Genomic DNA, 45,769 nt, shown 5'->3' with positions numbered 1-45,769 from the left:
CAACGGCTCGATCACCGCCCACGACTCATCGGTCAGCTCATGACGACGCACCACGCACAGACCAACGCGCCAACCACTTTGCGGACACGGCCTAGCGGGCCATCTCCTCCTTCAGTGCCGCGACGAACGCGTCCACGTCCTCCTCGGTCGTGTCGAAGGCGCACATCCAGCGGACGTCGCCCGCGGCCTCGTCCCAGAAGTAGAAGCGGAACCGCTTCTGGAGGCGCTCGGTCACGTCGTGCGGGAGGCGGGCGAACACCGCGTTGGCCTGCACCGGGTGGAGGATCTCCACGCCGTGCACGGCGCGTACGCCCTCGGCGAGGCGCTGGGCCATCTCGTTGGAGTGACGGGCGTTGCGCAGCCACAGGTCCCGGGCGAGCAGGGCCTCCAGCTGCACCGACACGAAGCGCATCTTGGAGGCGAGCTGCATGGACAGCTTGCGCAGGTGCTTCATGTGACTGACGGCGTCCTGGTTCAGGACCACGACGGCCTCGCCGAACAGGGCGCCGTTCTTCGTGCCGCCCAGGGAGAGGAGGTCGACGCCGGCGGCGTTGGTGAGCGTGCGCATCGGGACGTCCAGGGTGGCCGCGGCGTTGGCCAGCCGGGAGCCGTCCAGGTGCACCTTCATGCCGTGCGCGTGGGCGTGCTCGCAGATGGCGCGTATCTCGTCCGGCGTGTAGACCGTGCCCAGCTCGGTGGCCTGGGCGATGGAGACGACCTGGGGCATCGCCCGGTGCTCGTCGTCCCAGCCGTACGCCTGCCGGTCGATCAGCTCGGGGGTGAGCTTGCCGTCGGGCGTGGGCACGGTGAGCAGCTTCAGGCCGCCGACCCGCTCGGGCGCCCCGCACTCGTCGACGTTGATGTGCGCGCTCTCGGCGCAGATCACCGCACCCCAGCGGTCGGTGACCGCCTGGAGGGCGACGACGTTGGCGCCGGTGCCGTTGAAGACCGGGAACGCCTCGGCCGTGGGCCCGAAGTGGCTGCGGACCAGGTGCTGCAGGTTCTCGGTGTACGCGTCCTCGCCGTAGGAGACCTGGTGCCCGCCGTTGGCCAGGGCCAGGGCGGCGAGCACCTCCGGGTGGGCGCCGGCGTAGTTGTCGCTGGCGAAACCGCGGACCTCGGGGTCGTGGTGGCGACGGGCGTCGGTCTTCGGCGGGTTCACGGCTTCTCGGTGAGCCACAGACGGTTTCCGTTCACTTCGGCGGCGGGCTTCTCCCAGACCCCGGTGATGGCCTCGGCCAGGTCCTTGACGTCGGTGAAGCCCGCGAACTTCGCGTTGGGGCGGTCGGCACGCATGGCGTCGTGCACCAGTGCCTTCACCACCAGGATCGTAGCCGCCGAGGTCGGGCCCTCGGGGCCGCCGGCCTTGCGGAAGTAGTCGGCCATGGCCAGCGTCCACGCCTCGGCCGCCGCCTTGCCCGCGGCGTACGCGGCGTTGCCCGCGGTGGGCTTGCTGGCGCCCGCCGCGCTGATCAGCACGTACCGGCCTCGGTCGCTGCGCTGGAGCGCCTCGTGGAAGGCGAGGGACGTGTGCTGCACGGTGCGCACGAGCAGCATCTCCAGGAAGTCCCAGTCGTCGAGGCTGGTCCGGGTGAAGGTCTCGCTGCCGCGCCAGCCGCCGACGAGGTGGACCAGTCCGTCGACGTGGCCGAAGTCCTTCTCGATGCGGGCGGCCCAGTCGCGGGTGGCCCGCAGGTCGAGCAGGTCGACCGTGTCACCGGTGACGGTGGCGCCGCCGGTGGCGTAGCTGGCCGCGTCCACCGCCTCCGCCAGCCGCTCCGGGTCGTTGTCCGAGCCGATGACGGTGGCCCCCGCCTCGGCCAGCCTGAGCAGCGCGGCCCGCCCGGCGGGTCCTCCCGCTCCGGCCACCGCGATCACCGCGCCGCTGAGCGCCCCGTTCCCCGCCATGGTCTTCGCCTCCTGAGCCGTGTTCTCGCTTCGCCGATCGCTCACGCGGCGATCCGCTCGGCGCCGTCCGCCGTGATGCCCTTGGTGGAGGCGATCACGTTCTTGAGCTTCTTGGACAGTGCCTCATAGAACATGCTCAGCGGAAACTCGTCCGGAAGCACGTCATCGACGAGTTTGCGCGGCGGCTGCGTCAGATCCAGGGCGTCCGGGCCCTTGGCCCACTTCGACCCCGGGTGCGGGGCGAGGTAGGTGGAGACGAGCTCGTACCCGGCGAACCAGTGGACGATCTTGGGTCGGTCGATGCCGTCGCGGTACAGCTGCTCGATCTCGGCGCACAGCTGGTTGGTGACCTGCGGGGCGCGCTCCCAGTCGATGGAGAGCTTGTTGTCCCGCCAGCGGACGACGTCGTGCTTGTGCAGGTAGGCGAAGAGGAGCTGGCCGCCGAGGCCGTCGTAGTTGCGCACGCGCTCGCCGGTGACCGGGAAGCGGAACATACGGTCGAAGAGCACCGCCACCTGCACGTCACGCGCCTGCGGCACGCCGTCCTGGGCGAGCTTCACGGCCTCCCTGAAGGCGGTGAGGTCGCAGCGCAGCTCCTCCAGACCGTACATCCAGAACGGCTGGCGCTGCTTGATCATGAACGGGTCGAAGGGCAGGTCGCCGTGGCTGTGGGTGCGGTCGTGGACCATGTCCCACAGGACGAACGCCTCCTCGCAGCGCTTCTGGTCGTGGACCATCGCGGCGACGTCCTCGGGCAGCTCCAGGCCGAGGATCTCGACGGCGGCGTCGGTGACCCGGCGGAAGCGGGCGGCCTCGCGGTCGCAGAAGATGCCGCCCCAGCTGAACCGCTCGGGGGCCTCGCGCACGGCGATGGTCTCGGGGAAGAGCACGGCGGAGTTGGTGTCGTAGCCCGCCGTGAAGTCCTCGAACTTGATGCCGCAGAACAGCGGGTTGTCGTAGCGGGTGCGCTCCAGTTCGGCCAGCCAGTCCGGCCAGACCATGCGCAGCACGACCGCTTCGAGGTTGCGGTCGGGGTTGCCGTTCTGCGTGTACATCGGGAAGACGACCAGGTGCTGGAGGCCGTCCGCGCGGTTGGCGGCGGGCTGGAAGGCCAGCAGCGAGTCGAGGAAGTCGGGCACCTGGAAGCCGCCGTCGGCCCACCGGGTCAGGTCCTTGGCCAGGGCCTCGTGGTAGGCGCGGTCGTGCGGGAGCAGCGGGGAGAGCTCCAGGACCGCGTCCGTGACCTGGCGGACGGCGAGCTCGGCGTCGGCCGGGTCGGGCGCGCCCTCGGCGTCGAAGTCGATCGACCCGTCCTTGGACTGCCATGGCCGGATCCGCTCCACGGCATCCTTGAGCACGGGCCATGCCGGGTGCTCCACCACCCGGGCCACGGGAGGAACCCGCTCCTCCGAACCCACCTGCACAAGAATTTCCGTCATGTCACACCTTCCACGGGAGAATCTCGCGTACGCAGACCGTATACATACGAGGTTCCTCCCAGCAAGGGCCGCCTCGGGAAAATATCCTGCCTCACCCGGCCCTTCACCGCACTTTTTCCTGCCGGTCACCTTCCTGCCCGTACGCACGCCGACCATGCCCTCGCCCTCTCCACAGGGCGGGTGCAGGCGATACGGTCAGGTGGGCCGTCAGGCCCCCAGTGCCGCCCTGTCGACGGAAGAGAGTCGCGTCTTGAACTTCCTCACCATCGGTCACCGCGGAGTCATGGGTGTGGAACCCGAGAACACCCTCCGGTCCTTCGTCGCCGCGCAAGAGGCCGGTCTCGACGCCATCGAACTCGATCTGCATCTGAGCAAGGACGGCGCGCTCGTCGTCATGCACGACACGGACGTGGACCGCACGACCGACGGCACCGGGCCGATCGCCGAGAAGACCCTCGCCGAACTGCGGGCCCTGGACGCGGGCCGGGGCGAGCGGGTGCCGGTCTTCGAGGAGGTCCTGGACGCCGTGCGGACGCCGCTCCAGGCGGAGATCAAGGACGCCCAGGCGGCGCGGGCGCTGGCCGAGGTGATGAACCGGCGCGGGCTGGCCGGCCGGGTGGAGGTGTCCTCGTTCCACGACGAGGCGATCGCCGAGATCAAGCCACTGGTGCCGGGTGTGCGCACGGCGCTGATCGCCAGCCGCTACACCACCGACATCGTGGACCGCGCTGTCGCGGCCGGTGCCGAGACCGTCTGCCTCAACATCCGGCGGCTCACCCTGGAGATCGTGGAGCGGGCCCGCAAGGCCGACCTGAGGATCATCGGCTGGGTGGTGAACACGCAGGACCATCTGCGTCTCGTCCGCGCCTTCGGTCTGGACGGCGCGACCACCGACCACCCGGACATCAAGCGCACGGGCCGCTTCACGGCGTAGAACCGGTCCCCATTGGTCAGGCGAGCTCCTTGACCAGCAGCTCGAACTGCAGGTCGTCGCGCTGCGGGACGCCGAAGCGTTCGTCGCCGTACGGGAACGGGGTCATCCGTCCCGTACGGCGGTAGCCGCGCCGCTCGTACCAGGCGATGAGGTCGTCCCGCACGGAGATCACGGTCATGTGCATCTCCGTCGCGCCCCACGTCTCACGGGCCAGCCGCTCCGCCTCCGCGAGGATCACCTTGCCGAGGCCCGCGCCCTGGAGCCGCGGGCTGACCGCGAACATGCCGAAGTAGGCGTGGTCTCCCCGGTGCTCCAGCTGGCAGCAGGCGACGATCCGCCCCTCCTGCTCCACCGTCAGCAGCCGGCCGTCGGGCGACTTGATGACGGCCAGCACCCCTTCCGGGTCGGTCCGCTGCCCCTGGAGGATGTCCGCCTCGGTGGTCCACCCGGCCCGGCTCGCGTCGCCCCGGTACGCCGACTCGATCAGCGCGACCAGTTCGTCCACGTCGGCGTCCGTGGCATCGCGGAAGGTCAGTCCGGTGGCGGCGGTGTCCATGGGCGTGGGTCTCCGTTTCGTGGGGCGCGCGGGCAGGGATGAGCGTAACTTCGCCACTAGGCTCCGGTGCATGGTGCATGTACTCAGCAGCCGGATTCTGCTCCGTCCCACCGACCCCGAGCGCTCCCGTGCCTTCTACGGTGAGCAGCTCGGGCTCGCCGTGTACCGGGAGTTCGGTACGGGGCCGAAGCGCGGGACCGTCTACTTCCTCGGCGGGGGCTTCCTGGAGGTCTCGGGCCGGTCCGAGACCCCGCCCCTGCCGGCCACGCGGCTGTGGCTCCAGGTCGCCGACGCGGCGGCGGCGCAGGACGAGCTACGGGCGAAGGGCGTGGAGATCGTCCGGCCGCCGGTGAAGGAGCCCTGGGGGCTGGTCGAGATGTGGATCGCCGATCCGGACGGGACGCCGATCGTGCTGGTGGAGGTCCCGGCGGACCATCCGATGCGCTACCGGCCGGGCATCTGAGGTCACCCGGGGCGGTGCTCCCAGCCCCGGTCGGTCCGGGTCAGTTCCCGAAACCCCGCGTGAGTCAGGTGCCCGAGCATGGTGCTGTCGGCGGCGGATTCGTAGGCGACGAGCCGGTCCACCCCGCACAGCCGGAGCCAGTCGGCGGCCTGGGCCAGCAGCCAGTGCTCCAGTCCGGTGCCGTGCTGCGCCGGGTCGATGTGCAGGTTGCCGATATCGGCCAGACCGGCGGCCCGAGCATGGCGTTCCGGGCGGGCCAGGGCCGTGTCGATCTCGACGAACCCGAGGGCGCCGGTGCCGGAACGGGCCGTGAAGCGGGTGCCGCACTCCCCCAGCGTGCGCTCGACCGTGACACCCGGCCGGGGCTCGGGCTCCGGCAGGTCGGCCACCCGGGCGATCAGCATGACCTCGGTGTCCCCGGCGTGCCGGAAGCCCGCGCGTTCGTAGACGGCCCGGATGTGCGGCCAGTTGCGGGGCAGGCCGTAGACGAGGGGGGCGGGCAGCGCGCCGTCGGCGTACCGGGCGCGGGCGTTCCAGCGGGCGAACTGGGCCACGCACGCCCGCATCAGCAGGTCCGCGGCTTGGTCGGCGTCCGGCCAGAAGGATGCCGCCGGACGGCACACGAACCAGTTGATCTCGGCGGCGTCCCGGTAGGTCTCTCCGACCTCGGCGTCGGCGCGGTAGCGCAGCAGATGGGCCGCGGCGACGACGTACTCGCGCTGCTCGGCGACGAGCGTCGTCCGTTCGGCGACCCACGGGTCGGTGATGAACTCGCCGGGCTGCCGCTCCAGGTCGCTGAGGACGGTGTTGACCGAGACCGAGACTCCGGGGACGACGGCCGCCACGTGCATGTTGACCAGGTCGGTGAGCTGGTCGCGGTCGGCGCGGCGGAAGGGGCGCACCTCGAGCGCGGGCATGGGAAACCTCCGGGCAGGGTGAAGGAGCGGGAGGCCGCCACGCGGTGCGGTACGGGGACGAGGGTATGCCGGGGCCGGTGCGGCACACCAGTGGGTTTCCCCGGATGGCAGGCAGAGCGGGCTGCGGCTTAGCGTGCTGGAGAGGCTCATGCCCGGGGACCCCTGCGGAAGGAACGCCATGAAGCTCGACGCACCGGTGACCGGCGGGCCCTGCTGGACCGAGCTGGGGACCACCGATCTGGAGGCGGCCCAGCGGTTCTACACGAGGCTGTTCGGCTGGCGGCCCGAGGCGGACCCGCGTCAGGAGGCGGGCGGCTACACCGTCGCACACCTCGGGGACGCGGCCGTCGCCGCGCTCGCCCCGCTGTACCAGCCGTCGCAGCCGGTCGCCTGGAACGTGGCGTTCGCGGTGACCGACGCGGACGCCGCCGTCCGTGAGGTGACCGAGGCGGGCGGGGCGGTGCTGTTCGGCCCGACGGACGTGTTCGACGCGGGCCGGTTCGCGGTGGCCGCCGACCCGACGGGTGCCGCGTTCCAGCTGTGGCAGGCGGGCACCTTCCCGGGCGCCGGGCTGTTCAACGCGCCCGGTTCGCTGGGCTGGGCGGAGCTGTACACCCGGGATCCCGAACAGGCCGTGGCCTTCTACAGCCGGGTCTTCGGCTGGACCGTCAAGGCCGCGGAGCGGTACACCCAGTGGGGCGTCGACGGGGCGGATTTCGGCGGCATGGTGACGATGGACGACAAGTTCCCGCCGGAGGTTCCGGCGCACTGGCTGCCGTACTTCGCCGTGGCGGACGTCGACGCCACGACGGCCGTCGTCCAGAAGCTCGGCGATGTCCTGATGGTCCCCACCTCCCTGCCGGGCGGCCGGCGCATCGCGGTGCTGCGGGACCCGCAGAGGGCGATGTTCGGTGTGTACCGGGCGGGCGACGAGGGCTGAGAACGGCGTGTGACGCCGGGGCCGTGGTTTGCGTTGGAGTGCGCTCCAGCTCATAGCGTCGTGCGGACGACCTGCCCGGAGGGAAGACCGTGCGTTACACACTGTTCGGCAAGACCGGTCTGCGCGTGAGCGAGCTGAGCCTCGGCGCCATGACCATCGGCGACGACTGGGGCTGGGGCGCCGGCAAGGAGGCCAGTGCCCGGATCGTCGACGCCTACGCGGAGGCGGGCGGCAACTTCATCGACACCGCCAACAATTACACCGACGGCAGCTCGGAGCGGATCCTGGGTGAGCTGCTCCAGGGCCGGCGCGACACGTTCGTGCTGGCCAGCAAGTACACCTGCGGGATCCGCGACGGCGACGTCAACGCCGCGGGCAACCACCGCAAGAACCTGGTCCAGTCGGTGGAGGCGAGCCTTCAGCGGCTGCGCACCGACCGGCTGGACGTGCTGTGGGTGCACGCCCGGGACAACTTCACGCCCGTCGAGGAGGTCATGCGGGCGCTGGACGACCTGGTCCGCACGGGCAAGGTGCTGTACGTCGGTGTCTCGGACTGGCCGGCTTGGGAGATCGCGCAGGCCAACACGATGGCGGAGCTGCGGGGCTGGACCGCGTTCGCCGGTTCGCAACTGCGCTACAGCCTGCTGGAGCGGACGCCGGAGCGCGAACTGCTGCCCCAGGCCCGGGCGTTCGACCTGGCGGTGCTGGCCTGGGCGCCGCTCGCGGCCGGGAAGCTCACCGGCAAGTACCGCAGGGGCGAGACGGGGCGGCTGGACACCACGGGCGGGGACGTCGACTCGCGTGAGGAGGCGGTGATCAGCGCCGTCCTGGAGGTCGCCGAGCAGGGCGGCTGGAGTCCGGCCCAGGTGGCGCTCGCGTGGCTGCTGGGCCGGCCGGGCAACGTGGTGCCGATCATCGCGGCGACCAAGGAGAGCCAGCTCGCCGACAATCTGGGCAGCGTCGACGTCCGCCTCGACGCGGACGCCCTCGCCCGTCTCGACGAGGTGAGCGCGGTGCCGCTCGGCTTCCCGCACGACTTCGTCCGCGATCCGGCCATCACCCGGAACATCTACGGCGATCGCTGGCCGGCCATCGACGACCGTCGCTCCACACACCGCCGCACGGCGCACGAGGTGCTCTGACGGAATGCGCGGGCCGCGGTCGCCTCAGCTCCGCAGCGCGCCCAGGCGGCCTTCCAGCTGGGCGAGCAACTCTCCGAGCAGGGCGGCCAGTTCGCCCTGCTCGGGGGCGTCCAGGCCGGACAGGGCGGCGGTCTCGTAGGCGAGCTGGGCGGGCAGGATGCCGTCGACGAGTTCGCGTCCGGCGTCGGTGAGGCGGAGATGGGCGACACGGCGGTCGCGGGTGTCGCCCCGTCGCTCGACCAGGCCGCGTTCGGTCAGCTGCTTGAGGCGTTTGGTGACGGCGGCGCCGGAGGAGAAGGTCTCCCGGGCCAGTTCCCCGGGCGTCAGCTCGTGCCCGGTGCGGCGCAGCGCGCCGAGCAGATCGAACTCGGGACGGGTGAGACCCGCCCTGCGCAGCGGCGCGTCCTCGGCCTGCTGGAGGAGGGCGGCGCAACGGTTGATCCGCCCGATGATCTCCATCGGACCGGTGTCGAGCCCGGGATGGACGGCCTGCCACTGCCGGACGACGGCGGCGACGGTATCGCCCCGCCGCGGCGCGCCCAGGCCCCCGGCGACCGGTTCCCACCCGGCCGCCGGGGGCTCACCGACCCGTTCCCGTCCGGCTGCCGGGGGCTCACCGACCGATTCCCGCGCGGCCGCGGGGGGCTCACCGTCCAGGCCTGCTCCAGCCGCGGGGGGCTCACCGTCCATGCTCGCTCCGGCCGCCGGGGTCTCACCGGCCGGAGCCGCAGCTGTCTCACGGCCCGGATTCCCACCAGCCGCAGAGGCATCGCCGCCCTGGCCGCCTTCAGCGGCAGAAGCTCCCCTGCCCAGGGCAGAAACCTCCGGCCCCGGCCCCGGGTCCGCGGCCCCCGTCGCCGACTGGGGGCCGTCCCCCGTGCCGCCTCCGTTGGGCGATGGTCCCTCCGTCGCCGTCATGGCCGTGCGTCCTCCGTCTTCGTGTCCGTGCCCCGGTCCGGGAGCAGCCCCTGGCGTCGTGCCGTCGCGGCGAGCGTACGGTGTCCGGACTGTTCGGCGAGCACGACCCGCTCCTGGGGCAGGGCGCGCTGCCACCATTCGCCGGCCGCCGCGTCGGCGGTGGCGCGCAGATCGGCCAGGGCGACGGCGAGTGCGCGGCGCGCGGCCGCCAGGGCGGCGGGGTCGGGATGCGGCTCGGCCAGGAGGCGAGCGGCGCACTCGCGGGCCCGGTCGGCGGCGGTCAGGGCGCGTTCGACCCGGTCGCCCGCCCTCCGGTTGGTGACGGCCACGGCGGCGGCGAAGCCGACCAGGGCTCCGACGACCGTGTCCACGAGCCGCTCGGTCATCAGCTCGCCCGGCTTCTGGTACCCGGCGAACTCGGTGATGAGCAGGGCCATGGGGGTCACGCAGACGCTGCCGAGCCAGTAGTTGCGGCTGATCAGCAGCTCCGCGCCGAAGCTGAACGCGAGGCAGCACACCACGAGAGCCGCCTCGCCCAGGTGCGCGAGCGGTACGACGGCCGCGAAGACGAGCACTCCGACGACGTTGCCCACCACGCGCTGGACGGCCCGGCTCCAGGTTAGGGCGATGTTCGCCTGGTAGAGCGAGGCGGCGGTGACCAGAGCCCAGTAGGGGCGGCCGACGCCGAGGGCCAGGGAGGCGTAGCCGGCGAGCGCGCAGCCGAGCGCGGTGCGAACCGCGAGCGGGGTCAGCGGGCTGAGCCGCGCCCGGAAGCCCTGGGCCGCGTCCACACCGAGCAGTTCGTCGGCGGCCGCCCGGGGCAGCCCGGCCTGCGGGACGGGCCCGGTGCCGCGCAGTGCGTCCGCCCAAGCCCGCAGCCGGCCGGCGTCCGCCTCCGTCGGTGCGGCGAGGGCCACCTCGGCGCGCACGACCAGCCGTTCGAGCGCGCGCCGGGTACGGGACCGGGCGCTGGTGGACAGCAGGGACTGCCAGGCGGCCTGCACGGCGGTGTAGCCCGCGGCACGGGCCCGGGCCCGGCCCTCCCCGGTGCCGCTCATGTCGGCGTACGTGGCGGCGGCCTTCAGCGCGGCGGCGGTGGCGCGGCGCTCCGGGCCGTGCGGGCGGACCAGCGCGGGCGCCATGCAGACCAGCCAGGCCCAGCCGCCCGTCGCGGCGGCCAGTGCCAGGTGGCCGGGGACCTGGGCGAGGGTCTGGGGCCCGAAGAGCGAGGCGGAGCTGACGAACGTGAGGACGACATGGCCGGGCGGTCCGACCCGGGTCGCGTCGCACAGCGCCTTCTGCGCGGCGGCGAGCAGTGCGCCGACGGTGACCAGCACGACGGCGCTGCCGGTGAGTGAGGCCGCGACCAGGGAGACGGCGAGCCCGCCGAGCATGCCGAGCACCACCCACACCAGGGCCCCGGCGCGGGCGGCGTAGGGCCGGTTGTGGGCGTACAGCGCGCAGAGGGATCCGGCCATCGTGTACAGCGCCAGGTCGAGCCGGCCGAGCGCCAGCAGGGTGAGGTTGGGCGGGGCGATCGCCGCGACCACGCTCAGCGCGGGCTTGAACCAGATGTCCGAGGGACGGCCGACGCGCAGTACGCCCGCCAGCGGGAGACGCCGGGCGGGCGGGGAAGCGGAGGTCGCACTGCGCAGGGGACTCATGAGACACAAGGTTAGCAGGTGTTTTACCTGTAAAAGATATGTCCTCACCTGCCGTGCTCCGTCGAATGCTCCCCGTATACCTCCTTGCGCTCGCGTGCGCGCCGCACGGCCCGGGCATCGATGGACCGACTGCCGAGCTGACCGACCGTCGAGCGGGGAGGACGCGTGCACGGAACGGCTACGTCCGGCTGGCTGCTGGTGGCGCTCTGCGCGGTGACCGGCGCCTACTGCCTGGTGCGGATGCGCAGTGGCGCCGGGGAGGAGCGCGGCGCCGCGGGCGGTGAGGCGCTGATGGGTTTCGGGATGGCCGCGATGGCCGTGCCGGCGGCGGTGTTCACTCCGCCGCCGTGGGCCTGGCCCGCCTACGCGGTGCTGTTCGGGGCGGCCGCGGTCCCCGCGCTGTGGGCGGCGCGGACGGGTGCGCACCACCTCCACCACCTGGTGGGGGCCGGGGCCATGGTCTACATGTCCGTCGTCATGGCGGGCGCTCCCGCGCACGGGCAGGCAGGATCGGGGGTCCCGTTCCTGACGGGTGCGCTGCTGCTCTACTTCGCCGGATACGTGCTGGTGACCGGCGTCCGGCTGGTGCCGGTGCCCGCCATGGCGGGCGGTGGGGCCGGGGGCGGCGGGTCCGCCGGGTGGGGGGACCGGCCGGAGCTGGCGCGGGCCTGCAGGCTGTCCATGGGGATCGCGATGGTGGCGATGCTGCTGACGCTGTGAGCAGGACCGTCCCGGCCCGCCGTACGGATCCGTTGTCTGCGTCACTTCGGCGCCACAAGTCGTATCCCTGGGCGGCGCATCGCTCATAGGCTGCGCCTCATGATGCTCCCCGCGGCACTGTTGCTGCTCGGCGCCCTGATCGCAGTGGTCGCCCCCCGGCTGCTCGCCCGGGCGGACTGGCCCGATCGTGAGCCGGTCGTGGCGCTGTGGGTGTGGCAGTGCGTGGTGGCGGCCGTGCTCGTGTGCTGTGCGCTGTCGATGACACTCAGCGCGGCAGCCGCCTGGCAGGCGGTCGGCGGGCCCGTCTTCGCGACGGCGCCGGGCCCGGTCGTCGAGGCCTACGCCCTCGGTACGGCGGGCCCCTGGGCGGCGGCCACCGCCGTGGCGCTGGCCGGCGGCGGGCTGTGGAGCGCGGCGATGCTGGTCCGCGAGATCGGCGGGGCACGCGCGCGGGGCCGCCGCCGACGGGCCGATCTGCTGGTCAGGGCGCCGCTGCTGCCGGGAGAGGTGGCCGTGTCGGGCCGGCTCGTCGTCCTGGAGAGCGAGCAGCCCGACGCCTGGTGGCAGCCCGGCGCTCCGCCGCAACTGGTCGTCACCACGGCCGCGTTGCGGCGGCTGAAGGGCAGGCAGCTGGACGCCGTGCTCGCCCATGAGCAGGGGCACGCGCGGGCCCGGCACGACTGGCTGCTGAACTGCTCCTCGGCACTGGCGGGCGGCTTTCCGCAGGTACCGGTGTTCGCCGCGTTCCGCGACGAGATGCACCGCCTGGTCGAACTCGCCGCCGACGACACGGCGTCCCGCCGCTTCGGCCGCCTGACCACGGCCCTGGCCCTGGTCGAACTCAACGAGCACCGCGGCGTGTTCGGGCCCTGCCCGACGCCGCAGGCCCATGTCTCGGCGCGGGTGCACCGGTTGCTCACTCCACCGGACCGGCTGCCCCCGGCACGCCGGCTGCGGCTGACCGCGGCGGCCGCCCTGGTGCCAGTGGTGCCGGTGCTGGTGGCCTTCGTGCCGGGGCTACGGGCGCTGGGATAGCCCGGTGCGTGTTCCGGGGCGCCTGTGGCTTCGTGCCCGTCTTCGGAGATCGGAGACATGAGGCGTGCCCGTGTTCGGAGACGTGAGGGTGGCCTCCCGGTGGCCGAAGTGTGCGGTCCGCGTGTCGAAGATCGCCGCCGTACTGGATCCGGAGCCCCCGGTTCGGCGAGGATCGCATCATGCACACCCGGTCCGTCGACTCCCCGCCCCGCCCGCAGCGCCGCACCGCCGCCCGGTCGGCCGGCGTCCTGGCCCTGTGCTCCGCTGTGCTGCTGACCCTCGTCGCGGCCAGATGGAGCCCGCTGATCAGCACGGACGGAGACATCTCCGCCACCACCCACCGCTGGGCGGTCGAGGAATCCGGCATCACGCAGGTGTGCCGCATCCTCACGGACTGGGTGTGGGACCCGTGGACCATGCGGGTGCTGTGCGCGGTCGTGGTCGTGTGGCTGGTGGTGCGTTTCGCGGCGCGCTGGACGGCGGTGTGGCTGGCGCTGGCCGTCACGCTGGGCACGCTGTTCCAGCAGGCCCTGAAGGCCCTGGTGGACCGCCCCCGCCCGGTCTGGCCCGACCCCGTCGACTCGGCCCACTACTCGGCCTTCCCGTCGGGCCACGCCATGACCGCCACGGTGGTGTGCGGCCTCCTCCTGTGGCTCCTGCGCCGGCACGGTGTCGGCCGTGCCGTGTGGCGTACGGCCGTGACCGTGGCCGTCGTGTCCGTGGTCGGCGTGGGGCTGACCCGGATCTGGCTGGGCGTCCACTGGCCGACGGACGTGGTGGGCGGCTGGCTGCTGGGCGCGCTGGTGGTGGCCCTCGCGGTGTGGACGCACGAGCACCGGCAGCCGCGCGACCGCCCGGACATCGCCGCCTCGTAGGATCGCCCCATGACGGCTGTGCTGTTCGACTTCTCCGGAACGCTGTTCCGTGTCGAGTCCACCGACTCCTGGCTGCGCGGCGTCGTGGCCGACGCCGGAGTCCCCTTCACCGAGCCGGAGTTGGCCGCCGCCGCGCGTGCGCTGGAGGCGGTGGGGGCGCTGCCCGGCGGCGGCGATCCCGCACGCGTGCCGGCTGAACTCGCCGACACGTGGCTGATCCGGGACCGCAGCGCCGCACTGCACCGGGCCGCCTACACCGGCCTGTCCCGCCAGGTCACGCTGCCCGACCCCGCGTTGCACGACGCGCTGTACGACCGCCACATGTCTCCGGCGGCATGGACCCCGTACCCGGACGCCGTCGAGGTGCTGGGCACGCTGCGGGAGCGGGGCATCCCCGTCGGGGTGGTCAGCAACATCGGCTGGGATCTGCGCCCGGTGTTCCGCGAGCACGGCCTGGACCGCTACGTCGACGCGTACGTCCTGTCGTACGAGCACGGCATCCAGAAGCCCGATCCGCAGCTGTTCGTCACCGCCTGCGAGGCGCTCGGCGCCGATCCGCGCCGGACGCTCATGGTCGGCGACGACCGCAGGGCGGACGGCGGGGCCACCGCCCTGGGATGCGGGGTGCACTTCGTGGACCACCTGCCGGTGACCGACCGGCCGGACGGGCTGCGGCCGGTCCTGGACCTGGTCGGCTGAGGCCACCGACCAGGTCACCTGGCCGTCTGCTCGCCCGCCTCGGACGATCCCCCGTGTCGCCCGAGGCAGACGGCATCGCCGGCCCGGACCGCTCGGGTCCTGGCCGGACGCCTCTGAGTATAGTTGGCTGGCAGCCAGTCAACGCAGGAGTTACAGCATGTCCCCGCGCAGCGCCTCGGTCAATGAAGAGTTGCGGAGGCGTTCGAAGGAGCGGCTTCTGCAGGCGGCGGTCGAGCTGGTCGGCGAGCGTGGCTTCGAGGCCACGACGCTCGGCGACATCGCCGACCGGGCGGGCTCGGCCCGTGGTCTGGTCTCGTACTACTTCCCCGGCAAGCGCCAGCTCGTGCAGTCCGCCGTGCACCGTCTGATGCACCGCACGCTGGAGGAGGCGCTGGAGCGCGAGCCGCGCACCGAGGACGGCCGGGAGCGGATGGCGCGGGCCATCGACGCGATCCTGGGGCTGGCCAGGGACCGGCCCGTGCTGATGCGCCAGCACATGGCCGGGCTGTTGCAGGCCGAGGGCTTCGTGCCCTGTCCGGAGCAGCGGCGCCTGGCCGAGCTGCTGCGGGACACCGTCGCCCGGCACGGGTCGCGGGACGTCGACAGCGACTACCCGATGCTGCGGGCCCTGCTGATGGGCGCCGTGTACGCCGCCCTGGTGCCGGGGGTGCCGATGCCGGTCCCGGTACTGCGGGCGGAGTTGTTCAAGCGCTACCGGCTCGACTGGGAGCTGGGCCTCCCGCCGGAGGCCAAGGCCTCCGGCGGGAGGAGCGACAGGGATCTGTCGCGGTTCTTCGCGACCGGGGACGCACCGGAGTGCGGCCCGGGGGGTCAGTCGAAGTAGTCCGGCTGGGTCTGCACGTTGAGCTCACGCAGGTGGACCCACCGTGCCGGGTCCGTACGCCGGTCCTTGATCTTCAGGACGTCGAAGCCCTTGGTGATCTCGTTCGAGTAGATGTAGCCGTTGTAGTAGTACGCCGACCACGAGCCGCCGAAGGTGAGCTGGTCGGTGCCCAGCGGCCCGCGCTCGAAGTAAGCGATCTCCCTGGGCTTCGACGAGTCGGTGAACTCCCAGACGGAGACACCGCCCTGGTACCAGGCCTGGACCATCAGGTCCTTGCCCTTCACCGGGATCAGCGAGCCGTTGTGGGCGACACAGTTCTCGGTGTCCGCCTGGTGGCGGGGGATCTTGAAGTAGCTGCGGAAGACGAGCTTGCGCTGGTCGCCCTTGCCGACGATGTCGTAGATGCCGTCGGCGCCGCGGTTCGGGCCGGTCGCCTCGTTGCAGGTGGCCCCGCTGCCGCCGCCCAGCTCGTCGGTGAACACGACCTTGTTCGCCTTCTGGTTGAAGGTCGCCGAGTGCCAGAACGCGAAGTTGACGTTGTCCTGCACCCGGTCGATGACCTTGGGGTGCTCCGGGTCCTTGACGGAGAACAGGATGCCGTCCCCCATGCAGGCGCCCGCGGCCAGGTCCTTCGACGGCAGCACCGTGATGTCGTGACAGCCGGTCGTCTTGGACACGCCCGGGTTGGTGGGTCCGCCCGGGTTGCCGCCGCCGTCCGGGCCCTCACCGGGGAACAGCACCGGGAAGCCCACGACCGCCGCCTTCTCGGGAGCGTTGCGCGGCACCTTGATGACGGAGATGCCGTCGTGCGGCGGCTGGCAGTCCGGGTACGTGGCGTTCGGCGAGTACGAGGAGACGTACACGTAGACGTTCCGCCGCTCCGGCACCAGCGTGTGGGTGTGCGAGCCGCAGGCGGTCTCGACGGCGGCGACGTACCTCGGGTTCCGCTTGTCGCTGATGTCGAAGACCTTCATGCCCTCCCACGAGGACTTCTCGGTCGCCGGCTGCGTCGTGCTGTTGCAACTGCTGTCGCTGCGCGAGGAGTCGGTGGACAGGAACAGCAGGTTGCCGGAGACGGAGATGTCGTTCTGCGAGCCCGGGCACAGCACCTGGGCGACCGTCTTCGGTGCCCTGGGGTTGCTGATGTCGAAGATGCGGAAGCCGTCGTAGTTGCCGGCGAAGGCGTACCTGCCCTGGAAGGCCAGGTCCGAGTTGGTGCCGGGCAGCACGTCCTTGGGGATGTTGGCGACGTGCTCGATGTTGGCGGAGTGGACGATCTCGTCCTGGCCGGGTATCTCGCCGCTTTCGATGGCCTCGCGCGCCTCGGCCTGCGCGCTCTTGGAGACCCCCTTCGGCGCGACCGGAGTGTCCCCGGGATCGGGGACCGCACCGGCCGGCGCGGCCGTGAGAAGCGCGGCCAGCAGTCCGCCGGCTGCTGCGGCAACTCCCAGTCGTCTGCGCCGCGTTCTGCGGTAGTTCAACAGGATCACTGTTTTCCTCCCTGGTTCCGTTCACTGCGGAACGGTTCACGCACCACGCAGTATCGTCTTCGCCATGCTCATACCAACAGGGGGCAACGGAATCGCAATGAAGATTCTCGATCAGTGAGCCGCGAAAGCGTGCTAGGACGGTCGTAACACTCACAAGGTGTCTTCCAACACGCCTGCCACAGGAGGTCGTTGTGCTCTTCCGCCGTGCGTCGTCCCGCGCGTCCGTCGTCACGACAGGGCTGGTCGCCCTGGCCGTGCTCACGGCCGGCGGCTGCGACTCCGGTCCGGACCGGAAGCCGGCCGCCGCGGACGGGCCCGCCGTGATCGCGCCGGGCGAGCCCGGCGAGCCGAACCGCACGCTGTCCGCCGAGGAGGCGGCCGACCGGCGCTCGGAGAACGACTCCCCCAACTCGGCGGACGTCTCCTACGTCCGCATGATGATCGAACACCACGCCCAGGCCCTCGTGATGACCGAACTCGCCCCGCAGCGCGCCGAGTCGGTGAAGGTGAAACGCATCGCCGCGCGGATCGCCGCTGCCCAGAAGCCGGAGATCGAGGCCATGAAGGGCTGGCTGAAGTCGCACGGCAAGCCGCTGAAGGCGGAGCGGCACGAGCACGCCGTGATGCCCGGGATGGCGACCGAAGCCCAGCTGGAGAAGCTCCGCGCGGCCGACGGAAAGGCCTTCGACCAGCTCTTCCTGACTCTGATGACGACCCATCACCAGGGTGCGATCACGATGGCCACGGACGTGAAGGGGCAGGGCAACAACATCCGGATCGAGGAGATGGCCGACGAGGTGATCGCCCAGCAGACGAGCGAGATCACGCGGATGCGGGACATGCTCTAGCGGGGTTCCGGTCCGGGTCGCCGCCCCGGTTCGGCCCCGTTCAGCGCCGTTTTGCGCCGTTCAGCACCGGGCGCGGCGCGGTGTCAGGAGGCCGGCGTCCCGGGCCTGGCCGATCAGCCTGAGGGACGTGCGGCGGCTGTGCCCGGTCGCGCTCATCACGGCGAGCACCGGATCGGCACCCTCCTGCTGGGCCGCTCGGTACTCCCGCGCCACCAGCCACCGTCCCTGTGCGCCGGGCGGCCAGGCCGGCCGGGCCCTCCGGCCCTGCCCTCCGCCGCCTTCGGGAGCCTTCCCGGCACCGGCGCCGCACGCCTCGGCCAGCGAGTCCTCGATCCAGTCGGCGAGCACCGCCAGGTCGTCGAGGGACAGCGCGGGCTGCGCGCGTACGTCCTCCACGCCGACGCATCCCCCGGCCACGACCGCCAGCGCGTGGACGTGGGCGCCGTCGGTGAAGACCAGCCGGACGTCGAACCACCGCGTGGCGTCCTCGTTCTCCCGCACCTCCCACGCGGGCCGCACGGACACCGCGCCGCCCGCCGGAGAGCGATCAGAAAGATTGAGAAAGGATGCTTCCAGCACACACTGAACGTAACCGAATGATCACATTCCCTATAGATCGGACACGCGCCCCGAGCGGAGCACTGCACCCTGTCAGCGGAGCCCGGCCGGTGCGATGCTGGAGGCAACAGCGCTCTCGTGAGATCCCTCGGGATCCCGGGTAAGGAGTTCCGCCGTGCTGCGAGTCGCCGTCGTTGGCTCCGGGCCGAGCGGGTGCTACACCGCCCAGAGCCTCGTCCAGCTGGACCCCGAGGTGCGCGTCGACGTCCTGGACCGCCTGCCGTGCCCGTACGGCCTGGTCCGTTACGGCGTGGCTCCGGACCACGAGAAGATCAAGTCGCTCCAGAACAACCTGCGCACGATCCTGGAGCACGACCGGGTCCGGTTCCTCGGTGGCGTCCAGGCCGGTCCCGGCGGGGTGCCGGTCGCCCGGCTGCGGGAGCTCTACCACGCGGTGGTGTACTGCGTGGGCGCCGCCACCGACCGGCGTCTGGGCATCCCCGGGGAGGACCTGCCGGGCAGCTGGTCGGCGACGCAGTTCGTCGCCTGGTACAGCGCCCATCCGGACGCCGTGGACGCCGGGTTCCTGCGGGACGCCCGGTCGGCCGTGGTGATCGGCGTGGGGAACGTCGCCGTGGACGTCACCCGGATGCTGGCGCGCGGCCTGGCCGAGCTCAGCCCGACCGACATGCCGCAGGCGGCCCTGACGACACTGGCGGCGAGCCGGGTGACCGAGATCCACATGGTGGGCCGGCGAGGCCCGTCCCAGGCCCGCTTCACCACCAAGGAGCTGCGCGAGCTGGGCACCCTGCCGGAGACCGACGTCATCGTGGACCCGGCGGACCTGGCCCTGGATCCCGGATACGCCGACCCGTCCGCCCTGCCCGCCGCCCAGCGCCGCAACGTGGAGGTGCTGCGCGGCTGGTCCGAGACGCCGCCGAGCGGCGCCCCGCGCCGCATCCGGCCGCGCTTCTTCCTCCGCCCGGTCGAACTGCTCGCCGAGCGGGGCCACGTGGGCGCGGTGCGGTTCGAGCGGACCGTCCCGGACGGACGCGGCGGTGTGACGGGCACGGGCCGGTTCGAGGACATCGAGGCCCAGCTGGTACTGCGCTCGGTGGGCTACCGGGGGGTGCCCCTGGAGGGGCTGCCGTTCGACGCGGACAGCGGCACGGTGCCGAATCTGGCCGGACGCGTCCTGCGCGAAGGCGTCGTCGCGCCGGGCGAGTACGTGGCCGGCTGGATCAAGCGGGGCCCGACAGGCGTCATCGGCACGAACCGCCCCTGCGCGAAGGAGACGGCGACGTCTCTCCTGGAAGACGCCCCCGCGCTCGGCATCAGGGCCGTACCTGACGACCCCCTTCCGGTCCTGCGTGCCGAAGGCACCGACGCGGTCGAATGGACGGGCTGGCAAGCGATCGAGCAGGCGGAAGCGGATCTCGGCGCATCACTGGGCAGGGGTGTGGTGAAGCTCCCCGACTGGCAGTCCCTCATGACCGCCGTGCACGGCGACGTGCTCTAGGGGCGCGGGGGACTGCGCGACAAACCACGAACCACCCGCGGAAAACGACGAACGAGTACTAGTTACCCACCAAGACGGACGACTTGCCGCGCCGCCGCATCGAGCACCGCATCCAACAACCCCGGAAACAGCTCATCCAGATCCCCCCGCCGCAGCCCGTTCATCTTGGCGGTCCCCCGATACACCTGCCGAATCACCCCGCTCTCCCGCAACACCCGGAAGTGATGCGTGGTCGTGGACTTCGTGACCGGCAGGTCGAAGTGCGAACAGGACAACTCCCCGCTGGCCCCGGCAAGCTCCCGCACGATCCGCAACCGCATCGGGTCGGAGAGCGCATGCAGCACCCCCTCCAGCCGGATCTCGTCACGCACGGGATGCGGCAGGTCGCGACTGCTGACGGCGGGAGAGGTCACGGCGGCTCCACTTTCCTTCGGGGATCCCATAGTACGAGAACCCTCGTAGTTTGACATCCACCGTACTACGATGCCTATCGTACGAGCCGACATCGGCCCCGTGACGAATGGAGTCCGCCGTGACCTCGCTCTTCGAGCCCTACACCCTGCGCGATGTGACGATCCCGAACCGCGTGTGGATGCCCCCGATGTGCCAGTACTCGGCCGCACCGGAGGGCCCGGAGACCGGCGTCCCCCACGACTGGCACTTCGCGCACTACGCCGCCCGCGCCACCGGCGGCACGGGCCTGATCATCGTCGAGGCCACCGCGGTGTCCCCCGAGGGCCGCATCTCGCCGTACGACCTCGGCATCTGGAACGACACGCAGGTCGAGGCGTTCCGACGCATCACCCGCTTCCTCACCGAGCAGGGCACGGTGCCGGCGATCCAGCTGGCCCACGCGGGCCGCAAGGCGTCGACCGACCGCACCTGGAAGGGCGGTGCCCCGGTCGGCCCGGACGCCCACGGCTGGGGCTCCGTCGCACCGAGCCCGCTCGCCTTCGACGACCGGCACCCGGTCCCGGCCGAGCTGACCGTCGACCAGATCAAGGACGTGGTCGGACAGTTCGCGGCCGCGGCCCGCCGCGCGCTCGCCGCCGGTTTCGAGATCGCCGAGATCCACGGCGCCCACGGCTACCTGATCAACGAGTTCCTCTCCCCGCACTCCAACCACCGCACCGACGCCTACGGCGGCTCGTACGAGAACCGCACCCGCTTCGCGCTGGAAGTCGTGGACGCCGTACGGGAGGTGTGGCCGCAGGACAAGCCGCTGTTCTTCCGGATCTCGGCGACCGAATGGCTCGACGAGGGCGGCTGGAGCGCGGACGACACCGTCCGCTTCGCCGCCGACCTGCGCGCCCACGGCGTCGACCTGCTGGACGTCTCCTCCGGTGGCAACGCCTCCGGCGTGCGCATCCCCACCGGCCCGGCCTACCAGGTGCCGTTCGCCGCCCGCGTGAAGCAGGAGACGACGCTGCCGGTGGCCGCGGTGGGGCTGATCACCGAGGTCGAGCAGGCCGAGAAGATCCTCGCCAACGGCGAGGCCGACGCGGTCCTGCTGGGTCGCGAGCTGTTGCGCAACCCTTCGTGGGCGCGGCTCGCGGCGCGGGAACTCGGCGCCGAGGTGCGGGTGCCGGACCAGTACCACCGGTCGGTCTGAGCCGGCACCCGCACCCCGGGGCACTCCGCTCGCGTCAACCGGTCGCGCACGCCGTCCCGTTGAGGGTGAACGCGGCCGGGGCGGCACTGTTGCCGCTGTGACCTGCCTGGTAGCCGATGCTCACGCTCGCGCCCGGCGCGATGGTGCCGTTGTAGGACACGTTGGTCGCGGTCACCGACCCGGACGAGGGCGCGTAGGCGGCGCCCCAGCCGCCCGTGACCGTCTGACCGGCCGGGAGCGTGAAGCCGAGCTTCCAGCCGTCGACCGTCGTCGTGCCGGTGTTGGTGATGGTCACGGAGGCGGTCAGGCCGGTGTTCCAGGCGTTCACCGCGGCCGTCACCTTGCAGGCGCCGGGCTGGGGCTGGGGAGCCGGCCCCGCCTTGTCGAGGCCGAAGAAGGTGAGCACGCGGGAGGCCATGCCGTGGGCGTACAGGTTGTGGCCGACGCCCTGCAGGCTGATGGCCTCCACGGGCGCCCGGTCACCCGTGCCGCCGTAGCGCGTGCGGGTCCAGCCGGACTGGGGCGTGTCGGTGGCGGCCGGCGTCTGGCTCACGCCCTGGACGTTCGTCCACTGTTTGATCTGCTCCCCGAAGTTGGGGTAGCGCAGGACGTCGTCCTCGGTGCCGTGCCAGATCTGCATGCGCGGACGGGGGCCGCTGTACCCGGGGTACGCGTTCCGGACGAGGTCGCCCCACTCCTTGGGCGTGTGGGTGAGCGTGCCGCCCGAGCAGTTGCTGTTCCACTCGGAGCCGTCGGTGATGGCGAAGCAGGCGAACGGCACGCCGGAGAAGGCGGCGCCCGCCGCGAACACGTCGGGGTAGTCGCCGAGCAGGACGTTCGTCATCATCGCGCCGGAAGAGATGCCGGTGGCGAACACCCGGCCGCTGTCGGCGTCATAGGTGCGGGTGACCCAGTCGATCATCGACTTGATGCCGACCGGGTCGCTGCCGCCGCCGCGGCGCAGTGCCTGGGGTGAGGAGACGTCGAAGCACTTGCTGCTGCGCGTGACGGACGGGTAGAGCACGATGAAGCCGTACTGGTCGGCCAGGGTGTCGTACTCGGTGCCGTTGTACATGTCCGGTCCCGAGCCGGTGCACCAGTGCACGGCGACCACGACCGCCGGGTTCGGCGTGACGCTCTCCGGCACGTACAGGTACATCCGCAGATTGCTGGGATTCGCGCCGAAGTCCGTGACCTCGGTGAGGGTCGCGGTGGGTACGGCCTTCGCACCGGCGGCCTCTCGGGCGGGCTCGCGGGCGGCGGCCGCGGGTGCGGTGAGCGCGGTGGCCGCGAGCAACGGCAGCAGCGCGGCGAGGAACGCGAGGAGCGTCGACCGCAGCGGTCTCCTCGTCGCGGGGTGGGGGGTGGCAGGCACGTCCGGGTCCCTTCGGTTGTGAAGCGCGGCTCGCAGGACGTCGTGCGGCGGTTCAGAGCAGTGCCCGATCGGCATGGTGGCATGGACATGGCTCTCATGGAAGCGCTCCCACACCGCTCCCCCCACCACCTCCGCTCCGACCAGGTCCGGCCGAACGTGTTCTGCGCGAGGCGTTGACTAGAAAGCGCTTGCCCCCTACGTTCCGTTCAGCAGTGTGACCCGGAAGCGCCTCCGCCAAGGCGCCCGCCGGGGCCTGCCCGGCCCAGGGAAGTGCACCCCTGAGGCATGGCTGGACCCCCGGACCGGCTGCACGCAGCGCGCGCGGTGAGCAACATGGCGAACGTCATTCATGTACATGACCGACCTGGCACCATGAAGGCACCACGAAGGGACGCACCCCACATGCGTACTCATCCCCCACGTCCACGTGTCCGCAGATCCCCCCTGGCGCTCGCCGCCGCATCCGCACTGGCGACCGTGGCGGTCCTGGCCGTTCCCCAGCCGGCCGGGGCCGCCGAGAGCTCGCCGGTCGGGTTCGGCGCGGGGACGACCGGCGGCGGCAGCGCCTCGGCGGTCACCGTCTCCACACTGAGCGCCTTCAAGTCGGCCGTGACCGGCAACTCGGCCAAGGTCGTGCGGGTCAACGGCCTGATCTCGCTCAGTGGTCAGGTCGACGTCGGGTCCAACACGACCGTCCTGGGCGTGGGTTCGGCCTCCGGGTTCACCGGCGGCGGACTCCGGCTGAAGAAGGTCTCGAACGTCGTCATCCGCAACCTCAACATCAGCAAGCCGCTGGCGCCCGCCGACGGCATCACGGTCGAGGCGTCGAGCAAGGTCTGGATCGACCACAACTCCTTCTCGGCCGACCGCGATCACGACAAGGACCACTACGACGGCCTGCTGGACGTCAACCACGGCGCGGACAACGTCACGGTGTCCTGGAACACCTTCAAGAACCACTTCAAGGGCTCGCTCGTCGGCCACAGCGACAACAACGCGAGCGAGGACACCGGCCGGCTGAAGGTGACGTACCACCACAACCACTTCGCCAACGTGTACTCGCGCATCCCCAGCCTGCGCTTCGGCACCGGGCACTTCTACAACAACTACGTCGAGGGCGCCGACACCGCCTGCCACTCGCGCATGGGCGCCCAGATGCTGGTCGAGAACAACGTCTTCCGCTCGACGAAGGTCGCGGTCACCACGAACCGCAGCAGCGACGTCGACGGATACGCCAACCTGCGCGGCAACGACCTCGGTGGAGCCGCCACCGAGATCTCGCGGGTCGGCAGCTTCACCAGCCCGCCGTACGCCTACACGGCGGAGCCGGCCTCGTCCGTCGTCGCCTCGGTGACGTCGGGTGCGGGCGCCGGAAAGCTCTGACACCCCGTCCGCTCGGACACCCCCGAACGCTCCAGACGACAGAAGGAATCGGGACATGACTTCTGCGACACGTCCGCGCGCCCGCAGGCGCGCGCTGACCGGCGCGCTGGCCGCCCTCGGGCTGTCGGTTGGCATGATCATGACCATCCAGGCGCCGACGGCGAACGCCGCCACCTGGCCGACCCCCAACGGCAGCCAGGGGACCTCCTCCACCATCTCCGTGTCCGGCACCAAGGACTACGGGATGAAGCGGTTCTACGGCACCGGAAGCCTGGCCGGTGACGGCCAGGAGGAGGGCCAGGACCCGATCTTCAAGCTCGCGAACGGCGCGGTGCTGAAGAACGTCATCCTCGGCGCCCCCGCGGCCGACGGCATCCACTGCGAGGGCAGCTGCACGCTCCAGAACGTCTGGTGGGAGGACGTCGGCGAGGACGCCGCCACCTTCCGCGGCGGCAACGGCGCCACCTACCAGGTGATCGGCGGCGGAGCGAAGAAGGCGGCGGACAAGGTCTTCCAGCACAACGGCGGCGGCACGCTGACCATCTCCAACTTCGCGGTGCAGGAGTTCAAGACGCTCTACCGCTCCTGCGGCGACTGCTCCACGCAGTACACCCGCAAGGTCAACCTCAACACCATCGACGTGACCGGCACGGGCAGCACCGCCCGGCTCGCCAGCATCAACGTCAACCGCAACGACGTGGCGACGCTGCGGGGCATCACGATCCGCAACGACTCCGGCCGCAAGGTCGTCCCCTGCCAGAAGTACAACAACAACGACCCTGTCGGCTCCGGACCCGACAGCAAGAACTGCCTCTACTCCACCTCGGACATCACCTACAAGTAGCCCCTCGGGCCACCGCAACCCCCCACGGTGAAGGCGGCCGTGCGCAGCGTCCCCGGCGGGCGCCGCGCACGGCCGCTCGCGTCATGCGCCGCCCACCCGCGCGCGCACCTCCCCGACCAGCTCCCGCTGGTAATCGGTATAGGCGGCGCGCAGCCCGGCTCCCGGCCAGTCGGCCGGCAGGAGACCGGGCGGCAGGACGGGGTCGGCCAGCAGATGCCGCACGACGGCGGCGAAGGCGGTCAGGCGGTCGGCCGGGTGAGGGGCCTCGGCGATGTGGGCGAGCAGCGCACGGGCCGTGGCGGACCAGGCGTCCAGCGGCCACAGGCTCCCGGCCAGGGCGCGGGCCGGCCAGTCAGGGCGGGCCGTGTAGTGCTGGGCCACCCGGTCCAGGTCGCCGGGCAGGGCGCGGGCCAGGTTGGCGGGCCGGAGCCAGACGCCCTCGCGCAGTTCGGCGAGCCGCAGGGCGATCAGCCGGGCGCGCAGGTCGGCGCGTTCGGCGGGGCCGCGTCCCGTCGCGGTGATCACGACCATCTCCCAGTCGCCGTCCCACGCGCGCGTGCGCGGGTGCACGGCGTCGTCCTGGCGGCGCTGGCGCTCCAGCAGCCGGTCGCTGAGGCGGTAGCCGGTGTCGGTGCGCCGCAGATCGCCGGCGGCCACCATCCGGCTGAGCGCCGCCCGCAGGGTGGAGCCGCCGACGCCGAAGCCCTCCACGAGCCGCACGAGCTCCCGGACGGGCAGTTCGGGGGGATGCGTGCCGAGGAGCAGGCTCAGCACGACCGACCGCGCGGACAGCGGCCGCAGATCGAGCGCGCCGGGCCGCGCCGGGACGTTCATCGGCATGGTCACGTACTGTACGCGGCGGAATTCCGTGTTGCAGGATTGCTGCGGCCGTAGGACGAGTGCAACACTCGACGTATGGTCTCGACACTCGACGCACAGCAGGCGTACGGCGGAGTCGCCACGCACGACGTCACCAACCAGGCCCCTCCGCTCGCCCCGTACGACGCCTCCGAGGACACGGCCCTGCTGGAGGGTCTGCGGCGGGAGGGCGCCGGGTGGGCCGAGGAGGACCTGCGGAGGCTCGGCAGGCAGGCCGGCAGTGTCCAGGCGCGGGAGTGGGCCGACCTGGCCAACCGCCACGAGCCGGAGCTGCGGACGCACGACCGGTACGGCAACCGCGTCGACGAGGTCGAGTTCCATCCGAGCTGGCACCACCTGATGGGCGCCGCGATCGCCGCGGGACTGGCCGCGTCGCCCTGGGCGGACGACCGGCCCGGCGCCCATGTCGCCCGGACCGCCGGCGGACTGGTGTGGGGGCACACGGAGGCGGGGCACGGCTGCCCGACGTCGATGACCTACGCCGCCGTCCCCGCGCTGCGCAGGCAGCCGGAGCTGGCGAAGGTCTACGAACCGCTGCTGACGAGCCGGGAGTACGAGCCCGGGCTGCGGGTGCCGACGGACAAGCGCGGGCTGCTGGCGGGCATGGGGATGACCGAGAAGCAGGGCGGCTCCGACGTCCGGACGAACACCACGACGGCCACGCCCACGCTGGAACCCGGGGTGTACACCCTGCGGGGGCACAAGTGGTTCACGTCGGCGCCGATGTGCGACGTGTTCCTTGTGCTGGCGCAGGCCCCGGGCGGACTGTCCTGCTTCCTGGTGCCGCGCGTGCTGCCCGACGGCACCCGCAACACCTTCCGCATCCAGCGGCTGAAGGACAAGCTGGGCAACCGGTCCAACGCCTCCTCCGAGCCCGAGTTCGACGGGACCGTCGCCTGGCTGGTGGGGCCCGAGGGGCAGGGCGTCAAGACCATCATCGAGATGGTCAACTGCACGCGGCTGGACTGCGTGATGATGTCGGCCGCGCTGATGCGCACCTCCCTCGTCGAGGCCGGGCACCACGCGCGGCACCGCAGCGCGTTCGGCGCGCGGCTGGTGGACCAGCCGCTGATGCGCAACGTTCTGGCCGATCTCGCGCTGGAGTCCGAGGCCGCCACGACGCTCACCCTGCGGCTGGCCGGGGCGGCCGACCGGGCGATCCGCGGGGACGCCCGGGAGGCCGCGTTCCGCCGGATCGCCACCGCCGTCGGCAAGTACTGGGTGACCAAGCGGGGTCCGGCCTTCACGGCGGAGGCCCTGGAGTGCCTCGGCGGCAACGGCTACGTCGAGGACTCGGGCATGCCCCGGCACTACCGCGAGGCTCCCCTGCTGTCGATCTGGGAGGGCTCGGGGAACGTCAACGCCCTCGACGTGCTGCGGGCGCTGAGCCGCGAACCGGGCACGGCCGAGGCCCTGTTCAGCGAGTTCGCGCTCGCCCGGGGGGCGGACGCCCGGCTGGACGCGGCCGTGACGCGGCTGAGGAACCGGCTGCCCGGGGCGTCGCAGACGACGGCCCGCCGTCTCGTGGAGGACATGGCCCTGACGCTCCAGGCCTCCCTCCTCGTCCGGTACGCCCCGCCGGCGGTCGCCGACGCGTTCTGCGCGACCCGGCTCGGGGGCGACTGGGGGTACGCCTTCGGGACGCTGCCGGAAGGTGCGGACCTCGGCGCGATCGTGGAGCGAGCGCTGCCCGGCGGGAACTGAACCACAGCCAGCCAACCAGCACTCGGTTCGCGCACAGTCATCGCCCGATTCCGCTTCGTTGTCAGTGCCGTGGTGCAGACTCCCCGTCAGGTGGCACTTCGCCTGGGGAGGACAACGTGTTCAGGGGGATCGACGAGGTCGACTGGGCCTCGCTGCGGCATGCCGACGGCAGCGCGGAGGACGTGCCCGGGCTGCTCCGGGGACTGGCCTCCGCCGACCCGGCCGAGCGGGAGACGGCGCTCGACCGGATGTACGGCGCCGTGCACCACCAGGGAGACGTGTACGACTCGACGCTCGCCTGCGTTCCGTTCCTCCTCGCGCTCGCCGCCCGTGAGGAGGTGTGCGACCGGGCGGGGGTGGTGGAGCTGCTCGTCAGCATCGGTGGGGCCGGTGGGGAGGGGACCGACGGGGGCGGGGCCGGTGATCTCGCTGCGAGGGCCCGTGCCGCCCTGTGCGCGGGTGGCGAAGTGTTCGCCCGGCTGGCGGGGGACGCGGACGCCGGAGTGCGCCGGGCGGCTCCGGGGGCGCTCGTGCGGTTCCTCGACCGGCCGGCGCGTGTGCTCGCCCTGATACGGGAGCGGATCACCGTGGAGCGGGACGACCGGGTCCTGCTCGCTCTGGCCGAGGGCCTCGGCCTGTTCGCACGGCGGCAGCTGCCGGCCGGTGACACCCACGCCGCCGAGGCCGTGGACCTGCTGGCGGCGCTCAGCGGGCCGCCCTACGGGCCCGGGCTGCGGCTGGCCGCGCTCGGGCAGCTGGCGCAGTGCGCACCGGAGTCGCTTCCCACGGATCTCGTACCGACCGTGGTCCGGCTGCTCCGGGACAGGTCCGGGCAGCGCGTCCGCGGGAGACTCGCACAGGACGGCCCCGGTGTGGACACGCTCGCCGGGCGGCTGCGGCGGCTGCGGCCCTCGGACGAGGAGGGCTCCCGGCTGCTGCGGACCCTTCACGCCGCGCTCGGCGGAAGGGTGGCCGACCGGGTCGCCCTGCTGTGCGGGCAGTTGACCAGCCCTGATCCCCTGGACCGGTGCAACGCCGTGTGGATGTCGGCCGGGCTGTTCCGCGAGTGGCGTGCCGATGCGGCGGAGCCGATCGCCCTCATAGGCGCCCAACTGGGCGCCGAGGAGGGGCGGTTGCACGACGCGGCGGTCGCGGTCCTGGGGGAACTCTTCGAACTGGCCCTGCCCGCGGCGGACCATCTCCACGCCCTGGTGAACTGCCGTCCCGAGTTCCGGATACATCACCGGGAGCGGGGAGCCCCGACCCTGGGCGGCCCGCTCAAGGCGCTGGCCAGGACGGGGGACGCGCGGGCCACGCCGGTGCTGGCGGACGTGCTGGCGGGCCCGGTCGTACCGCACGACCTGGGGCTGGTGATACCCCACCTGGGCCGCGCGGCCGCGTCGCTCGCGCCGGCCCTGCGGCGACGCCTCGCCCGCCTTTCCCTCGACGGCCGCGACACGCACGAGCGGGCCGTTCCCCTCCTGGCGGCGCTCGCGGCGCTGGGCGACGCCGAGTCCGTGCCGTCGGTGCTGCGCCTGCTGCGCGGCATGCCGGACGGGCTGCGGCTGCGGTCTGCTGTCACTGGAGCGGCGGTCCGTGCGCTCGGTGCGTTCGGCGGCGCCGCGCGCGAGGCGGTACCGGATCTGCGCGGGCTGCTGGAAACCGACTGCGCCGTCGCGGCCGCGGACGCGCTGTGGTCGGTCACGGGTGAGGCGGAAGCCGTCGTGCCGGTGCTGCTCCGGAGGCTTACGGAGCCCGGGAGCGGCCGGTGTCGCCGCGCGTCTGCCACCGCTGCCACGGCTGCCGCGGACGTGCTCGGACGGCTGGGGCCGGCGGCCGCCGCGGCGCTGCCCGGGCTGCGCCGGGTGACCGGCTCCGGCGAAGCGTCGGAACGGGCCGCGGCGGCATGCGCGGTGTGGCGCATCGCCGGGGAGCCGGAGCGGGAACGGGAGGAGGAGCACATTCTTCCCGTCCTCCGCGCCGCATGGGTCGAGCACCCGCGCACCCGCACGACGATCGCCGGGTGCGTGGCGGCGCTGGGCCCCAGGGGAGCGCCCCTGCACGACCTGCTGCGAGCGGAGGTCGCGTCCCCTCGACGGCATCGGGCCGACTGCAGCGGCTACGACCGTCACGCCATCCATGAGGACGAGGGGCTGCTGCGGGTGTGCCGGGTGGCGTTGGGCCGGGAAGGGGGCGGGTAGGGCGGCGGGGACGGGCCCGGGCCACTCCACCCGGTCATCCCGTCGTGCGCCCCCACAGCGGTCCGAAGCGGGACCACTCGGCGTCCCACTGGTCCATGCGGCGGCGCTCCAGGCGGCGGCGCACGACGCGGCCACCGGCGAGCGGCGCCGTCGCCGCGCAGAAGGCCGCCACGCCACCGATCAGGGAAGCGCGTATCCGGGCCTGGGACTCCGTGACGGGCCGGTTCACCTGGCGGCCCTCGCGGTCCGTCCAGACGGTGACGGGCGAACCGGCCCGGCTGCCCTGCAGGACCCGCACCTGGCCGGAGTGCGAGGAGCCGTCCGCGGCGGTCCACCGTGCCTCCGCCCACACGTGCTCGGCACGGGAGACATCGCCGTTCTCAGGTGCCGTCCCGGGAGCCCGCTCGGCCAGCCGGGCCGCGAGGGGGCGCCACTCGACGCGCTCACGGGCCAGCCCGTCCTCGACGGACCGGCCCACCGTCAGGCCGGCGAGCACCGCGACGAACACGGTGAGCATCCACACGCCCAGCACGACCCAGGCCTCCACCCTGTCGGCGCGCCGCTTGAGCGGATTGCGCCGCCAGCGCCACAGCCACACCTTCGGACCACGTAACGCCATCGAAGGCATCCTCCTCACGAGCGCATGACCATCCCGCCGCCCTCCCCATACGGAAGAGGGCCGCTGGATGCTCACTGCACGTACTGCGGGAGGGCGCCGCGGTGGGATCGCTGCACCTTCGGGGACGGGGCGGACGGACGCCCGCACACGGCACCGACACGGCCCTGACCTGCGCCGGAGTCCGCTCCGGGGGGGGACTGTCAGTGGTGGGGTGCAGACTGGCCCGTGTCTGAGACGAGGGCGTCGACGACGACGCCGCGGAGGTGATCGGCATGACCGAGGTACTGCTCGCCGTGGGCACGCGCAAGGGCCTGTTCATCGGGCGCCGGCGGGGCGGTGGCGCCTGGCAGTTCGACGAGAGCCCCTACTTCAACGCGCAGGCCGTGTACTCGGTCGCCATCGACACCCGCACCGCGACGCCGCGGCTGCTGGCCGGCGGCGACAGCGCGCACTGGGGCCCGTCCGTGTTCCACTCCGACGACCTGGGCCGGAGCTGGACGGAACCGGCCCGGCCGGCCGTCAAGTTCCCCAAGGACACGGGGGCGTCCCTGGAGCGGGTGTGGCAGCTGCATCCGGCCGCTGCCGAGCCGGGCGTGGTGTACGCGGGCACGGAACCGGCGGCGCTGTACCGCTCGGAGGACCGCGGGGAGACCTTCGAGCTCGTCCGGCCTCTGTGGGAACACCCCACGCGGTCGAAGTGGATGCCGGGCGGCGGCGGTGAGGGCCTGCACACCGTGCTCACCGACGCGCGCGATCCCCGGGCGGTGACGGTCGCCGTCTCGACCGCCGGTGTGTTCCGCACGCTGGACGGCGGTGCGACCTGGGCGCCCTCCAACTCGGGCGTCTCCGCGGTGTTCCTGCCCGACCCGAACCCGGAGTTCGGCCAGTGTGTGCACAAGGTGACCCGGGACGCGGCGAACCCGGACCGGCTCTACCTCCAGAACCACTGGGGTGTCTACCGCAGCGACGACGCGGGCGCGCACTGGACGGACATCGGCGAGGGCCTGCCATCCACGTTCGGCTTCGCGGCGGCCGCGCATCCGCACAGAGGCGACACCGCGTACGTGTTCCCGATCACCGCCGACGCCGACCGGGTCCCGGCGGACCACCGGTGCCGGGTCTACCGGACGGCGGACGCGGGGAAGTCCTGGGAGCCGCTCTCGGCGGGGCTGCCCCAGGAGGACCACTACGGCACGGTGCTGCGCGACGCGATGTGCACGGACGACGCGGATCCGGCGGGCGTCTACTTCGGCAACCGCAACGGCGAGGTGTACGCCTCGGCGGACGACGGCGACAGCTGGCAGCAGCTCGCCTCGCATCTGCCGGACGTGCTGTGCGTGCGGGCCGCTGTCGTCGGCTGAGGGGAGGGCGGACCGGCGACCGGGCGGGGGACGAGGCGAGGGATGAGCTGAGAGCGGGCCTTGGCCACTGGTTGATCCCGGCTGCCCGTACGGCAGTAGGGTGACGCCCGTGGCACCACGACCCTTGCATGAAATCGTCGAAGCGGGCTGGGCGAAGGCCCTGGAACCGGTGGCCGAACGCGTCGCCGCCATGGGGGACTTCCTCCGTGCGGAGATCGCCGCGGGACGCACCTACCTCCCGGCCGGACCGAACGTGTTGCGGGCCTTCCAGCAGCCCTTCGACGACGTACGGGTCCTGATCGTCGGTCAGGACCCGTATCCGACCCCGGGGCACGCGGTGGGGCTGTCGTTCTCGGTCGCCCCCGAAGTGCGGCCGCTGCCCGGCAGCCTCATCAACATCTTCCGGGAGCTGAACGCCGATCTGGGCCTGCCCCAGCCGTCCAGCGGTGACCTCACGCCGTGGACGCGGCAGGGCGTGCTGCTGCTCAACAGGGCGCTCACCACTGCCCCGCGCAAGCCCGGTGCCCACCGGGGCAAGGGCTGGGAGGAGGTCACCGAGCAGGCGATCCGGGCCCTCGCGGCGCGCGGCAAGCCCCTGGTGTCCATCCTGTGGGGCCGTGACGCCCGCAACCTGCGCCCGCTGCTCGGCGACCTGCCCTCCGTCGAATCCGCCCACCCCTCCCCCATGTCGGCGGACCGGGGCTTCTTCGGCTCCCGCCCGTTCAGCCGGGCCAACGACCTGCTGATCCGCCAGGGCGGCCAACCCGTGGACTGGCGCCTGCCGTGACCGGGGCGTCGGAAGGCTCCGGCTTCCTCGCCGTGGACTCCGGCGGGTCCGGACTCCGGGTGGTCGTGGGAACCGCCGAGCGCGGACCGCTCGCCCGGCGGGCGTCCGACGAGCCGGTGCGCACGGGTGACCGGGGCATCGATCCCGAGGACTTCATGGCGCGGCTCATGCCCCTGGTGCGTGCCCTGACCGCCGAGGCCGGTCCCGTGCGGCTGACCGCCGCCGTCGTCGGCGCGGCCGGGCTCGCCTCGCTCGGTGCCGGGCTGCGCGCGGAACTGCCGGGTGCCCTGGCCCGGGAGTTCGGCGTGCGCAAGGTCGCGCTGGCCGCCGACGCGGTGACCGCGTACGCGGGTGCCCTCGGGCCCCGGCCGGGTGCCGTGATCGCCGGCGGTACGGGACTGATCGCGATCGGCACCGACCTGGCGGGCTGGCGTCGGGCGGACGGCTGGGGTCATCTGCTCGGCGACTGCGGCGGCGGCGCCTGGATCGGGCGGGCCGGGCTGGAGGCGGCGCTGCGGGCGCATGACGGGCGGGAGGGCGGCTCGGCACGGCTGCTCGCCTGCGCCGAGGAGGTGTTCGGGCCCGCGGCGGGGCTGCCCGGCGCCCTGTATCCGCGTCCGGACCGGCCCGCCGTCCTCGCCTCGTTCGCGCCCCGGGTGGCCGCCTGCGCGGACGGGGACCCCGTGGCGACGGGCATCCTGTGCGCGGCCGCCCGGCACATGGCCGACTCAGCGGCGGCCGTGTGCCCGTCCGGCGGCGAGCCGCGCGTCGCCGTCACCGGTGGCCTGTTCAAGATGGGCGACCCGCTCCTCGTACCCCTCGACGAGGAACTGGCGCGGCGGCTCCCGCACGCGCGCCGGGTGCCGGCCGAGGGTGATCCGCTGCACGGCTCGGTGCTCCTGGCGACCGAGCTGAGCGCCGGTCCGCTCACCCTGCCGGGTGACGAGGCCATGCTGAGCGTGACCACCCCGTCGGGTGACTGATCCGGGCGCACACCATCCGCACGTCATTCCATCGGTACGTAACTCATCAGACAAAACCGGACGGATACCGCTCACCTGCCCCCTCCCCGAACAGGGGAGCCCAAGAAGCCAGTAACATGCGGCGCCATGAGTTCCCCCACTGGACCCGAGTCCGGCCTCCCAGTACGAATGCCGCGACCCCGCCAGCCCGGACGGCACCGCCGTCCGGAGCCGCTGGTGGCTCCCGAGGGCGCGCCCGCGCTCGTCCTCGCCGTGCCGGGCACGCCCAGTAGCGCCACCCGCAGCCTCGCCGAAGAGGTCGTCAGCATCGCCCGCTCCGAGCTGCCCGGCCTCGACGCCCGCATCGGGTACCTGGACGGGGACAACGCGGAGTTCCCCACGCTTCAGGCCGTGCTCACCTACACCGCCGAGGAGCGCACCGCCCGCTTCGAGCAGGCGCGTGCCGCCGGCATGGACGTCAGGGAGCCCGACGGTCCCGTCGCCGTCGTCGTGCCGCTGCTCGCCGGTCCGGACAGCGCGCTGCTGCGCCGGGTCCGCCAGGCCGTCATGGAGAGCCGGATCGCCGCCGAGCTGACCGATGTCCTCGGCCCGCACCCACTGCTCGCCGAGGCGCTGCACGTACGGCTCTCCGAGGCCGGTCTGGCCCGGGCGGACCGTGCCCGGCTGTTCACCGTGGCAACCGCCGCCGACGGCATCATCCTGGCGTCCGTGGGTGGTGACGAGGCCGTGCAGGCCGCCGGGATCACCGGCATGCTGCTCGCCGCGCGCCTCGCGGTGCCGGTGATGGCGGCGGCCCTGGACCAGGAGGGTTCGATCGCCTCCGTCGCCGAGCAGCTGCGCTCCTCGGGTTCGCAGCAGCTGGCCCTCGCGCCGTATCTGATCGGGCCGGAGATCGAGCCGGGGCTGGTCGAGGAGGCCGCGAAGGAGGCGGAGTGCTCCGCCGCCGAGTCGCTCGGCCCGTACCCGGCGATCGGGAAGCTGGCGCTGGCCAAGTACACGACGGCGCTGGGGATCACGCCGCAGCAGGCCCAGGGCACGCCGGTCCGCTGACGTCCCCTGGTACGACTGAGAAGGCCCGCCCCGGACGGGGCGGGCCTTCGTCGTACACGTGGGCCTTCGTCGTCGGGGTGGGCCTTCGTCGTCGGCGAGAGCCCCTGGCGCACCCTGTCAGCCGAGGATCACGCACGACGCCGCCGGCACCCTGATCGAGCCGGCGCGTCGCGGGATGCCCGTGCGCGGGTCGGTGGCGAACCAGGTCACGTCGCCGGAGCGCTCGTTGGCGACGTAGAGGAAGCCGCCGGAGGTGGTGAGGGCGCGTGGCCAGTGGCCGCCGCAGGGCACCGTGGCGATCAGCCGCAGTTCCTCGCCCTCGACGGCGAGCACGGACAGGACGTCCTCGCCGCGGGTGGCGGTCCACACGAAGCGGCCGTCGGGTGAGGTGACGATGCCCGAGGGGTAGGCGTCGCCCGCCGGTGCGCCGGGCAGGACCGGGGTTTCGGTCAGCGGCGTCAGCTCGCCCTCGGCCGCGTCCCAGCGGCAGACGGTGACGGAGGGGGTGAGTTCGTTGACGACGTACGCGTACGACCCGTCCGGGTGGAAAGCGAGGTGGCGCGGGCCCGAGCCGGGCCGCAGGGCGGTCTCCTTGTGCAGGTCGAGGGCGCCGTCCGTCAGCGTGCAGACCCGCACGGAGTCGGTGCCGAGGTCGACGCTGACGACCCAGCGGCCGCTCGGGTCGGGCTGCACGTGGTGGGCGTGCGGCCCCTGCTGGCGCGGTGTGCGCGGGCCCGAGCCGGTGTGCCGGAGCACGTGGGCGGCGGACCGGGCGAGCGTGCCGTCGGGGCGGACGGCGATCGCGGTGACGCTGCCGGAGCCGTAGTTGGCGGTCAGGAGGTGTCCGGCGAACAGGCTGAGGTGGGTCGGCCCGCTCCCGTCGACCGGCACGGGCGGCCCGGCCGGCTCGGGCTTCTCCCCGTCCACGCGGTACGCGGCCACCGCGCCCTCGGCTGTCTCACTGACCGCGTACAGCAGCTCCGCGTCGGGGGACAGGGCCAGGTAGGCGGGGTCGTGGACGGCGTCGACGCTGCTCAGGGCGGTCAGCGCGCCGGTGCCGGCATCGACGGCCGCCGTCACGATCCCGGGACCGCCGGCCGCCGTGAACGACCCGATGTACGCCCGCCGCCCGCCGTCGTCAGCCACGGCTGTCCCCTCTCGTCGCGCATGCGTCCCTCAACCGTCCGGACTGACGGCGCTGCCGATCATGCGCGGTCTAGACCAAACGGTCAAGGACTGAGCCGAGCCCGCTCCCGCCGGGCCGAGCGGCGAGCCCGGCCGAGCGGCGAGCCCGGCGGGATACGCAGCGGCCGAACGAGACCGACCAGGGCCACTCCGAGGGCGTGTGGCGCTCACGCCCCGACCCACGGCGAACCCGACGGTGTGCGGAGCGGTCGGGCGAGTTCCGTCAGGGCCCGCTCCAAGCCGTGGAGGTGGACCAGGGCGGGTTCCGCCGCGGCGGGGACGTCCGCCCGCACCGAGATGTCCCCGCCGTCGGTGAGCGCCTCCACCGCGGCCTGCACGCGCTGGCAGGCCGCGGCCAGCCGGGCGTCGTGCGACGCGACAGGATCGGCGGCAACGGTCACCAGGCCCCGCACTTCGCGGGCACAGTCGTCGAGCAGCTCGAGGACCTGGCGGGCACGGGCTTTCCGGGCACGGAACGGAGTCAACGGGTGCATCAGCGGGGCGAGTGCCATCCGTACCCGGCCGAGCAGCAGTTCCAGTTCGGCGGCGTGCGGGGCGGGGTCGCCCTCCGGGTCTCCGGCGAGGCGAGCGGTCGCCTCGGCGGTGGCGGCGTGGACGCAGTGCAGTGCCCGCTGGATCCAGGCATCGTTCGTGGCGTGCGTGGTGACCGGCAGGACGAGGGTCACGGCCAGCGCGGCGCACAGCGCGCCCACACCGGTCTCCGCCAGACGGAGCCCGAGCAGGCCGGGGTCCAGCACGCCCAGGAGGCCGTACAGCAAGCTGACCATGACCGTCACTGCCAGCATCATCCAGGAGTAGGAGACGGCGGCGGTGTAGAAGATGCCGAAGACGCAGACGGCGACCAGGGCGGCCGTCGGCACGGGCGCGCCGTTCAGCGGGACGGCGACCAGCAGGCCGACGACGATACCGATCACGGTGCCGAAGACCCGGCGGAAACCGCGGACCAGGGTCTCGCCGCGGGAAGCCGTGTTGACGAAGATCCACCAGGCAGTACCGACGGCCCAGTACCAGCGCTCTTCGGAGAGCAGTTGCCCGGCCAGGAGCGCGAGAGCCGAGGCGGCAGTGGCCTGGAAGGCCTGCCGGGTGGTGGGCCGCGCCAGTCCGGTGCCGGGCAGGGCCGGCGGGGCTGCCGCGGGCGGGGTGTGACGCTCGATGGGCCAGAGCACGAAGCGCGTGGCGCCGGCCACGAGGAGAGCAAGACCGACGGCGGTGTACAGCTCGGGCAGCTGAGCGGGGACCGCGTGCAGGAACTGCGTGATGAAGAAGTTCATGAACGCGAAGATCCCGAGCGCGTGACCCCGCGGGCCCCAGCGGCGGGCGTAGACCCCGCAGAAGACGACGGCCAGAAAAGCGGCGTCACGGACCGGGGCGATGCCGTGCAGTGCGGTGGCGAGCGCCAGCACGGGGAATCCGGCGACGGGAAACAGGGCGGTGGTGATCCGCTGGTCACGGACGGTGGCGTCGGTGACCGTGAAGAGGGCGAGCAGTGCCGCGAGCCCTCCGGTGATCGATGCGGTGAGCGACAGCCCGCAGAGGTCGGAAACGGCAACGGCGGCGGCGACACCGATGACAGCGCGCGTCGCGTTCCGCAGCCTCAGGCGCCCCGGGTCCGGAGCCACGAACATCCTCTTCACGGCGGTACGCCGCCCCCCTCGTGGTGGTACGCGTCCTGCCCACGGTCGTCCCGGGTGGCGGACAACAAGCAGGCACGACGAAGGCACCGCGGTCCGGACCGGCCTCGTCGCCGTCCGGCGCTACGCGGCGCCGCAAGTGCATGGATGGGACCAGGTAACCACCTTGAGGCCCAATGGCTCAACTGTCACGCGATCGACTGTGCCAATGGCTCAGCTGATCAGGCTGGATGCCGACCGATGGGAGGCCAATGGAGCAGACGACTACGGCCGGCTCAGAAGGCCGGTGGGGACTGCTCGGCGGCCTGTCCCTGGCGGCGCGCCCCCAGCACCGCCTCGTGCAGCCTTTCCTGAGCAATCGCCAGACACGCGTAGACCGCCCCTTGCGCGGTCGAAATACCGATCAGGTGCGGCACGGTCCTGATCTCCGGGACCGTCGGAAGACTCCGCGCGAGTCGTCCGCGCACCTCGGGAAGCACCTCGTCGACGAGCGGACGCAGTCGGCCCACGAAGTAGACCGACTCCGGGTCCAGCGTCACGGCCACGACGCTGACGGCCGTCACGATCGCCGTGGTGAACGCCTCCAGCACCTCGGCACGCGGCGCCTCGCCGTGCGGCTCCTCCCAGAGGTTCTCCACGCGCTCCAGGTCGAGCCCCCGCTTGCGGGCGAACCGCAGGAGGCCACGTGTGCTCAGCAAGTCGTCGAGGCTCTCGTCACCGACCCCGGAGGAGAGCACACCGATGTCGCCGAACGTGGGCGTCCTCCCCCGGGCGAGCTCGTGATCCGTGCAGCCGGCGAAGTTCAGTATGGTACTGACGCTGAACAGCGCGGCGTTGGTGACGGTGGCGTCGTCCGTGAGGATCGCGAGCAGCGACGCGTTGGCATCGCTGTCGAGAAGCACGGGCGCCTCGACCAGGTCCTCGACGGCCCGGTGGAGGTCGGAACCCGCGAAGATCTTCATCGACTCGGCGGGACCGAAGATCTCCATGCCGTTGCGGACCCGGCCGGGCACGGCGACGACGATCTGGCGCAGGGGGCCCCGCGCGGTCTCGGCGGCCCGCGCGATCAGGTCGACCAGCCACCGCGCGGCGCCCGTGACCTCCTGGTGCTCGGCGGTGGGGACCGCGATGTGCTGGATCTCTCGGCCCCTCAGGTCGGTCACCAGCACACCGGTGGTCTGCGCGCCGAAGCTGACCCCGACCACGTGCCCGGTCGTGCCGGGCAGGTCCAGATAGGTGGACCTGCGGCCGCGTCCGGTGACATCGTCGACCCCGCCGTCCACGACGAAGCCGTCGGCCCGGAGCTCCTCCACCGCTCTGGACACCGTGGCCTTGCTCAGGCCCGTCAGCTCGATGAGCTTGTTCCGTGTCAGGGGCGCGTGCGAGAGAACCACGTCGAGGACCGACGCCTTGTTGTAGTCACGCGAGGTGGGATGAGTGGTCACGGGATGACCATAGCGAGCCCGGTACGCCGGTCGGGCCGTGACCTGCTTGGGTCTGATGATCACGGGCTGCGACGCGGTGACCGGTGGCTGTTCCCGCGCGCCCATCGCTCTCGCCTGGGTGGGCGGGAGGGGGTCCTTGCCCACGTCTTTCGCCTCGCCGGACGGTTCTCGGCCCATCTGTCATGCACTCCGGAGGGTCCCCGAAGCACTCCAAGGCAGCACGCCGCGTTGCGGCAGACCGGGAGGCCCGGGGGTCGATGACCAACTGACTGTCGGCAGCGAGCATCGATCAGACGGTGGACCCCTGTGCGGTCTGCCGCCGGAACGCCCTTGACGTCACCGGGCTGATCGCCCTGCGCCAGGGCGAGTTGATCGCATGCGGGCGAGCGTACCAAATATCTTCGTTTCAGACTGGAACTGAAACGAAGATGCTATGGTCCTGGCGACCGGGATCCCTGGTTTCCACGCACCTCGAAAGGCCTGACCCACGTGCGTTCAGAGCGGCCGACGGAACTGGCAGGAGAGAGCAGCGATATGAAGTTCACCCCCTACTGGCTCGACACCGCTCCACAGGGACCGGACCGGTCCCGGACCCGGATCGGCGGGCGCGTCGACGTGGCGATCATCGGAGCCGGCCTGACCGGCCTCTCGGCGGCGCTGCACCTGGCGCGCAAGGGCGCCGACGTGCACGTCTTCGAGAAGGAGACGGTCGGATTCGGCGCCTCCGGGCGCAACGGCGGTATGGCCACCCTCGGCATGTCGATCGGATTCCGCTCCGCGGTCTCCCGGTACGGCTTCGACACCGCGAAGCGGTATCTCCTGGCCTACCACGACGCGGTCGACACCATCGAGAACCTCGTCAAGGAAGAGAACATCGACTGCGACTTCGCTCGCACGGGCAAGCTGAACCTGGCGTCCAAGCCGGCCCACTTCGACGGCCTGCGCAAGACCCACGAGATCATGTCCGGCCGGCTCGGGATCGAGACCCGCCTGATCTCCAAGAGCGAGCTCCACACCGAGATCGGCTCCGGCCTCTACCACGGCGGGATGGTCGACGCGAGGAGCGCGGGACTGCACGTCGGCAAGTTCACCAAGGGACTCGCCGAGGCCGCTGCGCGGATCGGCGTCACCATCCACGAGAAGGCACCGGTCGAGAAGGTCAGCCGGCTGGGCGGCGGCACGAAGCACGAGCTGGTCACTCCGCGCGGCACCGTCCGGGCCGACCAGGTGCTGGTGGCGACCAGCGGCCACACCCGCCGGCCGTTCCGCTGGCATCAGGTCAGGATCGCTCCCGTCGGCAGCTTCATCATCGTGACGGAGCCGCTGGGCAAGGACGTCTGCGACATGCTGCTGCCGAACCGGCGGATGGCGTCGAACTCCCTGAACCTGCTGAACTACTTCCGGATCACCCCGGATCACCGGTTGCTCTTCGGCGGCCGCGCCCGGTTCGCGATGTCCAGTCCGCAGTCGGACGCGAAGAGCGGGCGCATCCTTCGCAAGGCGATGACCGAGGTCTTCCCACAGCTCACGAACGCGCGCGTCGACTACTGCTGGGGCGGTCTGGTCGACATGAGCATGGACCGGATGGTGCACGCCGGTGAGCAGGACGGGCTCTTCTACTCGCTCGGCTACTCGGGCCACGGCGTCCAGATGGCGACGCACATGGGCAAGCAGATGGCCGAGTACATGAACGGTGACTTCGGCGCCAACCCCTGGAGTGACCTGCCCTTCAAGCGGATCCCCGGCCACTTCGGGCCGCCCTGGTTCTTGCCCTTCGCGGGCGGTTTCTACAAGTTCCTCGACGTCATCAAGTAGGCACAGGACAGGGACAGCACACGTGTGGAGCGCCGTGAGGTCCACCACCGTGTGCCGCCCCGGGCGGTGCCCCTTCCGCGCACCGCAGACCACGTGGTCGCGGTGCTGCGGTCCTGCCGGGAGGCCGGCATCCCGGTGACGGCCCGGGGCGATGGCACCCCGCCGACCCGCTGCGCCGGCTCGGCGTAGTCGGGGTCGACGAGGCCGAGGGCTGCTGCGGACTCGTCGGGAACTTCGGCTGCGAGCCAGAGCACCACCACACCTCGATGGCCGTCGCCGACCTCATCTCAAACTTCACATCGACCGCCTCCACGGACGCACCACCATCGCTGACGGCTTCAGCCGCGTCACCCGGATCGACCACCTCGCCGGAGACCCGACATCCGCGCCCTGCACCTCGCGGAACTCCTCGATCCCGCCGCCGACCGACCAGGAGAGACGACATGACCGAGGTACTGACCCCGTGGCCCGCGAGCGGTGCCAAGTTCGGCCCGGTCGCCGCGATTCTGATCTTCGGCAGGACGAGGTCGTCATACCTCGCGGTGCCCGTGCTATGACGGCGTCGCGCCCCTGACACACGCCTCATCGCGCACCGCGCGGGCCGCCCCGCGCCCTGGTCCCTCCCCAGACCGGGCGCGGGGCGTCGGCCTGTCCGGCTCTCGTGGCCGTCGTCCAGCCGCGAGACCGCGCTCAGATCCACCAAAAAAGTTTCTAGTTTCAGGTTGGAACTGGAACGAGTGATGGTATGTTCTCAGCCACAGCAGCGAGCAGCCGAATACCCAGACCGAAGGTGTGCCTGCAGATGACTTCCACGCTTAGTCAGGCGATCGCCCATTACCCCAACCGGTTCGATCCGGCGGTGTTGAGCGAGCTTCCCGACCACCTCCAGAAGACCATCCGGCGCCGCAACAAGGTGTTGGGTCCTGGTTACACACTCATCTACAAGGAGCCGGTCGAGTTCGTCTCCGGTCACGGGGCGCACCTGATCGACCGCGACGGCAACGACTACCTCGACGCCTACAACAACGTTCCGTGTGTGGGGCACGCCCACCCTCACGTGGCCGAAGCCGTTGCCCGCCAAGTGGCCACGGTCAACACGAACACGCGATACGTGCAGGAAGCCCTGGTCGACTACGCGGAGCGGCTCCTCGCGACCTTCCCCGAGGAACTGTCGAGGCTGAGCATCGCGTGCAGCGGGTCGGAGGCGAACGACCTGGCGATGCGCGTGGCGAGGTTCCACACGGGCGCCGAGGGCATCATCGTCACCCGCTGGGCCTACCACGGCATCACCCGGGAGGTGGCGAGCTTCTCGCCGACCCTGGGTGCGGGCTCGCCGCTGGGTCCGAACGTCCGGCTCATCGACGCTCCCGACCCGCGCCTCGTGGCGCCGGGGTCCACGCTCGACGAGCACATGAGGCAGCAGGTGCGCGGCGCGATCGACGACCTCGAACGCCACGGCTACCGACTGGCGGCGCTGATCACCGACTGCGCCCACAGCAGCGACGGCATCTTCACCGATCCCCCCGGATACATGCAGGCCGTGGTGGAGGAGGTGCATGCGGCCGGCGGTGTCTACATCGCCGACGAGGTCCAGTCGGGATTCGCCCGGCTCGGGGACTCGATGTGGGGCTTCAGCCGCCACGGCGTGCTGCCGGACATCGTCACCATGGGCAAGCCGATGGGCAACGGCCTGCCGATCTCGGGTGTGGTCTTCCGCCCCGAGGTCAGCGAGGAGTTCGGACGCACCGTCCGCTACTTCAACACCTTCGGCGGCAGCTCCGTCCCCGTGGCCGCCGGCGCCGCGGTGCTGGACGTCTTCGAGAAGGAGAACGTGCAGCAGCGCGTCCTGGAGAACGGCACCGCTCTGCGCACGGGCCTGCAGGAGATCACGAAGGAGTCCCCCTACGTCGCCGAAGTCCGGGGCGCCGGTCTCTTCGTCGGCGTGGAGATCGTCAGGGACCGGGAAAGCCTCGAGCCCGACCGCGCACTGACCGAAGACGTCATCAACGACATGCGCGACCGCCACATCCTGATCAGCGGCACGGGCAAGTCGGCGAGCACCCTGAAGATCCGCCCCCCGCTGGCCTTCGACTCCGCCGATGTGACCCGATTCCTGGAGACGTTCGCCGAGGTCGCGAAAACCCGTCTGTAGCAGGCTGCCGGCCCGAAGGGACTCACCGTGAACACCTCACCGGCCACCGACTTTGCCCAACGGCTCCTCGAAGAGAGCGGCCTGTCATCGTCCCACGAGCCCGTCGACGTGGTGCTGGTGAGCGTCTTGCTCGAGAAGCGCTATCGCCTCAACGGACGCCTCGGCCGACTGGCGACCGAGAAGGACGACACCTTCAGGCTCCGGACCGAGGCGAGCGACTACCTCGTCAAGGTCTCACCACCTGGGGAGCCCGAGGCGGTCGTCGCCCTACAGACCGCCGCGATGCGCTTCCTCGAAAACGCCGCCCCGCAACTGCCGGTCCAGCGAGTGAAGCCGACCTCCGACGGGCACGACAGCGTGGCCATCCGATTGAGCGACGGCAGGACACGGATCCTGAGGGTGTTCGACTTCGTAGCGGGTTCGGTCCTGGCGCAGACCAGCCCGGACGCGGAGCAGCTCGCGAAGGCGGGCGCGATGCTGGGACGGGTCGACGTGGCGTTGAAGGAGTTCACGCACCCCGCGGACGGACGCGGTCTGGTGTGGGACCTCCGCCACTTCCACCGTCTGACCAGCCTGGTGCAGTACACACCGAACCCCGGGCACCGTCGATTGGCACAAGAGGTCTTCTCGCAATTCGACGAAGCCGTCGTGCCCAGGCTGAGCGAGCTCGAGACACAAGTGATCCACGGTGATTTCAGCCCTTACAACATCGTGGTGGATCCGCAGAGCGACGATCGTTTCGTCACCGGTGTCATCGACTTCGGCGACACCGTGCGCAGCGCCGTGATCTTCGACCCCGCCGTGCCCATGGCGAATTTGCTCGGCCGGACGCCGGATCATCCATGGCGGGATGCCTGCGCCTTCGTCGCCGGGTACCAGCGGGAGCGGCCGGTCAACGACTCGGAACTCCCCCTGCTCCCGGTTGCCGCACTGGCACGCCTCACCTTGCGCGCGCTTCTCATGAACTGGCGGGCGGAGCGCGCACCCGAAAGGCGTGAGTACCTCCTCGCTCACGCCAAGGACGACTGGACCAACATCGAGCGTGCCCTGGCCGTAAGCCTGAACGACGTCATCGGTCAACTCAGGAATTCCCAGCATGGGCACGCCTGAAAAGACAACCGCTCTAGCCCATTTCCGCAAAAGAAAGATCGGAGCCCCGTCATGAGCAACAAAATCCCCTCTTTGCAGTTCCGGCCGAAGTACGTCTCGTTCGACTGTTACGGCACGTTGATCGAGTACCCGATCACCCCCATCACCCGGGAACTCGTCGGCGACCAGATCCCCGCCGAGCACTGGGACCAGTTCGTCCGGGAGTTCCGCGGCTACCGCTACGACCAGGTGCGCGGCGAGTACTACCCCTACGAGCAGGTGCTGCAGGACTCCTTCGAGCGCGTCTGCCGCAAGTGGGGCGTGAAGGCCGCCCCCGACGCGGGCAAGCGGTTCGCCGACGGCGTGCGCAGCTGGGGCCCGCACGCCGACGTGGTGGAGCCGCTGAAGAAGATGGCCGAGCACTACAAGCTGGTCATTCTCTCCAACGCCGACGACTCCTTCCTCGCGGAGAGCGTGCCGAAGCTCGGTGCGGACTTCCACGCGGTCCTCACCGCTGAGCAGGCCGGCTACTACAAGCCCCGCTACGCCGCGTTCGAGTACATGCTCGAGAAGCTCGACGCCTCCCCCGAGGACTTCGTGCACGTCGCCTCGCACACCCGTTACGACCACCAGTCGATGCACGACATGGGCTTCCGCAACCTGGTCCTGCTGGACCGCGGCTACGACCCCGTCACTCACGGCTACGACTACGTGACCGTGAAGTCCCTCGACGAACTCAACACCATGCTCGGCATCTGACACGAAGTCCACGCTCGTCCCCCACGGCACCGCTGCGTCAATCGCATGCTCGGTGGCTGACACTCGACGCACCTCGTCCCGCCGATCCGACGAGGTCGATCCCCACCCTTGGACCCCATCCCAGCCGTCCCTCTTTCCCTTTCGCACTTTCCCTTTCGCACCGCCCCCAGGAGGCATTCCATGAGAGACGCCCGTATAGATCGCAGGCTCTTCCTGCGCGGCGTCGGCGGAGCCACGGCGGGTCTCGCCGCCGCGACCGCCCTCAGCGCCTGTGGCACCGGCACCAGCCGCAGCGCTTCCACCGGCACCGGCGGGAAGGGCGGCAAGACGGTGATCGTCCGCGACAGCGGTGGGTCCTACGGCGCGGCCCTGCAGAAGGCGATCTACACGCCGTTCACCCAGGAGACCGGGATCGTCGTCAAGGTGCTCAACCTGGACGACGCCCCGCTGCTGGCCCAGATCAAGCAGGGCCGCCCCCAGTGCGACCTCATCAACAACTCGATGATGTCTCACCAGAAGTATGTGAAGCAGGATGCCCTGGAGGCGCTGGACCCGGACCGGCTCAAGAGCCTGAAGAGCGCGAAGGTCCCGGAGAACCAGATCACCGAGCACGCCATCGGCTTCAGCTTCTACGGCCAGTGCATCGCCTACCGCACCGACGCCTTCGACGGCCGCAAGCCGGAGTCGTGGGCGGACTTCTGGGACACCAAGGCGTTCAAGGGTGGCCGCGCGATGGTCAGCCCGGACGGTGACCTGCCCGAACTGGAGTTCGCGCTGCTGGCCGACGGTGTGCCGATGGACAAGCTGTACCCGCTGGATGTGGACCGCGCTTTCAAGGTGCTGAGCCGGCTCCGGTCCGACATCAAGAAGTTCTGGGACAGCGGCCCGCTGCCGGGTGTGCTGCTCAGCCGCCAGGAGGTGACGATGTCCACCGTCTGGGACGGCCGGATCGCCGATCTGCAGAAGCAGGGCGTCCCGGTCGAGAGGCAGCTCAACGGCATGCGCCGCCAGTTCCAGGGCTATGCCATCGCCAAGGGCGCGGCCAACGCGGACAACGCCTACCAGCTCATGGACTTCTCGCTGCGTGCCGAGAGCCAGGCCAACCTGGCCAAGGCCTTCCCCTCGAACCCGTCTTCTCCGGTGGCCTACGCCCAGCTCACCGAGGACCAGCGCAACGCTCTCGCGGGTGCGCCGCAGTACTACGACAAGGGCTTCGACGCGGACATCGGCTGGTGGCTGAAGAACGAAGCGGCCGTCACGAAGCGTTGGTTGGAGTGGGCTCGTGGCTGAATTCGGTATCGCCGCACGGTCCGTGGAGGTGGCCGGTGGCAAGCTGCCCACCGCGACGGGCAAAGCGCTGTCGGTGGTGGCCCTGCGCAAGACCTACGGGGACGTCGTCGCGGTC

42 protein-coding genes are annotated in these 45,769 nt (G+C 71.7%); 26 read left to right on the top strand and 16 right to left on the bottom strand.

Annotation, left to right across the window (positions count from 1 at the left end; translation table 11 throughout):
• Nucleotides 1–91: 91 nt before the first annotated feature.
• Genes ABZ192_RS38990 through ABZ192_RS38980 form a run of 3 tightly spaced genes read right to left on the bottom strand, consistent with a single transcriptional unit; the run spans nt 92 to nt 3,347 of the window.
• A complete protein-coding gene (locus ABZ192_RS38990) occupies nt 92–1,162 on the bottom strand; it encodes a low specificity L-threonine aldolase (RefSeq protein WP_356929202.1) in 1,071 nt (356 codons plus the stop codon).
• Nucleotides 1,159–1,908 carry an SDR family oxidoreductase gene (locus tag ABZ192_RS38985; protein ID WP_356929201.1) on the bottom strand — a complete coding sequence of 250 codons (750 nt, stop codon included), beginning with the start codon at nt 1,906–1,908 and terminating at the stop codon, nt 1,159–1,161. Before ABZ192_RS38985 ends, ABZ192_RS38990 begins: the two co-directional genes overlap by 4 nt.
• A gap of 41 nt (nt 1,909–1,949) precedes the next feature.
• The gene (locus ABZ192_RS38980) at nt 1,950–3,347 is read right to left on the bottom strand and encodes a DUF6421 family protein (RefSeq protein ID WP_356929198.1); all 1,398 of its coding nucleotides are present in this window, start codon (nt 3,345–3,347) and stop codon (nt 1,950–1,952) included.
• 250 nt (nt 3,348–3,597) lie between these two features.
• Here ABZ192_RS38980 and ABZ192_RS38975 point away from each other — a divergent pair, with 250 nt between their 5' ends.
• Nucleotides 3,598–4,281: a glycerophosphodiester phosphodiesterase family protein gene (locus ABZ192_RS38975; RefSeq protein ID WP_356929197.1), complete on the top strand. Its 684-nt coding sequence runs from the start codon at nt 3,598–3,600 to the stop codon at nt 4,279–4,281.
• A gap of 16 nt (nt 4,282–4,297) precedes the next feature.
• Here the strand turns inward: ABZ192_RS38975 and ABZ192_RS38970 are convergent, their stop codons facing one another.
• On the bottom strand, nt 4,298–4,837 hold the full coding sequence (locus tag ABZ192_RS38970; RefSeq protein WP_356929196.1) for a GNAT family N-acetyltransferase: 540 nt from the start codon (nt 4,835–4,837) through the stop codon (nt 4,298–4,300).
• Between the two features lie 70 nt (nt 4,838–4,907).
• Between ABZ192_RS38970 and ABZ192_RS38965 the strand changes: the two genes are divergently transcribed.
• Entirely contained in the window at nt 4,908–5,300 is a 393-nt protein-coding gene (locus ABZ192_RS38965) for a VOC family protein (RefSeq protein ID WP_356929195.1), read from the top strand.
• A gap of 2 nt (nt 5,301–5,302) precedes the next feature.
• Here ABZ192_RS38965 and ABZ192_RS38960 read toward each other — a convergent pair whose 3' ends face one another.
• Nucleotides 5,303–6,217: an N-acetyltransferase gene (locus ABZ192_RS38960; protein ID WP_356929194.1), complete on the bottom strand. Its 915-nt coding sequence runs from the start codon at nt 6,215–6,217 to the stop codon at nt 5,303–5,305.
• A gap of 178 nt (nt 6,218–6,395) precedes the next feature.
• On the opposite strand from ABZ192_RS38960, the gene ABZ192_RS38955 reads away from it, so the two are divergent.
• Together ABZ192_RS38955 and ABZ192_RS38950 are read left to right on the top strand one after the other, a co-directional pair.
• Nucleotides 6,396–7,157 carry a VOC family protein gene (locus ABZ192_RS38955; RefSeq protein WP_356929193.1) on the top strand — a complete coding sequence of 254 codons (762 nt, stop codon included), beginning with the start codon at nt 6,396–6,398 and terminating at the stop codon, nt 7,155–7,157.
• 89 nt (nt 7,158–7,246) lie between these two features.
• On the top strand, nt 7,247–8,299 hold the full coding sequence (locus ABZ192_RS38950; protein WP_356929192.1) for an aldo/keto reductase: 1,053 nt from the start codon (nt 7,247–7,249) through the stop codon (nt 8,297–8,299).
• Nucleotides 8,300–8,323: 24 nt separating this feature from the next.
• Here the strand turns inward: ABZ192_RS38950 and ABZ192_RS38945 are convergent, their stop codons facing one another.
• On the bottom strand, nt 8,324–8,989 hold the full coding sequence (locus ABZ192_RS38945) for a MarR family transcriptional regulator (protein WP_356929191.1): 666 nt from the start codon (nt 8,987–8,989) through the stop codon (nt 8,324–8,326).
• 224 nt (nt 8,990–9,213) lie between these two features.
• A complete protein-coding gene (locus ABZ192_RS38940; protein WP_356929190.1) occupies nt 9,214–10,881 on the bottom strand; it encodes an FUSC family protein in 1,668 nt (555 codons plus the stop codon).
• A gap of 165 nt (nt 10,882–11,046) precedes the next feature.
• Between ABZ192_RS38940 and ABZ192_RS38935 the strand changes: the two genes are divergently transcribed.
• From ABZ192_RS38935 to ABZ192_RS38915, 5 genes are all read left to right on the top strand, one after another.
• On the top strand, nt 11,047–11,601 hold the full coding sequence (locus tag ABZ192_RS38935; protein ID WP_356929189.1) for a DUF5134 domain-containing protein: 555 nt from the start codon (nt 11,047–11,049) through the stop codon (nt 11,599–11,601).
• Between the two features lie 99 nt (nt 11,602–11,700).
• A complete protein-coding gene (locus ABZ192_RS38930) occupies nt 11,701–12,636 on the top strand; it encodes a M56 family metallopeptidase (RefSeq protein ID WP_356929188.1) in 936 nt (311 codons plus the stop codon).
• Nucleotides 12,637–12,815: 179 nt separating this feature from the next.
• Nucleotides 12,816–13,511 carry a phosphatase PAP2 family protein gene (locus ABZ192_RS38925; protein ID WP_356929187.1) on the top strand — a complete coding sequence of 232 codons (696 nt, stop codon included), beginning with the start codon at nt 12,816–12,818 and terminating at the stop codon, nt 13,509–13,511.
• A gap of 9 nt (nt 13,512–13,520) precedes the next feature.
• Nucleotides 13,521–14,210 carry an HAD-IA family hydrolase gene (locus tag ABZ192_RS38920; RefSeq protein ID WP_356929186.1) on the top strand — a complete coding sequence of 230 codons (690 nt, stop codon included), beginning with the start codon at nt 13,521–13,523 and terminating at the stop codon, nt 14,208–14,210.
• 157 nt (nt 14,211–14,367) lie between these two features.
• Complete coding sequence (locus tag ABZ192_RS38915; RefSeq protein WP_356929185.1) at nt 14,368–15,054, top strand: helix-turn-helix domain-containing protein; 687 nt, start codon at nt 14,368–14,370, stop codon at nt 15,052–15,054.
• Here ABZ192_RS38915 and ABZ192_RS38910 read toward each other — a convergent pair.
• Entirely contained in the window at nt 15,042–16,544 is a 1,503-nt protein-coding gene (locus ABZ192_RS38910; protein ID WP_356929184.1) for a hypothetical protein, read from the bottom strand. The two genes, ABZ192_RS38915 and ABZ192_RS38910, sit on opposite strands and share 13 nt — an antisense overlap.
• A 191-nt stretch (nt 16,545–16,735) precedes the next feature.
• Here ABZ192_RS38910 and ABZ192_RS38905 point away from each other — a divergent pair, with 191 nt between their 5' ends.
• Entirely contained in the window at nt 16,736–17,392 is a 657-nt protein-coding gene (locus tag ABZ192_RS38905) for a DUF305 domain-containing protein (protein ID WP_356929183.1), read from the top strand.
• 60 nt (nt 17,393–17,452) lie between these two features.
• On the opposite strand, the gene ABZ192_RS38900 is transcribed toward ABZ192_RS38905, so the two are convergent.
• The gene (locus tag ABZ192_RS38900) at nt 17,453–17,917 is read right to left on the bottom strand and encodes a DUF6214 family protein (protein WP_356929200.1); all 465 of its coding nucleotides are present in this window, start codon (nt 17,915–17,917) and stop codon (nt 17,453–17,455) included.
• A gap of 208 nt (nt 17,918–18,125) precedes the next feature.
• On the opposite strand from ABZ192_RS38900, the gene ABZ192_RS38895 reads away from it, so the two are divergent.
• Nucleotides 18,126–19,469: an FAD-dependent oxidoreductase gene (locus tag ABZ192_RS38895; RefSeq protein ID WP_356929182.1), complete on the top strand. Its 1,344-nt coding sequence runs from the start codon at nt 18,126–18,128 to the stop codon at nt 19,467–19,469.
• Between the two features lie 62 nt (nt 19,470–19,531).
• On the opposite strand, the gene ABZ192_RS38890 is transcribed toward ABZ192_RS38895, so the two are convergent.
• Nucleotides 19,532–19,882 carry a helix-turn-helix transcriptional regulator gene (locus ABZ192_RS38890; RefSeq protein ID WP_356929181.1) on the bottom strand — a complete coding sequence of 117 codons (351 nt, stop codon included), beginning with the start codon at nt 19,880–19,882 and terminating at the stop codon, nt 19,532–19,534.
• A gap of 119 nt (nt 19,883–20,001) precedes the next feature.
• Here ABZ192_RS38890 and ABZ192_RS38885 point away from each other — a divergent pair, with 119 nt between their 5' ends.
• Entirely contained in the window at nt 20,002–21,081 is a 1,080-nt protein-coding gene (locus tag ABZ192_RS38885; protein WP_356929180.1) for an NADH:flavin oxidoreductase/NADH oxidase, read from the top strand.
• Nucleotides 21,082–21,115: 34 nt separating this feature from the next.
• Here the strand turns inward: ABZ192_RS38885 and ABZ192_RS38880 are convergent, their stop codons facing one another.
• Complete coding sequence (locus ABZ192_RS38880) at nt 21,116–22,456, bottom strand: PHB depolymerase family esterase (protein ID WP_356929179.1); 1,341 nt, start codon at nt 22,454–22,456, stop codon at nt 21,116–21,118.
• Nucleotides 22,457–22,858: 402 nt separating this feature from the next.
• On the opposite strand from ABZ192_RS38880, the gene ABZ192_RS38875 reads away from it, so the two are divergent.
• Both ABZ192_RS38875 and ABZ192_RS38870 read left to right on the top strand, forming a co-directional pair.
• A complete protein-coding gene (locus ABZ192_RS38875) occupies nt 22,859–23,839 on the top strand; it encodes a polysaccharide lyase family 1 protein (protein WP_356929178.1) in 981 nt (326 codons plus the stop codon).
• Nucleotides 23,840–23,894: 55 nt separating this feature from the next.
• Nucleotides 23,895–24,683 (top strand): pectate lyase, encoded by a 789-nt coding sequence (locus ABZ192_RS38870; protein WP_356929177.1) that lies wholly within the window; start codon nt 23,895–23,897, stop codon nt 24,681–24,683.
• Nucleotides 24,684–24,764: 81 nt separating this feature from the next.
• Here the strand turns inward: ABZ192_RS38870 and ABZ192_RS38865 are convergent, their stop codons facing one another.
• A complete protein-coding gene (locus ABZ192_RS38865) occupies nt 24,765–25,523 on the bottom strand; it encodes a PaaX family transcriptional regulator C-terminal domain-containing protein (protein ID WP_356929176.1) in 759 nt (252 codons plus the stop codon).
• A gap of 75 nt (nt 25,524–25,598) precedes the next feature.
• On the opposite strand from ABZ192_RS38865, the gene ABZ192_RS38860 reads away from it, so the two are divergent.
• Both ABZ192_RS38860 and ABZ192_RS38855 read left to right on the top strand, forming a co-directional pair.
• A complete protein-coding gene (locus tag ABZ192_RS38860) occupies nt 25,599–27,266 on the top strand; it encodes an acyl-CoA dehydrogenase family protein (RefSeq protein ID WP_356929175.1) in 1,668 nt (555 codons plus the stop codon).
• Nucleotides 27,267–27,382: 116 nt separating this feature from the next.
• Nucleotides 27,383–29,467, top strand: coding sequence for a HEAT repeat domain-containing protein (locus tag ABZ192_RS38855; protein WP_356929174.1), 2,085 nt, complete (start codon nt 27,383–27,385; stop codon nt 29,465–29,467).
• A gap of 34 nt (nt 29,468–29,501) precedes the next feature.
• On the opposite strand, the gene ABZ192_RS38850 is transcribed toward ABZ192_RS38855, so the two are convergent.
• Nucleotides 29,502–30,086, bottom strand: a complete 585-nt coding sequence (locus ABZ192_RS38850) for a hypothetical protein (RefSeq protein ID WP_356929173.1) — start codon at nt 30,084–30,086, stop codon at nt 29,502–29,504.
• A 263-nt stretch (nt 30,087–30,349) separates the two neighbouring features.
• Between ABZ192_RS38850 and ABZ192_RS38845 the strand changes: the two genes are divergently transcribed.
• The 4 genes from ABZ192_RS38845 (at nt 30,350) to ABZ192_RS38830 (ending at nt 34,267) form a co-directional block, all read left to right on the top strand.
• Nucleotides 30,350–31,447, top strand: a complete 1,098-nt coding sequence (locus tag ABZ192_RS38845; RefSeq protein ID WP_356929172.1) for an exo-alpha-sialidase — start codon at nt 30,350–30,352, stop codon at nt 31,445–31,447.
• A 109-nt stretch (nt 31,448–31,556) separates the two neighbouring features.
• Nucleotides 31,557–32,234 (top strand): uracil-DNA glycosylase, encoded by a 678-nt coding sequence (locus tag ABZ192_RS38840; RefSeq protein WP_086563594.1) that lies wholly within the window; start codon nt 31,557–31,559, stop codon nt 32,232–32,234.
• Nucleotides 32,231–33,217, top strand: coding sequence for a BadF/BadG/BcrA/BcrD ATPase family protein (locus tag ABZ192_RS38835; protein ID WP_356929171.1), 987 nt, complete (start codon nt 32,231–32,233; stop codon nt 33,215–33,217). The genes ABZ192_RS38840 and ABZ192_RS38835 overlap by 4 nt, the downstream gene beginning before the upstream one ends.
• 126 nt (nt 33,218–33,343) lie before the next feature.
• A complete protein-coding gene (locus tag ABZ192_RS38830; RefSeq protein ID WP_356929170.1) occupies nt 33,344–34,267 on the top strand; it encodes a hypothetical protein in 924 nt (307 codons plus the stop codon).
• A gap of 117 nt (nt 34,268–34,384) precedes the next feature.
• On the opposite strand, the gene ABZ192_RS38825 is transcribed toward ABZ192_RS38830, so the two are convergent.
• The 3 genes from ABZ192_RS38825 to ABZ192_RS38815 all read right to left on the bottom strand — a co-directional run bounded on the left by ABZ192_RS38825 (nt 34,385) and on the right by ABZ192_RS38815 (nt 38,549).
• Nucleotides 34,385–35,413 carry a lactonase family protein gene (locus tag ABZ192_RS38825; RefSeq protein ID WP_356929169.1) on the bottom strand — a complete coding sequence of 343 codons (1,029 nt, stop codon included), beginning with the start codon at nt 35,411–35,413 and terminating at the stop codon, nt 34,385–34,387.
• Nucleotides 35,414–35,619: 206 nt separating this feature from the next.
• Nucleotides 35,620–37,098: an FUSC family protein gene (locus tag ABZ192_RS38820; protein ID WP_356929199.1), complete on the bottom strand. Its 1,479-nt coding sequence runs from the start codon at nt 37,096–37,098 to the stop codon at nt 35,620–35,622.
• A 281-nt stretch (nt 37,099–37,379) separates the two neighbouring features.
• Complete coding sequence (locus tag ABZ192_RS38815; protein WP_356929168.1) at nt 37,380–38,549, bottom strand: ROK family transcriptional regulator; 1,170 nt, start codon at nt 38,547–38,549, stop codon at nt 37,380–37,382.
• Nucleotides 38,550–39,083: 534 nt separating this feature from the next.
• Between ABZ192_RS38815 and ABZ192_RS38810 the strand changes: the two genes are divergently transcribed.
• The 6 genes from ABZ192_RS38810 to ABZ192_RS38785 all read left to right on the top strand — a co-directional run bounded on the left by ABZ192_RS38810 (nt 39,084) and on the right by ABZ192_RS38785 (nt 45,654).
• Nucleotides 39,084–40,364 carry an FAD-binding oxidoreductase gene (locus tag ABZ192_RS38810; protein ID WP_356929167.1) on the top strand — a complete coding sequence of 427 codons (1,281 nt, stop codon included), beginning with the start codon at nt 39,084–39,086 and terminating at the stop codon, nt 40,362–40,364.
• Between the two features lie 24 nt (nt 40,365–40,388).
• Nucleotides 40,389–40,553, top strand: a complete 165-nt coding sequence (locus ABZ192_RS38805) for an FAD-binding protein (RefSeq protein WP_356929166.1) — start codon at nt 40,389–40,391, stop codon at nt 40,551–40,553.
• A gap of 613 nt (nt 40,554–41,166) precedes the next feature.
• Complete coding sequence (locus tag ABZ192_RS38800) at nt 41,167–42,516, top strand: aspartate aminotransferase family protein (protein WP_356929165.1); 1,350 nt, start codon at nt 41,167–41,169, stop codon at nt 42,514–42,516.
• 27 nt (nt 42,517–42,543) lie between these two features.
• Nucleotides 42,544–43,626, top strand: coding sequence for a phosphotransferase (locus tag ABZ192_RS38795; RefSeq protein ID WP_356929164.1), 1,083 nt, complete (start codon nt 42,544–42,546; stop codon nt 43,624–43,626).
• Between the two features lie 51 nt (nt 43,627–43,677).
• On the top strand, nt 43,678–44,364 hold the full coding sequence (locus tag ABZ192_RS38790) for a haloacid dehalogenase type II (RefSeq protein WP_356929163.1): 687 nt from the start codon (nt 43,678–43,680) through the stop codon (nt 44,362–44,364).
• Between the two features lie 180 nt (nt 44,365–44,544).
• Entirely contained in the window at nt 44,545–45,654 is a 1,110-nt protein-coding gene (locus ABZ192_RS38785; protein ID WP_356929162.1) for an ABC transporter substrate-binding protein, read from the top strand.
• The last annotated feature ends 115 nt before the right edge of the window (nt 45,655–45,769 follow it).

It is taken from the genome of Streptomyces sp. NPDC006235, assembly GCF_040613735.1.
Taxonomy (GTDB): Bacteria; Actinomycetota; Actinomycetes; order Streptomycetales; family Streptomycetaceae; genus Streptomyces.
This window is presented reverse-complemented; position numbering and strand designations above follow the sequence as displayed.

Bases quoted from the DNA above. Each gene is read 5' to 3' on its own strand.
- ABZ192_RS38985 (WP_356929201.1), bottom strand. From the start codon at position 1,908: ATGGCGGGGAACGGGGCGCTCAGCGGCGCGGTGATCGCGGTGGCCGGA.
- ABZ192_RS38980 (WP_356929198.1), bottom strand. From the start codon at position 3,347: ATGACGGAAATTCTTGTGCAGGTGGGTTCGGAGGAGCGGGTTCCTCCC.
- ABZ192_RS38970 (WP_356929196.1), bottom strand. From the start codon at position 4,837: ATGGACACCGCCGCCACCGGACTGACCTTCCGCGATGCCACGGACGCC.
- ABZ192_RS38965 (WP_356929195.1), top strand. From the start codon at position 4,908: ATGGTGCATGTACTCAGCAGCCGGATTCTGCTCCGTCCCACCGACCCC.
- ABZ192_RS38960 (WP_356929194.1), bottom strand. From the start codon at position 6,217: ATGCCCGCGCTCGAGGTGCGCCCCTTCCGCCGCGCCGACCGCGACCAG.
- ABZ192_RS38955 (WP_356929193.1), top strand. From the start codon at position 6,396: ATGAAGCTCGACGCACCGGTGACCGGCGGGCCCTGCTGGACCGAGCTG.
- ABZ192_RS38945 (WP_356929191.1), bottom strand. From the start codon at position 8,989: ATGGACGGTGAGCCCCCCGCGGCTGGAGCAGGCCTGGACGGTGAGCCC.
- ABZ192_RS38940 (WP_356929190.1), bottom strand. From the start codon at position 10,881: ATGAGTCCCCTGCGCAGTGCGACCTCCGCTTCCCCGCCCGCCCGGCGT.
- ABZ192_RS38930 (WP_356929188.1), top strand. From the start codon at position 11,701: ATGATGCTCCCCGCGGCACTGTTGCTGCTCGGCGCCCTGATCGCAGTG.
- ABZ192_RS38925 (WP_356929187.1), top strand. From the start codon at position 12,816: ATGCACACCCGGTCCGTCGACTCCCCGCCCCGCCCGCAGCGCCGCACC.
- ABZ192_RS38920 (WP_356929186.1), top strand. From the start codon at position 13,521: ATGACGGCTGTGCTGTTCGACTTCTCCGGAACGCTGTTCCGTGTCGAG.
- ABZ192_RS38915 (WP_356929185.1), top strand. From the start codon at position 14,368: ATGTCCCCGCGCAGCGCCTCGGTCAATGAAGAGTTGCGGAGGCGTTCG.
- ABZ192_RS38875 (WP_356929178.1), top strand. From the start codon at position 22,859: ATGCGTACTCATCCCCCACGTCCACGTGTCCGCAGATCCCCCCTGGCG.
- ABZ192_RS38870 (WP_356929177.1), top strand. From the start codon at position 23,895: ATGACTTCTGCGACACGTCCGCGCGCCCGCAGGCGCGCGCTGACCGGC.
- ABZ192_RS38865 (WP_356929176.1), bottom strand. From the start codon at position 25,523: ATGCCGATGAACGTCCCGGCGCGGCCCGGCGCGCTCGATCTGCGGCCG.
- ABZ192_RS38860 (WP_356929175.1), top strand. From the start codon at position 25,599: ATGGTCTCGACACTCGACGCACAGCAGGCGTACGGCGGAGTCGCCACG.
- ABZ192_RS38850 (WP_356929173.1), bottom strand. From the start codon at position 30,086: ATGGCGTTACGTGGTCCGAAGGTGTGGCTGTGGCGCTGGCGGCGCAAT.
- ABZ192_RS38830 (WP_356929170.1), top strand. From the start codon at position 33,344: ATGAGTTCCCCCACTGGACCCGAGTCCGGCCTCCCAGTACGAATGCCG.
- ABZ192_RS38820 (WP_356929199.1), bottom strand. From the start codon at position 37,098: ATGTTCGTGGCTCCGGACCCGGGGCGCCTGAGGCTGCGGAACGCGACG.
- ABZ192_RS38810 (WP_356929167.1), top strand. From the start codon at position 39,084: ATGAAGTTCACCCCCTACTGGCTCGACACCGCTCCACAGGGACCGGAC.
- ABZ192_RS38800 (WP_356929165.1), top strand. From the start codon at position 41,167: ATGACTTCCACGCTTAGTCAGGCGATCGCCCATTACCCCAACCGGTTC.
- ABZ192_RS38790 (WP_356929163.1), top strand. From the start codon at position 43,678: ATGAGCAACAAAATCCCCTCTTTGCAGTTCCGGCCGAAGTACGTCTCG.
- ABZ192_RS38785 (WP_356929162.1), top strand. From the start codon at position 44,545: ATGAGAGACGCCCGTATAGATCGCAGGCTCTTCCTGCGCGGCGTCGGC.